At 66.3% G+C, this 57,208-nt stretch carries 53 protein-coding genes and 1 pseudogene (2 of these 54 running past the window's edge); 30 read left to right on the top strand and 24 right to left on the bottom strand.

Going from position 1 to position 57,208, the window contains the following annotated elements:
- From OG555_RS24435 to OG555_RS24420, 4 genes are all read right to left on the bottom strand, one after another.
- Window positions 1–5,654: the 5' portion of an RHS repeat domain-containing protein gene (locus OG555_RS24435; protein ID WP_329474866.1), read on the bottom strand. 835 nt of this gene lie to the left of the window's left edge; the window shows 5,654 of its 6,489 coding nt (coding positions 1–5,654); its start codon is at window positions 5,652–5,654; the stop codon falls past the left edge of the window.
- 91 nt (window positions 5,655–5,745) lie between these two features.
- Window positions 5,746–6,747: an AfsR/SARP family transcriptional regulator gene (locus OG555_RS24430; RefSeq protein WP_329474865.1), complete on the bottom strand. Its 1,002-nt coding sequence runs from the start codon at window positions 6,745–6,747 to the stop codon at window positions 5,746–5,748.
- 114 nt (window positions 6,748–6,861) lie between these two features.
- Window positions 6,862–7,521 carry a DUF998 domain-containing protein gene (locus OG555_RS24425; protein ID WP_329474864.1) on the bottom strand — a complete coding sequence of 220 codons (660 nt, stop codon included), beginning with the start codon at window positions 7,519–7,521 and terminating at the stop codon, window positions 6,862–6,864.
- A 375-nt stretch (window positions 7,522–7,896) separates the two neighbouring features.
- On the bottom strand, window positions 7,897–8,517 hold the full coding sequence (locus OG555_RS24420; protein WP_329474863.1) for a GNAT family N-acetyltransferase: 621 nt from the start codon (window positions 8,515–8,517) through the stop codon (window positions 7,897–7,899).
- Window positions 8,518–8,863: 346 nt separating this feature from the next.
- On the opposite strand from OG555_RS24420, the gene OG555_RS24415 reads away from it, so the two are divergent.
- The gene (locus tag OG555_RS24415; RefSeq protein ID WP_329474862.1) at window positions 8,864–9,661 is read left to right on the top strand and encodes an alpha/beta fold hydrolase; all 798 of its coding nucleotides are present in this window, start codon (window positions 8,864–8,866) and stop codon (window positions 9,659–9,661) included.
- Between the two features lie 251 nt (window positions 9,662–9,912).
- On the top strand, window positions 9,913–13,392 hold the full coding sequence (locus OG555_RS24410; protein ID WP_329474861.1) for a S8 family serine peptidase: 3,480 nt from the start codon (window positions 9,913–9,915) through the stop codon (window positions 13,390–13,392).
- Window positions 13,393–13,477: 85 nt separating this feature from the next.
- Here the strand turns inward: OG555_RS24410 and OG555_RS24405 are convergent, their stop codons facing one another.
- Window positions 13,478–13,984, bottom strand: coding sequence for a MarR family winged helix-turn-helix transcriptional regulator (locus tag OG555_RS24405; RefSeq protein WP_329474860.1), 507 nt, complete (start codon window positions 13,982–13,984; stop codon window positions 13,478–13,480).
- A 137-nt stretch (window positions 13,985–14,121) separates the two neighbouring features.
- Between OG555_RS24405 and OG555_RS24400 the strand changes: the two genes are divergently transcribed.
- Both OG555_RS24400 and OG555_RS24395 read left to right on the top strand, forming a co-directional pair.
- Entirely contained in the window at window positions 14,122–15,225 is a 1,104-nt protein-coding gene (locus tag OG555_RS24400) for a GDSL-type esterase/lipase family protein (RefSeq protein ID WP_329474859.1), read from the top strand.
- Window positions 15,226–15,324: 99 nt separating this feature from the next.
- Window positions 15,325–15,687: a hypothetical protein gene (locus tag OG555_RS24395; RefSeq protein ID WP_329474858.1), complete on the top strand. Its 363-nt coding sequence runs from the start codon at window positions 15,325–15,327 to the stop codon at window positions 15,685–15,687.
- A gap of 29 nt (window positions 15,688–15,716) precedes the next feature.
- On the opposite strand, the gene OG555_RS24390 is transcribed toward OG555_RS24395, so the two are convergent.
- Window positions 15,717–17,984, bottom strand: coding sequence for an MMPL family transporter (locus OG555_RS24390; protein ID WP_329474857.1), 2,268 nt, complete (start codon window positions 17,982–17,984; stop codon window positions 15,717–15,719).
- A 189-nt stretch (window positions 17,985–18,173) separates the two neighbouring features.
- On the opposite strand from OG555_RS24390, the gene OG555_RS24385 reads away from it, so the two are divergent.
- Together OG555_RS24385 and OG555_RS24380 are read left to right on the top strand one after the other, a co-directional pair.
- The gene (locus OG555_RS24385) at window positions 18,174–19,382 is read left to right on the top strand and encodes a sensor histidine kinase (protein ID WP_329474856.1); all 1,209 of its coding nucleotides are present in this window, start codon (window positions 18,174–18,176) and stop codon (window positions 19,380–19,382) included.
- Window positions 19,379–20,059, top strand: a complete 681-nt coding sequence (locus tag OG555_RS24380) for a response regulator transcription factor (RefSeq protein WP_329474855.1) — start codon at window positions 19,379–19,381, stop codon at window positions 20,057–20,059. The genes OG555_RS24385 and OG555_RS24380 overlap by 4 nt, the downstream gene beginning before the upstream one ends.
- 183 nt (window positions 20,060–20,242) lie before the next feature.
- Here the strand turns inward: OG555_RS24380 and OG555_RS24375 are convergent, their stop codons facing one another.
- Together OG555_RS24375 and OG555_RS24370 are read right to left on the bottom strand one after the other, a co-directional pair.
- Window positions 20,243–21,280 (bottom strand): lipocalin-like domain-containing protein, encoded by a 1,038-nt coding sequence (locus tag OG555_RS24375; protein ID WP_329474853.1) that lies wholly within the window; start codon window positions 21,278–21,280, stop codon window positions 20,243–20,245.
- 1,374 nt (window positions 21,281–22,654) lie between these two features.
- Window positions 22,655–23,056 carry a hypothetical protein gene (locus tag OG555_RS24370; RefSeq protein WP_329474852.1) on the bottom strand — a complete coding sequence of 134 codons (402 nt, stop codon included), beginning with the start codon at window positions 23,054–23,056 and terminating at the stop codon, window positions 22,655–22,657.
- Between the two features lie 337 nt (window positions 23,057–23,393).
- Here OG555_RS24370 and OG555_RS24365 point away from each other — a divergent pair, with 337 nt between their 5' ends.
- Window positions 23,394–23,741 (top strand): DUF2399 domain-containing protein, encoded by a 348-nt coding sequence (locus OG555_RS24365; RefSeq protein ID WP_329474851.1) that lies wholly within the window; start codon window positions 23,394–23,396, stop codon window positions 23,739–23,741.
- Window positions 23,742–23,865: 124 nt separating this feature from the next.
- Here the strand turns inward: OG555_RS24365 and OG555_RS24360 are convergent.
- Window positions 23,866–24,027, bottom strand: a pseudogene (locus tag OG555_RS24360) (RNA polymerase sigma factor); the annotation flags it as partial.
- Window positions 24,028–24,301: 274 nt separating this feature from the next.
- On the opposite strand from OG555_RS24360, the gene OG555_RS24355 reads away from it, so the two are divergent.
- From OG555_RS24355 to OG555_RS24345, 3 genes are read left to right on the top strand one after another with little or no spacing between them, the layout of a single operon-like run.
- Window positions 24,302–25,090, top strand: coding sequence for a helix-turn-helix transcriptional regulator (locus OG555_RS24355; RefSeq protein WP_329474850.1), 789 nt, complete (start codon window positions 24,302–24,304; stop codon window positions 25,088–25,090).
- Window positions 25,091–25,113: 23 nt separating this feature from the next.
- Entirely contained in the window at window positions 25,114–25,503 is a 390-nt protein-coding gene (locus OG555_RS24350) for a VOC family protein (RefSeq protein WP_329474849.1), read from the top strand.
- Entirely contained in the window at window positions 25,503–25,880 is a 378-nt protein-coding gene (locus OG555_RS24345; protein ID WP_329474847.1) for a hypothetical protein, read from the top strand. Before OG555_RS24350 ends, OG555_RS24345 begins: the two co-directional genes overlap by 1 nt.
- Before the next feature lie 82 nt (window positions 25,881–25,962).
- Here OG555_RS24345 and OG555_RS24340 read toward each other — a convergent pair whose 3' ends face one another.
- The gene (locus tag OG555_RS24340; protein WP_329474846.1) at window positions 25,963–26,451 is read right to left on the bottom strand and encodes a VOC family protein; all 489 of its coding nucleotides are present in this window, start codon (window positions 26,449–26,451) and stop codon (window positions 25,963–25,965) included.
- A gap of 330 nt (window positions 26,452–26,781) precedes the next feature.
- Here OG555_RS24340 and OG555_RS24335 point away from each other — a divergent pair, with 330 nt between their 5' ends.
- Both OG555_RS24335 and OG555_RS24330 read left to right on the top strand, forming a co-directional pair.
- Window positions 26,782–28,005, top strand: a complete 1,224-nt coding sequence (locus OG555_RS24335; RefSeq protein ID WP_329474845.1) for an MFS transporter — start codon at window positions 26,782–26,784, stop codon at window positions 28,003–28,005.
- Between the two features lie 279 nt (window positions 28,006–28,284).
- Window positions 28,285–29,073, top strand: a complete 789-nt coding sequence (locus OG555_RS24330) for a GNAT family N-acetyltransferase (protein ID WP_329474844.1) — start codon at window positions 28,285–28,287, stop codon at window positions 29,071–29,073.
- A gap of 67 nt (window positions 29,074–29,140) precedes the next feature.
- Here the strand turns inward: OG555_RS24330 and OG555_RS24325 are convergent, their stop codons facing one another.
- Window positions 29,141–29,779, bottom strand: a complete 639-nt coding sequence (locus tag OG555_RS24325; RefSeq protein ID WP_329474843.1) for a TetR/AcrR family transcriptional regulator — start codon at window positions 29,777–29,779, stop codon at window positions 29,141–29,143.
- A gap of 203 nt (window positions 29,780–29,982) precedes the next feature.
- Here OG555_RS24325 and OG555_RS24320 point away from each other — a divergent pair, with 203 nt between their 5' ends.
- The 4 genes from OG555_RS24320 to OG555_RS24305 all read left to right on the top strand — a co-directional run bounded on the left by OG555_RS24320 (window position 29,983) and on the right by OG555_RS24305 (window position 33,191).
- Window positions 29,983–30,099: a DUF5709 domain-containing protein gene (locus OG555_RS24320; RefSeq protein WP_329474842.1), complete on the top strand. Its 117-nt coding sequence runs from the start codon at window positions 29,983–29,985 to the stop codon at window positions 30,097–30,099.
- 78 nt (window positions 30,100–30,177) lie between these two features.
- On the top strand, window positions 30,178–31,227 hold the full coding sequence (locus tag OG555_RS24315; protein WP_329474841.1) for a GNAT family N-acetyltransferase: 1,050 nt from the start codon (window positions 30,178–30,180) through the stop codon (window positions 31,225–31,227).
- Window positions 31,228–31,300: 73 nt separating this feature from the next.
- A complete protein-coding gene (locus tag OG555_RS24310) occupies window positions 31,301–32,074 on the top strand; it encodes an SDR family NAD(P)-dependent oxidoreductase (protein ID WP_329474840.1) in 774 nt (257 codons plus the stop codon).
- Window positions 32,075–32,522: 448 nt separating this feature from the next.
- A complete protein-coding gene (locus OG555_RS24305; protein WP_329474839.1) occupies window positions 32,523–33,191 on the top strand; it encodes a hypothetical protein in 669 nt (222 codons plus the stop codon).
- Between the two features lie 85 nt (window positions 33,192–33,276).
- Here the strand turns inward: OG555_RS24305 and OG555_RS24300 are convergent, their stop codons facing one another.
- Window positions 33,277–33,945: a sigma-70 family RNA polymerase sigma factor gene (locus OG555_RS24300; RefSeq protein ID WP_329474838.1), complete on the bottom strand. Its 669-nt coding sequence runs from the start codon at window positions 33,943–33,945 to the stop codon at window positions 33,277–33,279.
- Window positions 33,946–34,015: 70 nt separating this feature from the next.
- Between OG555_RS24300 and OG555_RS24295 the strand changes: the two genes are divergently transcribed.
- Window positions 34,016–34,957, top strand: a complete 942-nt coding sequence (locus OG555_RS24295) for a uracil-DNA glycosylase family protein (protein WP_329474837.1) — start codon at window positions 34,016–34,018, stop codon at window positions 34,955–34,957.
- A 120-nt stretch (window positions 34,958–35,077) separates the two neighbouring features.
- Here the strand turns inward: OG555_RS24295 and msrA are convergent, their stop codons facing one another.
- From msrA to OG555_RS24280, 3 genes are all read right to left on the bottom strand, one after another.
- The gene (msrA, locus tag OG555_RS24290) at window positions 35,078–35,626 is read right to left on the bottom strand and encodes a peptide-methionine (S)-S-oxide reductase MsrA (RefSeq protein WP_329474836.1); all 549 of its coding nucleotides are present in this window, start codon (window positions 35,624–35,626) and stop codon (window positions 35,078–35,080) included.
- A complete protein-coding gene (locus tag OG555_RS24285) occupies window positions 35,623–35,784 on the bottom strand; it encodes a hypothetical protein (RefSeq protein WP_329474835.1) in 162 nt (53 codons plus the stop codon). The genes msrA and OG555_RS24285 overlap by 4 nt, the downstream gene beginning before the upstream one ends.
- A gap of 148 nt (window positions 35,785–35,932) precedes the next feature.
- The gene (locus tag OG555_RS24280; protein WP_329474834.1) at window positions 35,933–36,193 is read right to left on the bottom strand and encodes a hypothetical protein; all 261 of its coding nucleotides are present in this window, start codon (window positions 36,191–36,193) and stop codon (window positions 35,933–35,935) included.
- 270 nt (window positions 36,194–36,463) lie between these two features.
- On the opposite strand from OG555_RS24280, the gene OG555_RS24275 reads away from it, so the two are divergent.
- The 9 genes from OG555_RS24275 to OG555_RS24235 all read left to right on the top strand — a co-directional run bounded on the left by OG555_RS24275 (window position 36,464) and on the right by OG555_RS24235 (window position 44,330).
- The gene (locus OG555_RS24275) at window positions 36,464–37,381 is read left to right on the top strand and encodes an NADP-dependent oxidoreductase (protein ID WP_329474833.1); all 918 of its coding nucleotides are present in this window, start codon (window positions 36,464–36,466) and stop codon (window positions 37,379–37,381) included.
- A 259-nt stretch (window positions 37,382–37,640) separates the two neighbouring features.
- A complete protein-coding gene (locus tag OG555_RS24270; protein ID WP_329474832.1) occupies window positions 37,641–37,907 on the top strand; it encodes a hypothetical protein in 267 nt (88 codons plus the stop codon).
- A gap of 65 nt (window positions 37,908–37,972) precedes the next feature.
- Complete coding sequence (locus tag OG555_RS24265) at window positions 37,973–39,901, top strand: thiamine pyrophosphate-binding protein (RefSeq protein WP_329474831.1); 1,929 nt, start codon at window positions 37,973–37,975, stop codon at window positions 39,899–39,901.
- Window positions 39,902–39,909: 8 nt separating this feature from the next.
- A complete protein-coding gene (locus OG555_RS24260; RefSeq protein ID WP_329474830.1) occupies window positions 39,910–40,614 on the top strand; it encodes a flavodoxin family protein in 705 nt (234 codons plus the stop codon).
- A 23-nt stretch (window positions 40,615–40,637) separates the two neighbouring features.
- On the top strand, window positions 40,638–41,276 hold the full coding sequence (locus OG555_RS24255; RefSeq protein WP_329474829.1) for an RNA polymerase sigma factor: 639 nt from the start codon (window positions 40,638–40,640) through the stop codon (window positions 41,274–41,276).
- Window positions 41,273–41,503, top strand: coding sequence for an anti-sigma factor family protein (locus tag OG555_RS24250; protein ID WP_329474828.1), 231 nt, complete (start codon window positions 41,273–41,275; stop codon window positions 41,501–41,503). Before OG555_RS24255 ends, OG555_RS24250 begins: the two co-directional genes overlap by 4 nt.
- A gap of 280 nt (window positions 41,504–41,783) precedes the next feature.
- Entirely contained in the window at window positions 41,784–42,890 is a 1,107-nt protein-coding gene (locus OG555_RS24245; RefSeq protein ID WP_329474827.1) for a lactonase family protein, read from the top strand.
- A gap of 121 nt (window positions 42,891–43,011) precedes the next feature.
- Window positions 43,012–43,476, top strand: coding sequence for a GNAT family N-acetyltransferase (locus tag OG555_RS24240; protein ID WP_329474826.1), 465 nt, complete (start codon window positions 43,012–43,014; stop codon window positions 43,474–43,476).
- A complete protein-coding gene (locus tag OG555_RS24235; protein ID WP_329474825.1) occupies window positions 43,473–44,330 on the top strand; it encodes a GNAT family N-acetyltransferase in 858 nt (285 codons plus the stop codon). Before OG555_RS24240 ends, OG555_RS24235 begins: the two co-directional genes overlap by 4 nt.
- 14 nt (window positions 44,331–44,344) lie before the next feature.
- On the opposite strand, the gene OG555_RS24230 is transcribed toward OG555_RS24235, so the two are convergent.
- The 5 genes from OG555_RS24230 to OG555_RS24210 form a co-directional block, all read right to left on the bottom strand.
- Entirely contained in the window at window positions 44,345–44,482 is a 138-nt protein-coding gene (locus OG555_RS24230; RefSeq protein ID WP_329474824.1) for a hypothetical protein, read from the bottom strand.
- Between the two features lie 886 nt (window positions 44,483–45,368).
- Entirely contained in the window at window positions 45,369–45,623 is a 255-nt protein-coding gene (locus OG555_RS24225; RefSeq protein ID WP_329484862.1) for a helix-turn-helix domain-containing protein, read from the bottom strand.
- Between the two features lie 181 nt (window positions 45,624–45,804).
- Entirely contained in the window at window positions 45,805–46,392 is a 588-nt protein-coding gene (locus tag OG555_RS24220) for a DinB family protein (RefSeq protein ID WP_329474823.1), read from the bottom strand.
- A 1,265-nt stretch (window positions 46,393–47,657) separates the two neighbouring features.
- Window positions 47,658–48,266 (bottom strand): DUF6624 domain-containing protein, encoded by a 609-nt coding sequence (locus OG555_RS24215; protein ID WP_329474822.1) that lies wholly within the window; start codon window positions 48,264–48,266, stop codon window positions 47,658–47,660.
- Between the two features lie 239 nt (window positions 48,267–48,505).
- Window positions 48,506–49,453, bottom strand: a complete 948-nt coding sequence (locus OG555_RS24210; protein ID WP_329474821.1) for an alpha/beta fold hydrolase — start codon at window positions 49,451–49,453, stop codon at window positions 48,506–48,508.
- Between the two features lie 181 nt (window positions 49,454–49,634).
- Between OG555_RS24210 and OG555_RS24205 the strand changes: the two genes are divergently transcribed.
- Entirely contained in the window at window positions 49,635–50,522 is an 888-nt protein-coding gene (locus OG555_RS24205) for a sigma-70 family RNA polymerase sigma factor (RefSeq protein ID WP_329474820.1), read from the top strand.
- Window positions 50,523–50,584: 62 nt separating this feature from the next.
- On the opposite strand, the gene OG555_RS24200 is transcribed toward OG555_RS24205, so the two are convergent.
- Window positions 50,585–51,043: a carboxymuconolactone decarboxylase family protein gene (locus OG555_RS24200; RefSeq protein ID WP_329474819.1), complete on the bottom strand. Its 459-nt coding sequence runs from the start codon at window positions 51,041–51,043 to the stop codon at window positions 50,585–50,587.
- Window positions 51,044–51,960: 917 nt separating this feature from the next.
- On the opposite strand from OG555_RS24200, the gene OG555_RS24195 reads away from it, so the two are divergent.
- The 3 genes from OG555_RS24195 to OG555_RS24185 all read left to right on the top strand — a co-directional run bounded on the left by OG555_RS24195 (window position 51,961) and on the right by OG555_RS24185 (window position 54,424).
- The gene (locus OG555_RS24195) at window positions 51,961–52,755 is read left to right on the top strand and encodes a GNAT family N-acetyltransferase (protein ID WP_329474818.1); all 795 of its coding nucleotides are present in this window, start codon (window positions 51,961–51,963) and stop codon (window positions 52,753–52,755) included.
- 2 nt (window positions 52,756–52,757) lie between these two features.
- Window positions 52,758–52,982, top strand: a complete 225-nt coding sequence (infA, locus tag OG555_RS24190) for a translation initiation factor IF-1 (protein ID WP_328519767.1) — start codon at window positions 52,758–52,760, stop codon at window positions 52,980–52,982.
- Window positions 52,983–53,548: 566 nt separating this feature from the next.
- Window positions 53,549–54,424: an NAD-dependent epimerase/dehydratase family protein gene (locus OG555_RS24185; RefSeq protein WP_329474817.1), complete on the top strand. Its 876-nt coding sequence runs from the start codon at window positions 53,549–53,551 to the stop codon at window positions 54,422–54,424.
- Between the two features lie 105 nt (window positions 54,425–54,529).
- On the opposite strand, the gene OG555_RS24180 is transcribed toward OG555_RS24185, so the two are convergent.
- The 3 genes from OG555_RS24180 to OG555_RS24170 form a co-directional block, all read right to left on the bottom strand.
- Window positions 54,530–55,423, bottom strand: a complete 894-nt coding sequence (locus OG555_RS24180) for a methyltransferase domain-containing protein (protein ID WP_329474816.1) — start codon at window positions 55,421–55,423, stop codon at window positions 54,530–54,532.
- 135 nt (window positions 55,424–55,558) lie between these two features.
- Entirely contained in the window at window positions 55,559–56,482 is a 924-nt protein-coding gene (locus OG555_RS24175; RefSeq protein WP_329474815.1) for a phosphotransferase family protein, read from the bottom strand.
- 406 nt (window positions 56,483–56,888) lie between these two features.
- Window positions 56,889–57,208: the final stretch of a phytanoyl-CoA dioxygenase family protein gene (locus OG555_RS24170; RefSeq protein ID WP_329474814.1), read on the bottom strand. Its footprint extends 457 nt past the window's final position; 320 of the gene's 777 nt are visible here — the last part of the coding sequence; its start codon lies beyond the right edge, outside the window — the gene reads right to left on this strand; the stop codon is at window positions 56,889–56,891.

Below are 57,208 nucleotides of genomic sequence, written 5' to 3'. Positions count from 1 at the left end.
TTCCAGCTCTGGGGATCCTCCTGCACGAAGACAGGGTCGACACTGATGAACCTGCCCGTCGCTGGGTCGTACTCGCGGGCACCGAGGTGGGTGAGGCCGCTCGGATCCTGCGTTCCGCCAACGAAGCCCTTCGATCCGAAACCTTCGGCTTGCTGGCCGAGCGGCGCGCCGTACGGGAGGCTGCGTCGACGGCCGACGTTCATTGTGGTTGCGTCGACGGCCAGTTCACCGGTGCCGTGGTGATCCCCCACTGTCCAGGCCAGCTTGTCGCTGCCGGTCAGGTTGCCTTGCGCATCGCGACTCGCAATGCGGGTGGCAACCGTGGTGCCGGCGTGAATGTAGTGCCGAGTCGCGGCGACCACGCCCGCGGCGTTGGACGTCAACTCGGTCCCGTCAGGCAAGGTCAGCGTCGCGGCACCGGTGGGATCCTTCCGAATCAGCCGCGCCCCGTCGGCGTCATAGATGTACACGAATCCGTCTGCCTGGCTCCCTTCTGACAACCCGCTGAGATGCCCTTCGGCATCCCAGGTCAAGGTCTGGTCAGTGCCTCCGGTTCCGGGGCGCTTGAGCGTGTTGCCGCTTGCGTCGTACTCGTACGCGGTGGCACCGGCCTCCGTCCCAGTCGTGGTGACGCCCCGGAGCGTGTGGGGCTGGGCGGCACCCGCCGGCGGATACTCGTACGTCGACCTGGACACCTCGGCGCCGTCGGCACCGAAGATGATCTGCGACTTGCGGTTGCCGGTGAGATCGAATGCCCAGTTCATCCAGTACGGGTCAGCGCCGGTCTTCTGAGGCGTGGCACATTCGCCGCTGACCTGGGTCCACGCAGCCGTGAGCCGGCGCAAGTAGTCGTACCTGAAGCACTGCTCTTGATCGGCTGGACCGGCCACGGTCGACCCCGCGATCGACATGAGGTTGCCAGCGTCGTCATACCGATATTGGCTTCCCGCCTGACCGATCCACGAACCCGGCGAACTCGAATCCGCCTTGGCGGTGAACAGTGACGTCAGGCGCCGAGTCGATGCGTCGTATCCGTAGGTGCTGCTCACCTGCTTGGCGGCTTCCCCGCCGAGCAGCCGCGTGGCGACCTTGCCGTCGTAGGTGTATCCGGTTTCGGCGACGTAGGTCTGCGCGCCGCTCGTGAGCGATGTCGGTAGACCACCTGAGTTGTAGCCGGACGTCAGAATCTCTGCGGGCAGACCGCCAACAGCAGGCAGACTCGTCGTCGCCGGAGCGCCGTTGACCCGGTAGGTCATCGCTGCAACGTAGGTGCCGGCTAGCGCGTTCTCCCCCGCGCTGCCCGTCGGGACCGTGGGAATTGTCGTCTCTGTACGTAGGGGGCGATAGCCGTCATCGAATGCTGTGGCCCTGGTGCTGTACGCAACACCATCGACATAGCGGGTCGACGACGTCAGCTGCCCTTTGGCCACCGTGTCATATACGAAGGCGGTCAATTGTTTCCGGGCAGCGCCAGTGTCCGCATAGGTGGCGGTCCTCCGACCGAGCTGGTCGTAGTCCGTAGTGACGACCTGACCTCGACCATCCTTTGTCGAGACGATGTGGCCGGCGTTGTCGTACGCCGACGTGGAGGCACCCGAGTCGGGATCCGCCGTCCTGACCTTCCGGCCGAGGAGGTCGTAGGTGTAGTCCCAGTGGTTGCCGACGGCGTCGGTGATCCGCGTCAGCTGGCCCATCCGGTCGTGGGAGTAGCTGGTGGCATCGGCGTCACCGGTTGGTGTGGACGCCTTGTACTGCAGGACCTGTGTCTGGCGACCCAGGGCGTCTACGACTGTCGTCGTGTCAGTACTGCCCTGCGGCTGATCAACGGTGGTGCGGTCGCCATCGTAGGAGTAGCTCGTTCTCGACTGCTCCTGAGGGCCACGCAGCGTGCCTTGCAGGAGAGCCTCAGTCAGCTTCCGTCCAGAGCCGTCGTAGGTGTACCACATCTGCTGCATAACGGCCGTGTTGTAGTTCGTCGCGGTGCTGATGGCTGCGGTCGGGACAGAGTCCGCGTTGTAGTAGGTGCCGGACTTCGTAACTTGACCGCTGGAGTTGTAGAAGGTGTCGGACATAACCCGCTTGCCGTCCGGCGCCTGCGTTTGGGTCTGCCGCGCCCGGAGCAGTCCGTCCAGGATCTCGTAGGAGCTCAACTGCTGACCGTCCGGCCCGAGTGCCTTCGTCTGGACGTACGGCGCCGCGGTCTCCCCGCTGATCGAGTACGTGTACTCGGCATCCGGCGTACCACCGACCGGGTGACCTGTCCGCCAGACCTTCAGCAGGCGACCAAGCGCGTCGTACTCTCCGGTGATCGTCTTACCGTTGGCGTCGGTAGCCGCGGCGGGCTTTCCTCGAGCGGGGGTGAGCTGTGTCGAGAGATGGTTGTCCAGTGCATCCGTCACGACCATCGAGGTGGTCAGGCCGTTCGTCTCGACGTACTGAGTGGTCGTCGGCTGGGACAGCGCGTCCTTGCCGCTGATCGTCCGGCCGAAGACATCTCGGCTGACCACCGTCCAGGTCCTGATCCAGTCGGCAGTCGTGCCGCTGTAGTCCCGAAGTGACTCCGCCTGTGTAGTGAGCCCAGCGGTCGGCGGCAGATCGAGGCTTTGGGTCCCCGTACCTGGCTGGTCGTAGTAGAACCGGGTCCCACGCAACACGTCGTTCGGGATCGATGGCGCCGCACTGCAGGCGACTCCGACTGTCTGCACGACCTTGGGCTTGTCGACGATGTACTTGCCGGCGTTCAGGTTGTAGCTGGTCGTGGTGCACGTCTCGTCACCGATGACGTCCAGGTCGCCGAGCTCCGATGCGGCAGTCACGTTGTGGTAGGCGTCGTAGGTTGTCGAACTCGTCGGTCCACTGCGGTAGGCGGCCCAGCCTGTCTGTCCTCGGGACTTGATCAGTGTCCAGGTCCGGTTCTCGTCCGAGTCGATGCGGTAGGCCTTGTCCGGGTAATTCGTTGCCCAAGTGCTGGACAAGGTGCGCGTCCCGGTGACGGCGACGGCAATCGTGTCGTACATCTGTTTCTTGAGGATCGTGTCGGTGTCGCCGTCGTACGTGAGCGTTTCGTGCAACTGCCCGGCACGGTACGGCTCGTCAGAGAACTGCCAACCCCAACTGTCGGTCAGCTTGACCGTGCGGTTGTCGTCGCCTGTATCGGTGCGATCGCGGTTCATTCCGCGGAAGAAGAGTCTGGCCGTCTTGGTCTTGGGTCCGTCACTGCCTGTGCCGGTGCGTTCGACGACCATCGGATAGCCGCGCCACTCACCCCAGGAACGTCCGGGCATCGGAGAACTGAACGCGTTCGCATCGTGATGCCAGAGGGCCGAATCGGTCGCGCCAACCGTTACCCCTGCGGTCACAGCGGAAGTCAGATACTGATAGGCGTGCACCACGGTCGGGCTGCCGGCGACCAGATCCCGTTCCACCACCTGATCGACGACGTACTTGTGCCACCAGGTCCATGCCCCCTCGTAGAGCTGAGGGAGGCAGCGCCGTGCATTCTTGGCCGGGTCCGGTGCTCCCGACGGGTACACGCAGCCGGTGTCCATGCCGGAGTAGCTGACCTCGACCTTGCCGCCCGTTTCGGTGAGTATGCCGGTCACGCGATACTTCCAGGATTCCGGAGCCCCCGAGGTCGGGCTGAAGAGGGCACGATTCTGGAGAGGCCCACCGTAGAAGACGATCGGCGGCAGGGTCACCTCGCCACCTGAGACTCCCGGTCCGGCATCCGACCCTGTGCGGGTGAGCATCGCCAGCCACAGTGCTGGTGACGTGCCGTGACCGGTCCCCGGGAAGTACTGGTTCAAGGCGACACTGTCAACCGTGCGGTATCCCGTCCCGGCACCGGCCAAGATCTGCGTGTCGATCTTTGTCAGCCTTTTGGCGGTCCAGAACGACGGCGTATCGCAAGGTGCCGCGGTGCAGTTCAGGTCCCACGGGGTATCGGGCCAGTTGGCGCCGCTGTGAGTTGCGCAGGAAGTGGTGAAGCAGCGATCGTCGGTAGAGAATTTGACCCGTGCCGGCGCGGTGTTCGTGCTCTCGGATCCGGCCCGCAGTCCGAAGTCGATGGTCGACAGCGTCGCGGCGCGGTCGTAGGGCGCCGTCTTGGTCTGCGAGTTCGCGACCCGCTGCTTGTTGAACTCCTTGACATAGGTGTAGACCATCGAGTTGCCGAGGGCATCGACCACGTAGTCGAGGTTCCACCGGTAGGCCATGGCACAGGAGGACTCGGTCACGCCGGCCGTCGAGAAGCACGGCTCACCCGAGTGGTTGCCGATGACGGACTGACCGAGCACCGAGTTGGTCCGAGTCGTGGTCCCAGGAACGAACGACTTGCCGAACCAGTACTGCGTACCGTTCTTGGTGGTGACCTTCCACATCTCGTCGTGCCAGTTGAGTGTCACCGAGCTCCCGGCGCCGGCGATGTACTCAACCTTCGTGCCATCGTCGTCGGCAAGATGCCAGGTGGTGGGGAACGACTTGTTGGGGCTGGTCGAGGTGTCCGACGGGATGAGGTCGGTCGAGTGACCGTTCCAGACGATCTTGGCGTTCTGCATCCGCCAGCACGAGTCGCTCATCTGGGTGGTCGATGACCAGTACGGCGAGGAGTTCGTGTCCTGATTGCAGGATCGGAACGACCGCTCGATGAACCCCGGGTCGTACGACCAGCCTTCGCCGATCCACCCGGGCTGGACGTTCTCACCCGCGGTCTGCCCGTCGACAGCAGCCGACGAGTAATCGAGGCTGACCGTCGGGACGAGGCCACCGGGCACCTTGGGCATCGCGACCGGATAGCTCCAGGTGAATCCGCCCGAAGCCCCACCTTGCTGCCAGGACGCCGACCGGGACAGCTGGGTCTTGGTGAAGTCACCGGTAGCCGACTCCGCGCCGGACGCAAGCATGACGATTGCCGAGGCCGGTTTCGCCTCTCCGGATCGGGCATCTACCGTCAGCGGCACAGTGGCAGCGATGGAGTCCTGCGCCGGCTTGTTGGCGAACGCCAATGCTTTGGGGGCGCAGTTCGTGCCAGCCCTCGGAGCGAGACCACACTCAGGTACAGCGATCAACTTCAGCCGATTCGACCAGTCACCGCCGTACGCCGCACGAAAATGTGAGTAGTCAACCTGGACGCGAATCCGCGCCGCTGCGGACTGGCCGTCGGCCCGGGTGACGCGCATCGCGACCAGCGCTCCGGGATCGTTGAATTCGTCTCGCCTCAGGACATCGATTCGCACCTTCCCAGGCGCATCGCCGCCCTCCTTCGGCGCCCGGACGGCAGGTGCGGGCGATGGCCGGGCGGCGTCGACGGACGCGATCTCCAGCGGGAGCCCGCCGACAGTCGTGCGTGCGAGTCGTCCACCCTCCGGTCCAGCGGGAAGGTCGACGACAGCAATAGCGGGCTCAGGAAGCTGCGGCGAGTCGGCACGGAAGACCGGCGGCTTCGCCGCACCATCTCGAGCCGGCCGAACCGGCGCAACGGACACCGACGCGGTTTGTGGTCCCTTCGCGGCAGCTTCCGTCCGGACCGAGTCGCCCTGGACCGAGTCCGCGGCCCAGCTCGACGACGATGCGCCGACCAAACTCGCAATGAGCGTGATCGCCGTCAGCGACAGCCCGCTGCGGCGAAGCCTCGAGGATTTCGATGTGGCGGACAAAGGCCCTACCTCCTGGATTCTCTGCGGCCGCCAAGGTCCGCGTTGACCGGGCGGTCGCGGACTGACGGTCAGCGCAGCCTTGTCCGAACCGTCACGGGTCCGTCACGCGTGAGTCACTGGATCTTGTTGTCTCTCGCACCCACAGGTCCAGGTAGCCCTTCAAGAGGTCCCGCTCGACTGTCAGCGCGACGTTCTCCCGACGTAGCCGGGCCAGTTCATGATGGGTCGCCTCGGACATGTTGCCTCCGACATCGACCGGCGCCGCCTGCTGCGACCCGTTCTCCTCGCAAGGACCGTGTCTTGCTGCCGTGAGATAGGCCGTCTGTGGCATCTGGTCGAGCGACGTGTCACCACGAAGCATTCCTTCATGTAAGCGCTGGAGCTCCGCCCCCGCATCGACACCCAACTGCTCCCGGAAGAGTCCGCTGGCACGCCGGAACGCCTCCAGAGCCTCCGCCCTTCGACCAGCCCGATAGAGAGCCAGCATCAACAGACTCTGGATGCCCTCCCGATACGGGTGCGCCGCGGCCAGCCCGACGAGTTCCGATACGACCTCAGCATGCTGGCCCAGTTCGAGGCGCAGGCGCGCCCGCCACTCCAGCGCGCCGAGCCGACGCTCCTCGATCCGTATCGCTGCCACCTCTAGAACCGGGGTGGACATTCCGTCGAGGGTCGGACCCCGCCACCAGGCCATCGCGGCGTCGAGGGCACGGATCGCCTCCACGCGGCGGCCTTGCTCTTCGAGAACCGCCGCCCGACGTAGGTCGTGCTCGAACTCGTGCAGGTCGAGCTGTCCCTCCCCCACGTTCACCATGTAGCCAGACCCTCGGGTTCCGATCGGGTCGACACCGCCGGCCCTGCTCCGGAAGAGCTTCCGGAGATCGGACACACGGTTCTGGACCTGCGTGCGCACCCCGGCCGGGAACTCGTCTCCCCAGGCAGCAGCGATCAATTGCTGAATGGACACCACTCTGTTGGCCTCGAGCAACAAGGCCGCCAGGATGCTGCGTCCGCGGTTGCCGCCAACCAGGAGCTTGTCTGCGCCCGCATAGACCTCGAGCGGACCCAAGATCCTGAACTCCACTGGCTGCATGCCGCCTCCTCAGAAGCTGGGCCCATGACGGGTGAGCCACGTCCGATAGGTTCCCCACAACTGCGTCGAACAGGTGAAGGCGATCTCGACACGAGCGGCCCGCCTGCCGTGAAATCAGCCCCTTAGGCGATGGTCGACAGCACCCGCGACTACGCGATGACCGAACCGATGGAGGCGCTGCAAAGCCAGGGCGGTGAACCACGCAAACCCGACTAGTACCGAGATGGCCAGCCGCCAGCTTGAACTGTCCGGATCGGGCCACGCACTGAGTGTGAGCGAAACCACGCCACTCGCAGCAGAGAAGAACGACCAGCCGGGCTGTCGTTCATTCTTGAACCGGCCGGCGAGGATCAGGCTCACGACCACCAGGGAGGTGAACGCCAGGGGCGGTGCGAAGGCGTGCAAGGTGCCATGCCAGGTGAAGTCCGCTGGGATCTCGTCCGGAGTCCCGATCGGGTATCCAAGAGCCGCGTCCGGAGGGAAGACGCCCCCGGCGATGAGCCCGATGCCGAACAGGACCGTGAAGCGAGGCGCCCAGGTCGTCCCACGGCCGGTCTGCAGCGAGCGCTTCAGTCCGCCTGCGAAGACGCAAGCGAGGACTCCGGCAACGACGAAGTTCGTGATCTGGATCCACCCTTGATCGCCCACACTCAGCAGGCTCATCGGTTGATGAGTGATGTCGAAGCCGTCACGGGTCAGCAGCTGCGCGGCGACCGTCGCGACGAACAAGGGGCCGGCGATCACTCCGGCTGCGAGCAGGGTTCTGGTGTTCATGCTGTTCCTCTTTGATCTTCGGTGTCGGGAATGGTTCATTGAATGCGTCGAACGCGCGTGCAGTAATTCGACACCCCATAAACATGCGGCGAGAAATCTTGCGCAACGGTTATCCGCCGACGACCAGATGTAACTATGACCGGCAGCCGCGCGTCAGGCCCTTCTTGGCATGGGGTGGCACGCGTTTGGGTAGATGCACCCGGACCTGGAAGAAAGAAGTGAGGACGGGGGCACCCCATGCCCTCGACCGTCACATACAACGCCAGAGCCTGGACGTTGCCAGCAGCAACGAACCCCTCGAGCAACACATCGAGATGCCCCGGCGCCGTGGACTTCCCGGCGTAGGGGCCGCTGGCAGGACACCACGAGGCGCTGCTATCTCGCCGGCCAGGGAAGAGGCCCGGAGTGGGGCAGCGTGAACTCGTCCATCGCCAGCTGCGACGCCATCCACGCGGTTCGCCGCCACCGCTCGCGGTCGATCCGGTAGAGCACGTGCCGTTCGAGTCGGTGGCCCGGAGCAACCCGCGGGTGGTCGAAATCCTCCGCAGAGTTGTGAATCATGCCGATCCGCTCCATCACCCGCCGGGAGCGCTTGTTGACAGTGGCCGTCACCGATACGACTTCGGGGAGACCAAGAGAGTTGAAGGCGAACTTCAGGCACGCTCGGGCAGCCTCGCTGGCATAGCCGAAGCCCCAGGAATCTCTGACGAGCCGCCAGCTGATCTCGACGGCGGGGCCGATGAGGGTATCCAGGTCAGCCGGGGCCAATCCGGTGAAGCCGATGAAACGGCCGGTCTCCCGCACCTCCAGAGCCCACAGACCATATCCCTCGGCCTCGATGGAGCGGGTACATCCGTCCACCATGGCGAAGCTTTGCTCACGGCTCAACAACTGGGGGAAATACCCCATCACCTCTGGATCAGCGCTCATCGCCGCGAACGGGCCGCGATCAAGGATCGTCCACTGACGGAGCAGCAGTCGGTCGGTACGGATCATAGGCGCAAGTTAGTCCGGCTTATCCCAGGTTGATCTCGGATTTCTCATCGGTACGTCACCCGCAACCTGACGCGTCAGCGTGCGTGGCCCGCCCCTGATCCGGTCGCTCAGCTGATCAGTGACGGTTCCGTGACGAACGCGGGGCCGAGCCGGGGACGACCATCGCTATCTTCCGGCCATGAATGCATCGAACGTCTTCGTCGCCCGTGTCTCTCCGGATGATGGAGCGGCAGAAACGATGGCACGCGCCCGGGTACTTCGAACGAGCCTTCCTGCGGCTGTCGATCCCAGGCATGGTCGTTCGACGTGTTGATACGGAAACCAGACTCCATAGGAGAACACGATCATGCAGACAGTGACCTCGCGTGACGGCACCACGATCGCGTACGACCAGGCCGGCAAGGGTCCGGCCCTGATCCTCGTCGCCGGGGCATTCAGCTACCGCAAGTACCCGATGCTGCCCAAGCTGATGGCGGCCTTGTCGGATCACTTCACCGTATACAACTACGACCGCCGGGGACGCGGCGACAGTACGGACACCCAGCCCTACTCGATTCAGCGCGAGATCGAAGACCTGCGGGCGCTTGTCCGGGCAGCCGGCGGTGAGGCATACGTCTGGGGACAGTCCTCCGGTGCCGCGCTGGCACTGCATGCCGCCGCGGCTGATATCGGCATTCGCAGCCTCGCGCTGTACCAACCGCCGTTCCGCGTCGACACCAGCAAACCGCTGCCACCCACGGACTTCCCGCAGCACCTGGGTATGCTTGTTGCTGAAGGCAACCGTAGTGCAGCGGTGCGGTACATGATGACGAAGGGGATGGGCGCGCCAGGTATCGCAGTCGGAATTATGCGCCTCCTTCCGTTGTGGAAGCGCTTGACGCGCGTCGCGCACACGCTTCCGTACGACGTCACGATCGTCGGCGACAGGATCTATGGGAAGCCGCTCACCCCCGCCGACTTCGCCGACGTGAAGGTACCGACCCTCGTGATGGCCGGCGGCAAGGCACCGGAACTCCTGCGGACCGGGGCTGAGCAACTCGCCGCAGTCCTACCCGATGGCACCTACCAGGTCCTCGACGGACAGAGCCACGCGGTGTCACCAGCCTCCCTGAAGCCGGCCCTGACCACGTTTTTCCAGCAATGACCAACGGGCACCCCTCTCACCGACTGCGCGCGTCGAACACCGACGCGTCATCCCAAAGGACTCTCATGCGTCGAAGGGTCATCAGCGCCGGCGTGGCGCTACTTCTGACTGCGCTACCACTCACCGCGCCAGGTGCAAGCGCGAACCCATCACCGGGATCCGCGCCTCCGCAGGCAACTGCCGGCGCGGAAAAGACCGTCACTCTGATCACCGGCGACGTAGTACACGTTCAACAGGCAGCGGATGGTCGCATGCAGACGGTCGTGGACGCCAAATCGCCGTCAGCGGCGTTCCGGGTCTTCGAACGAGCCGGCCACACCCATGTGATCCCGCTGTCAGCGCAGCAACTGGTCGACGGAGGCATGCTCGACGGACGGCTGTTCGACGTGACAGGCCTGATCGAGCAAGGCTATGACGACGCGAGCCGGCCGGATCTGCCTCTGCTCCTGAGCTATGGAGCCGCAGTCCCACAGGCCGCGCCGGACGGCGCGCGACTCGGGGCATCGCTCAAGAGTGCGCATGCACGCGCCCTGACCGCGGCCAAGTCGACCGCCAGACTCTTCTGGGCGGATGTTGTCGCGCACGGTACCGGCAAGCCCCTGACGGCGATGAGGCTCGAGGACGGGATCACAAAGATCTGGCTCGATGGCAAGGTACGCCCCACGCTCGACCGGACAGTCCCGGCGACCGGCGCTCCGCAAGCCTGGCGGGATGGGTACGACGGGCGCGATGTGAAGGTCGCCGTACTGGACACCGGACTCGACAATGGACATCCCGACTTCGACGGCAAGGTCGTAGCCACGCGCTCTTTCACCCCGGACGGCAACACCAATGACCTCGTCGGCCACGGTACCCACGTAGCCTCGATCGTGACCGGTTCTGGAGCAGCGTCAAAGGGCCAGTACGCCGGTGTGGCGCCTGGCGCGAAACTCCTGGTCGGCAAAGTCATCGACGACACCGGAGCCGGCCAGGACTCCTGGCTGATCGCCGGAATGGAATGGGCTGTTGCCCAAGGCGCCAAAGTCGTGAATCTCAGCCTCGGCAGCTATCCCACCGACGGCTCCGATCCATTGAGCCAAGCCGTCAACAGGCTCAGCGAGTCCAGCGGCACACTCTTCGTCGTCTCCGCGGGGAACTCCGGGCCGCTCGAGCAGTCCGTCACTTCACCAGCAACGGCCGACTCCGCCCTCGCGGTGGCCAACATGCAGCTTGACGGACGGCTGAATCCGACCTCCAGCCGTGGCGCCAGGGCCGGCGACAACGCCATCAAGCCGGAGATCAGCGCACCTGGGACTGACGTTGTTGCGGCCCGCGCCGCCGGCAGCGTGATCGGACGCCCGGTTGGCGACCGCTACATGTCTCTGTCAGGCACCTCAATGGCTGCTCCGCATGTTGCGGGTTCAGCGGCGATCCTCGCGCAGCGGCATCCTGACTGGACGGCAGCTCAGCTGAAAGCAGCGCTCGTCTCGACGGCGATCCCCGTCGAGGACGAGCCGATCTGGGGGCAAGGTGCAGGGTCGGTCGCCGTCGACCGCGCCGTCGCGACGACCGTTCGGGTCAGCGAGTCCGTACTGAACCTCGGATATCTCGCCGAGACTGCCGCACCTCACACCCGGACGCTGACCTACCACAACGATGGGGACAAGCCGGTCACTTTGACTGTGAACGCGGTGATGCAGGCCGACGACGGCACCCCCGTCCCGTCTGCGGCACTGAACGTCAGCCCCCACCAGTTGGTCGTGCAGCCCAAGGGATCCGCGTCGGCGACGATCACCTTGGACACCTCGGCAGTGAAGCCGGGACAGTACTCCGGGCGGATGGTGGCCACCGGAGGTTCCGTCCCGGTTACGACGCTGCTCGGCTTCTATCGGCAGGGCGACCTGGTCGACGTTTCGGTCAGCCTCGCCGATCGCCTGGGCCGGCCCGCATCCGGGAGCGTGACCCTTTACAACTACCGCAAGGGTCTGTTCGAGCCTTGGGGCTACATCAACGGCAGTGTCACCGCGGGACAGACTCTGCACCTGCGGATTCCCAAAGCGACGTACAGCATCACCGCCCTGGTCAATACCAACGACGAGTCGGATCGGTTCACTTCCGAGATGAGCGTCGTGGCCGATCCACAGCGCGTGCTCGACCGCAACGCGCATCTAATCCTGAAGGCGAAGGACGCACGCCCAGTGGCGGCGCGAACCCCGGAAGGCGCCGCGGCCGAGAGCGTCGTGTTCGGCTGGGTGCGTGGCGATGGCAACGGCAACGACTTCGTCGACTCGTTGGTCCTCCTACCTGAGGCTGGAGAGGTTCAGCGACTGTCCGCGACTCCGACGAGCACCGTCACCGATGGCCGGTACGACGTCTACACGACCTGGCATCTGGCGGCTCCCTGGCTGACGCTCGAAGCCGGTCGCGAGACCTTCGCGCCAACCTACTTGGCGGGTTCTCCGCATCATGCGGGACGGCTGCGCACCAGCCTGGTCGATGTCGGCACCTCGCCGGCCGGTCGCGATCTTGCCGGCAAGATCGTCCTTGTTCGTGAGTCAGCTTCCATCTCCCTGACGGACCAGATCCGCGCGGCAGCCGAGGCAGGTGCGTCGATGGCGCTGATCACTCCGGCGGAGCCTGGACTGCTGCGCGGGTTCGTCGCTGGGGCGCAGATTCCTGCAGCGACCCTGTCGTACGCCGAGGGCCGACGCCTCCGCGTCCTCAAGGGCTCGGTCGGGATCACGGGGATCGTGGACTCGCCGTACAGCTACGATCTCGCGTTTCACGATCCCGGTCGCATTGCGGAATCCATGGTCCGGACGGTCCGGCACTCCGATCTGGCTCGTATCGACAGCCAGTACGCCGCTGATGGCACCGGTACCCCGGTTGAGATCACCAGGTTCCCGACCGCTCCGTGCAGGTGCTCGCTGACGACCGTGCGGGAGTTGCACTCGGCGCCCTATGCGCGAACGGAGTACGTCTCGGCGGGTGACAGCGCGTGGACGACAGTGACGCGCAACAACGTCACGTCCAACCTCGCCAGCACGAGCAGGACCTACGAATCGGGGCGCCACCAGGAGACTTGGGGAAAGGGGCCGCTGGCACCGAATCCGCGGGGCAGCGCACTATCGACCCGTAGCGGCGACGCTTTGCATTTCAAGGTGATGGCCGTTGCCGACGCTGACGGACATCAGGGCGGAGTGATCGCTGAGTCGAGCAGCCAGCTCTTCAGAGGATCCGAACTGCTCGCAACCTTCCCGTACGCCGGTTTCGGAGACATCGATGTTCCTGCCGCCGACGCCGAATACCGGCTCGACATGACAGCCTCGAACAAGTCGTCGACAAGTAGCAGGCTTTCGACCTGGACGCATACGGTTTGGAGCTTCCGGTCGGGCCGTGTCGCCGGTGCGGCAGAACCGTTGCCGTTGCTGTCCATCGCCTACGATCTGCCGCTGTCGGTCCAGAACAGCGCCGACCCGCGGCAACCGCTCGCCTTCAGGGCACGAGTCAGTCGCCAGGACGGCAGCGTGGTCCCAGTTGCGTCAGCCTCGGTCTGGTTCTCCTATGACGACGGTGCAGCCTGGAAAGAACTGAAGACACAGATGGATCGCGGGTCGCTGACGGCGACGCTGCCTGCCGCTGGCGCCTCGAGCGGACGTCAATTCGGGTCCTTGCGGGTTGTCGTCAAGGATCGCTCAGGCAACGCCGTCGAACAGACGATCCACCGAGCGTTCCGGCTCGCTCGAACCTGAGAGAAGGGAGGTCCGGCCGGGCACTCACAGATCCGCCCGGCCGGATCCGGCTCGTTGTGGCCGATGCCCGGCTACAGCCGATCGATCACCCGCGACCGCGGCGTTTGCGGGGGGCCGCGGAGCGGGGCGGCTGGGCGCGCATGTGGTCGCGAACACGCGCCATGATGTCGCCCAGCTGGTGCAGGTCGTCGTCCGAGAGGGAGTCGAACAGGAGGCGGCGAATGTCCTGGACGTGGCCGGGCAAGAGGCGACCGAGCAGAGCGAGTCCCTTGTCGGTGATACCGACCAGAGTGGCGCGTTCATCCTCGGGACTCGGGCCGCGAGTGATGAGTCCTGCCTTCTCCAGCAAACCCGCCTGATAGGTCAGGCCGCTTCGGCTGTAGACGACTCCGTCAGCCAGGTCCGTCATCGTGAGCCGGCCCTGAGCATCGGCGAGCCGGGCCAGGAGCTGGAACTGCACGTAGCTGAGGTTGCCCTCCTTACGCAGGTGCTGCTCGACCTGATGCTGGAGCACGCTGACGGATTCCACGAGCGCGAAATAGGCCCCCAGCTGCTCAGGATCGAGCGCTTGGGCGCCGTGGTCGCCGGTCATCTCCCTGACCCTACCTGCTTCGAATCCTAAGCATTGTGTCGGCCGTCACATCTCCTGGACATATGCTTCGAGTTCGCAGCAATCTAGATCGTGCTTTGACTTCGAAGCATATTCTCACCTCCTAGAACGGAGCGAACATGATCTGGACAGCCGGCTTCCGCACCGCGGTGATCAGCCCCTACGAGGTCGTCAAACTCAGCGAACCGCGAGGCTTCTCCGACCAGACCGTGCGCCAGGCGCTCTTCATGGCCGGCGGCGGCCAACGACTCCGGGTCCGCCTGACGAACCGGTACGGCCGCTCCGCCCTGATCATCGGCGCCGCGACGATCGCCGCCGTCCACGGACAGGCCGCCCTCACCTTCGACGGCAGCGAGAAGCTCACCATTCCGCCGGGCGAGGACGTTGTCAGCGACCCGATCGACCTGACCGTTGCCCCTGGCACCAACCTCACTCTCGATCTGTACTTCCCTCAGGAGACGGGCCTGGCCACCTATTCCCACAAGCCCGCGGAAACCGCCCGCATCGTCACCGGGAACCAGGTCGGCGCCGGCGAATCAACCGGAGCCGAGGAAGTGGAAGGAAGGTTCTACGTCGCGGGCGTCGACGTACTCGCGCCGGACGACACCGCTGTCGCCGTCGCGTTCGGCGACTCATGGTTCGAAGGCGTCGGCTCCACCATCGGCGCGAACAACCGCTCCGTCGACATGCTCAACCGCCGCCTCGAGCACGGATGGGTCGTCAACCAGGGCATCGCCGGGAACCGTCTGCTCCGCGACGAGGTCGGAGAACACGCCCTGGCACGCTTCGACCGCGACGTCCTCTCGATCCCCCGGCTGACCCACGTCCTGGTGCACTTCGGCATCAACGACCTCGGCCTCCCTGGCATGACCGGCGAACCTGCCGCCACAACCGACGCCCTCCTCGAGGGGTTCACGGCCTTGGCCCACCGCGCCCACCAGGCCGGCCTCAAGATCCTCGCCGCCACCATCGGCCCCTTCGCAGGCGCGGTCTACCCGGGTATCAGCACGCCCGACGGCCTCGCCACCCGGCGCGAGGTGAACGACTGGATCCGCACCACCACCATTTTCGACAGCGTCTTCGACGTCGCCCGAGCAGTGGAGAACCCCGCAGATCCCGACTACATCCACCCCACCCTGGACAGCGGCGACGGCATGCACCTCAACGACAGAGGCGCCGAAGCAATGGCCAACACCGTCGCCCTCAAAGCCCTCACCCTCTAGAACAGCCCGCCTCCCCACCTGCCGCAACGTCGATTTCGCGCGGTCATCCACGGGCCGACCCACCCGTGCCAGGCCTGGGGACTTCGGTCCGTCGTCGCAGTGCCGATCGTCGTCGACAGCCAGCAATGGGGAGTCATCATGGTGGCTCACACGTACGACCTGCTGGCCGCGGACGCCGAGGCACGGCTGGCCGGGTTCACCGAGCTGCTGACCACCGCCGCAGTCGGTGCGCGAGCGCGCACCGAACTACGCCGGCTGAGCAACGAACAGGCGGCGCTGCGCCGGGTGAGCAACGAACAGGCGGCGCTGCGCCGGGTCGCGACTCTGGTCGCGCAGGCGGCGCCGCCGCCGGAGCAGCTGTTTACCGTGGTTGCTGCGGAGGTCTGCCGGCTGCTCGGGACCGACTTCACGGTGCTGAGCCGGTGCGACCGAGACGACCTGGTGACAGTCGTCGGCAACTGAGCCAGGCTATACCGCGGCGGGTGGTGGCGTCAGGATCCGACTGCGGCCGGCGTCGGTGCCTCGGCGTCGCGCGCAGACAGGTACGCGTCTGGCCGCCCTTCGACGTGCAGACGGGGCACCCAGCGCTCCAGAGGACGGGGCAGCCACCAGTTGCTGTCACCGAGCAGCCGCATCACCGCCGGGACCAGCAGCATTCGGACGATTGTCGCGTCCACCAGAATCGCCGCGACCATGCCGATCCCGAACGACTTCATGGTCACATCGTCGAGCGCGATCAGCGCCGCGAAGACCACCATCATGATGGAGGCGGCTGCGGTGATCACCCGGCCGGTTCCGGCCAGCCCGCCGAGGATGGCCCGACTGTTGTCCCGAGTGCGCACCCAGGTCTCCCTCATCCAGCTGATCAGGAAGACCTCGTAGTCCATGGAGAGACCGAACAGCAGGGTGAACATGATCACCGGAACGTAGCCCGCCAACGGCGCCGGCGAATCGATGCCGATCAGGTTGCCGGCCCAGCCTCCGTCGAGGAAGAACGCCAGTACGCCGTACGCGGCCGCCACGGAGAGCAGGTTCATGATCGCCGCGGTGACGGCGATCACGACACTGCGGAATGCCACGAGCAGAAGGAGCACCGACGTGACGACGACTCCGCCGATGAGGTACGGGAGCCGGTCGACGACCGATGAGTTGAGATCGATCGTCGTGGCGGTCCGCCCGCCGACATGTGCCTGGATACCGGTGCCCTCGACGGCGGCCGGGATCGTCTTGTCTCGAACAGAGCGCACCAGATCCACGGTGGCGCTGTCCTGCGGTCCCGTGGTGGGCACGACTGTGATCAGCGCGGTGTCGCCGGCCAAGTTGATTCGCGGCGGCGACACCGCGGCGACACCGTCTGCCGCTGCGAGTCCAGCGCGCAGCTTCCCGAGAGCCGTGTCCCCGGCGGCCTGCCCGAGATCCGCGACCACCAGCAGCGGACCGCTGCTGCCCGGGCCGAAGGCCTCGGTCAGCATGTCGTAGCCCTGCCGGCTGGAGGTGTTCTCAGGATCGTTGCCCGCGTCGGGCATCGCGAACCGGACCCCCAGGAAGGGCACGGCCAGCACGACCAGCACGGCGATGCCCCCCGCAGCGGCGAGCGCGCTGTGCCGTTGCACGACGCGGCTCCACCGCAGCCAGCCGCGGGCCGGGATCAAGTGACCGTCGGCCGAGACCCGTGCGACGCGGCGGCGTCCCAGCGGCAGTCTCAACCGCTCGATCCACCTGCCCAGGTACCCCAGCAACGCGGGGAACAGCGTCAGAGCGGCGAGCATCACGACCAGTACCGCCACCATCGTCACGACGGCGGTGCCGTTCATGATGGACAGTCCCATCGCGAAGAGTCCGCCCATGCTCACGATCACCGTTCCACCGGCGAGGACGACGGCCCGGCCGGCGGTGTCGAGGGTCGCCACCGTGGCCAGCTCAGGATCGAGCCCCGCGGCCCGCAACTCCCGGAACCGGGTCACCATCAGCAGCGCGTAGTCGATGCCCACTGCGATGCCGAGCATCGCCCCGATGAGCGGCGCGAAGTCGGGCACATCCACTACCGCGGCCACCAGGCCGACCAGGCTGGAACTCACCAGCAGCCCACCAACTGCCAGTGCCAGGGGCAGCCCAGCTGCCACCAGCGACCCGAACGTGATCAGCAGGATCACGGCGGCCGCGATCAGCCCCAGCATCTCGGTGCTGCCTCCCTGCGGAGCTTTTGCCTGCTGAACCGCCCGGCCGGTGAGGGCGATCTCCAGGCCTTCGCCGTCCGCCTTGTCGGTGGCAGCCAGCAACCTCTCGGTGTCCTCGACCGGCATGTCGTTGGGGTTTGCGACATCGAGGTAGACGCGTGCGACCAAGGTTCGGCCATCCGGTGAGACCGCCGCGGCGGCGGCGTACGGATCCTCCACCTCGGCGACGTGCGGCAGGTCTTCCATCTCTGCGAAGAGCGCCTCGACCCGACTCCGGACCGCACTGCCGGCCACGTTGTCGGCGCGGATCACCACATCGATGCGATCGCCCGCCTGAGCCGGGAACCGCTCCTTCAGCAGTGTCTGTGCCTGCTCGGAGTCCGACCCCGGCAGCGACGCCCCGTTGACCTTCTCTCCCCCGAACGAGGCCGACAGACCGATCGCGAGGACGAGCCCCACCAGCCAGGCCAGGAGCACCATCCCTCGCCGGCGGAAGGACACGCGGGCCAGCCGTCCCAGTGGCCCGGGGCGCACCGGATCGGCGCCGTCGTGGCGATCGGCGGGCAGGTACGTCTCGGTCATGAAGGCCTCCATCAGTGATGTAACGGAGTCGATCGTCTCGTCGGCGACGAGATCGGGACGTCCGATCGAGGACTGCACTGTCTACGCCGTTCGACGTAGCCGGCCCCTGGCCGGACCGCGCTCGTCGCCGTAGTGGCCCGCGTACCTGATGGGAGTCGTCACTGCGGCCGGAAGACCTATGATCGCGACATGCAAGCCCGCGCCGTGTCGTTCCGCCTGCCCGCGCTTGGGCTGGACCTGTTTCTCGCGCTCTTCATCACTGTGATGCAGGTCCAAGGCACCCTGGCGAAAGTGGCTGCGGACCCCGAATCGGTGCTACGTCCGCTCGCGGACTTCGGACACCTCGGATACATCCTGCTGATCGCGAGTGGCGCCGTCGTTGCCCTGCGGCGCCAGTTCCCGGTGACTGTCTTCGCGATCACCGCGCTCGCCAGCCTGATCTACTACACCCTGGACTTCCCCGACGGACCGGGCTGGCTTGGGCTCTTCGTCGCCCTCTACACCCTCACCGCGTACGGCGACGGCCGCCGGTCACTGGCAATCGCCGGTGCCGGAATCACCGTGCTGACGGCCGGTTGGCTGCTCGCCGCAACCGACATCGAGCCACCCGCCGCCATCGGATGGGTGTTCTTCCGGATCGGGGCGTCGGTGATGAGCGCCGCCCTCGGCGAGTCGGTCCGGACCCGGCGCGTCATCGCCGCCGACGCGATCGAGCGAGCCGAGCTTGCCGAACGAACCCGAGAGGAGGAAGCCCGGGCCCGCGTCGACGAAGAACGACTCAGGATCGCACGCGATGTCCACGACACCGTCGCTCATGCCATCGCCATCATCAACGTCCAGTCCGGCGTCACCGCCCACCTACTCGACAAACGGCCCGAACGGACCCGCGAGGCACTGCTGGCCATCGAGCAGACCAGCTCCCAGGCGCTGCGCGAGATGCGGTCCATCCTCGGCGTACTCCGAGACACCGACGACGGGCGAGCGCCGCACCCCGGCCTCGGGCAGATCGAAGTACTGATCGCAAAGGCCCGCCACGCCGGACTCGACGTCATGCTCGACAGTGCGCCGCCGACCGCGGCGCTGCCCAGCGTGGTGGACAGCGCTGCCTACCGGATCCTCCAGGAGTCGATCACCAACGTGATCCGGCACGTCGGTCCGACGCACGTGACAGTCGGGCTTGACTACGGAGTCGACTCCCTAGAGTTGAGCGTGACCAACGGGCGTGGCGATGGCCCCTCCAACGGCGCAAGGACCGCCGTACCAGGGCGTGGGATCATCGGCATGCGCGAGCGGTGTCAGCTCCTGGGCGGCCACCTCGACGCCGGGCCGACAGCTGGCGGCGGGTTCGCGGTCACTGCGCGACTCCCCTTTGCGCCGGCGGGAGGGACAGCCCGGTGACCACGTCCTTCGATGATGTCCCGATCAAGGTGCTACTCGTCGACGACGAGGGTCTGGTGCGATCAGGCTTCAGGTCGCTCCTCGACGCCGAGGACGGCATCGAAGTTGTAGGCGAAGCCGCCAACGGCGCCCAGGCCGTCGAGCAAGCCCGAGCCAGCCGGCCGCACGTCGTACTCATGGACATCCGGATGCCGACGATGGACGGCATCCGGGCCACCCAGGAGATCGCCACGACCCACGGACTCGAACACGTCCGCATCCTCATCCTGACCACCTACGACACCGACGCGTACGTCTTCGAGGGACTCCAAGCCGGCGCGAGCGGTTTCATGCTCAAAGACGCCGGCCCTGCCGAGCTCCTCCACGGCATACGTGTCGTCGCCGCCGGAGATTCGCTGCTGGCACCGCGAATCACCCGCCGCCTCATCTCACAATTCACCGCCCGACGGACAGCCGACCAGGCGGCCGAGGAGCGGCTTGCGGTGCTCACCGAACGCGAACGAGAAGTCCTCGCCCTGGTCGGTCAGGGCATGAGCAACCAGGAGATCGGCGCCGAGCTGTTCCTCAGCCCAGCCACGGCACGCACCCATGTCAGCCGAGCCATGGTGAAACTCCGTGCTCGCGACCGCGCGCAACTAGTGGTCATCGCCTACCAAACAGGACTCGTCAGCCCTTGACCAGCGGCACGGTCGTCGAGGTGGCGGAACAAGATCAGCGCCGCTTCCTTGCGGCGAATCCGCTTGACGCCTTGCGCTCGAACATTCGCCACCGTCCCTTCTGCCTCCCAGGGCTCACGTCGCGGGAGTCGACGTTCGTCTCGCAGCCTTCCACCGCTGCCTCGAGCCCCGGGATCGCGGGCACTATCGCCAGTTGCCGTACTGCTCGGCGTATGCCAGCCCGCTGACCGGCTTGCCCCGATACCGTCCGGTGACGGTGGCCGCACCCTCGTAGAGTCCGCCGGAGGCCTGGAGTTCCTGACCCTGTGGCCGGGCGACAACGGTGAGGCTGACATCCAGCGCGGGGATGTTGACGGTCCACCGAGTGCCGTACCGTTTCCCGCTGGACGGGCTGGTCCAGAAGTCGGAGGTGGTGCCGGCGAGCGGTTTCACCGCGACAACCTCATGGGTCCCGTCCGGGCGGAGCACCGTCGCGTAGGGAAACTCGCCATCCGTGGCGAGCAGGTCCCACAGGTTGACCCGGTCACCGTTGGACAGCTGAAGGGCCATCCAGGTCCACTTCTGCAAGGTGTCCTGCTTCCAGGAACCCCACTGGCGGTCCAACCACGACTCTCCGGTCACCGGGTAGGTACGGTTGTTCACCTTGAGCGTTCCTTGCGTCGCAAGGCTGGGCAGGGAGTAGTAGTAGCTCGTGCCGTCGAGAAACGGGATCAGCCCGGTCCCGTTGTTGTACATCGCGGGTCCGCGCGCGCTGAGGATCAGATCGATCTCCCCGACCGGCAGCGTGGCGTGCAGGCGCATCGCATCCATCGGCCCGGACAGCGTCGCATGTGGCGTGCGGACGTCGAGCTCGGTTGTGGAAAAGCTCGTCTGGTCAGGCGAGTAACGCTGGCTCTGCGTGTAGTACTTGCCGGTGGTCTTGTCAGTGATCGCGATCAACGCCTGCGGTGCCCCACCGATGTTGAGGATCGTGACCTGGTAGCCGAACCGATGACCGCGGGCGTTGAGGTGGCCGACCACGTACCACCATTCGATGGGTGTGTTCGGGTGCGCCGGCTGATCGGCCGGTAGATGCACGAACGTGGGGAACGTGGGCGCCGTCATGGTTGCCGCCGGCCGACTTGTGCCCGCAGGGGCGGATCTGGTCTTGGCCGTCGCGGGAATCGCCCACAACGCTACGCCGGCCAGTACGGCTCCGAATGTCAGCGTGGCGATCGCCACGATTCCTCGACGTTGCTGTCTTTGCATACTCTTCCTCACCACTTGCCATCGGGAGTCCACTTGTCCATGTGGTCAGTGCCCGACTGCCGGAATCCCGTACCGTCCAGACGCTGCTGTCCCGGGCCAACTGGACCGTAGTGGCTCGGCTATGCCGGTCACGGCGCCGATGACCGGCGCCCAGGAGAGTTTCACGGAATCGATCCTCGCGCGGTCTAGGCAGCTGCGGACTCCGACAGCCGATGGCAACGTGTACGCAGCTCTGCTTAGGCAATTCGTGCCCAGGTACGCCCGTCGTCGTAGGCGGTCGCGCATCTAGCTGGAGTCGGTTCCGCTGCGGGAGGCCCCGTACGACCAGGTCGCGAGATCTGTTGTCGATCAGCCTCTGATGACGCCGCCCCGCACCGGGACGCCTGGCCGCCAGGATGTCGGCGTAGGTGAAGTTCGGCGGCTCGGCCAAGAGTTCAGCCCACGCATCGTTGTCGACCCGAACTCTTCCTGCGTCGAGGTGGAATTGCCCGTCCAGCGTCTACGGACCGTGGGACGCGGCGGGGTCGCGCAGTGCTCATCCGGGGCAGCAGGCGCGTCGGAAAATCCCGGCTGGTGGAAGAGTTTCTCGACCGCGCCGGACTCCCGCACGTCTTGTTCACCGCGGTGGGCGGATCCCGGGACGGGGACCTGGCCGCTTTTCGTGATGAGGTCTCTGCGTCGTCGTTGCCCGAAGCATCGCCGTCCTCTGGAACCAAGTCGACCTGGAAGTCAGCACCGTCGATATCACCCACACCACCGCCCGGTCACCCCGCGAAAGACTGACCACAAAACCACCACATCCAGAACCGGCCAACGCACCCTCAGCCTCCCCCGTAGGGCTTCCGCCATGCTCCGCGGCCGCGACACCGTCGGCACCTGCCCCACCGACCCCCGTCTTCCCCCACTCCTACCGCCAACCGCTCTCTGGGTCCCTGCGCCATCCGGCTGCGCCTCGCGGGCGAACTGCCGTGGGCTGCCCCCCCGGACGGCGCCCTCCCCTTTGCATCAAAGCCGGTGCAATGTCCTCAATCGGTCGAGCGGCGACGCCCAGAACTAACTGCTCACGGGAATTCGCGGACGCACCGAGGGGTCGGGTGAATGTTGCCATGAGCACCGATCATTGCCGCCCGGCATAACTTAGGCCACTGCCATCTCATCGCCCAGGAGCCATAAACTCGGTGCTGCGCCGTTCATCCCGAAGCCACCGACGACCAGGTCGACACCCTCGTCTCTCTCCTGACCGGCCTAGCCTTCGACCGCCTCGCCCTCAGCGTCCCTCCTACCGCCTCGCGCCGAGGGAGCGTGAGAGGGAGCCAGATCGGAGGCGCGACGTCGGCATTCGTCCCACTACTTCGGTACGCCGTCGCTAATCGAGAGCCACTGGCTCCAAGCCGAGCAAGTGGTGTATCCGCCGCCCGCGCTCAGGTCCTTCTCGCAGACCATGATCCGGATGTATCCGGTCTCAGCCATGTCATAGTTGCAGGCCGTCTCACCGTTCTGGGCACCGTTCGAGTCCACGCACGCCCCAGAGCGGCCGTAGTCGGTCTCCCAGCGCGTCACCGCACTCTTGCCGTCGAACCTCCAGTCGAGGGTGCCGACCCAGTCGCCGTCACTCTGGAAGTTTCCCTCGTCTCCGGCGGAGTTCTCCACCTCCCCTGGCCAGCTCGGCCACTCCACCGCGTGCGCCGGCGAAGCCACGAACGCCGCGATACCGACAGCTCCGACGAGGACGCCTGCCATCTTCTTCATTCCTACTTACCTCCACAGTCGATTGGGGAAAAATGTTACGAGAAGAATCCAGAGTCGGCCAACCAATTACCGTAGAGTCGAATGGAACGTAGCGAGAGTTCAGGCCGGCCAGGCGATCATCGACCGCGGGAACTCCCCCGGCCGGTCGCCGAGCTGCACCTCGCCGACACGTCCCGTGCCGAGGTCGATGGTCCAGCGCTAGAGCTGGATCGGAGTCATCTGCGACGCAGCTTCCTCGCGCGTACTCGTCCTCAATCTGCCTCTCGAGGGCGAATCCCCCGCCACGCGCCAGTGCGTCAATGCCCTCGGCGAGCCGGTCCGGCTCACTCTCCGCTCCTTGACCAGCAACTGGTCCGTAGGTCGCCAAGCCACGATCTTCGTCTGTGAGTGCACCATCGAAGCCCGGGCCGATTTCGACCAGGCCGGCTTCACCATCGCCGACCAGATTCTGTCCGTTGCTTCGGACACCTACTCCTGGCGGTGCGACACCACGACATACGCGGCCATCTGCGACCTTCCCGACCGGCCTGCCACAGCACGCAGTCTCTCCGAGGCACTCAATGATCTTCGTGTTCTCTCCACCGACACACGGATCCCAGTCCACGAAGAACGCCTCCTCGGAGACTTGCTGGCAGATCTCGCTGCCGGAAACGCATCACCTGGAATGAAGGCGAGCAGCCGGTGAGGCGAGTTCGAGTTCGAAGCCGCCGGAGCCGGTCGGACGCGATTCCTCGGGTCAACTCGCGTCCACGCCGGTTCCGGCGTACGACGTCGACGGCACGGTTCCGCGCGGTCGTGACGATCCAGCCGGCCGGATCGCCCGGGACACCGTCACGCAGCCACCGATCCACAGCGGTCACGAAAGCATCCTGTACGGCGTCCTCGGCAAGCGCGATGTCACCGAATACCCGGACCAGAGTGGCCACGGCCTGCCCGTGCGCCTCGCGGAATGCCCGCTCGACGTCGTCCATCCACCACCTCCGTCAGTGGCCGGCCTGCAGGCGTCCGGTGGCCCGGAACGGCCGCACCTCGATGTCGTGGTTGATGGCCTCCACAACCTTCTCCGCCGAGGCCAACGCTGCGTCGAGCCGGCCCGGTGCATCTCCTCCTCGAGCGCGATCACCCGTCCCACGAACGCCTGCATCTGCTGGAATATCCCGCTCCGCCCTAGTGACGAAAGGCGAAGCCACGATCAGGACAACTGAGGATGTCCTTTTTGTCCACGGCCGCGTTTAGCCTGCGGACATGAACCGGATCGATCGTCTGTACGCCCTCGTCGAGGAGCTGCGCGCGGCCGGGCCGAGGGGCCGTACGGCGCGGCAGTTGGCCGGGCATTTCGAGGTCAGTGTCAGGACCGTGGAACGCGATCTCAGTGCGCTCGGGCAGGCCGGCGTACCGCTCGCGACCAAGCAAGGACGCACCGGTGGCTACACGGTCGACCGGTCGATGAGCCTGCCGCCGCTCAACTTCACGTCCCGTGAGGCGACCGCGGTTGCCGTGGCCCTGAGCCGTGCCGACCATGTGCTCTTCGCCCGGGATGCCCGGAGCGCGTTGCAGAAGATTGTGGCCGCCATGCCGGAGCGCGCACTCGAGGAGGCCCGTGCGGCCGCCACGAAGGTCAGGTTGCTCGTCCACCCAGTGCCTCATCCCGATGCGGAGATCGCCGAGACGGTCTGGCAGGCCGTGCGCGACAACCACGTGCTGCGCATCAGCTACATCGACGTCGGCGGCGTCGAGACCGAGCGGGAGGTCGAGCCGCAGCACGTCGTCGTCGGTCCCAACGGCTCGTATCTCACCGCCTGGTGCCACCTCAGACACGAAGATCGGGTGTTCCGGATGGATCGCATCACCGTGGCCGAGCGCACCACGACACCGCCACCTCCGCGGCACGCCGTCCCCGAGGTGAAGGTCGACGGCCACGAGACGAAGCTGCCGGAGTCGGCACTGCGTCCTGAAGATCTTCTGCCGAACACCGACATAGGGGTGTCGCGAGCCAGTGCGACGGTGGGTGCAGCCCGTCGTCCCGGCGGGTGATTCGCACGATGAAGGAGACACTCATGAACGCCCCAGCTCCCGGCACCCTGGCCTGGTTCGAGGTCGCCACCAGCGACTCCGACGGCGCCCAGAAGTTCTACGGCAGCCTCTTCGACTGGACCTTCGACGCCGACGGCCCGGCGGCGACCGGCGGCCTGGACTACCGCAACATCAAGGCCTCCGGCGCCGACGGACCGATGGGCGGCATCTTCGGCACCGGCGGGCAGATGCCCGGCCACGCGGTGTTCTACATCCTCGTCGCCGACGTCGAAGCCACCTGCGCCGACGCGGAACAGCTCGGCGGCACGGTGGTGAGCAAACACCTCGACCCCGGTCCGGGCGCCCCGGCGTTCGCGTACCTCCGCGACCCGGCAGGTAATCAGTTCGGCGTCTTCACCCCATCGAAGGCCTGATGACACCAAACGCGCAGCGCCCGTCCCCGCCGGACCAGCCCGGCGGGGACGACGCCCGCGACCTCTACGACGAACTCACCGACGACCTCCTCTACGACCCCGCCATCGGCCGGTCCACGATGATGGGTTATCCCTGCGTCCGGCTGGCAGGACAGTTCCTCGCGTCGTACGACGAGAAGGCCGGCCGGTTGCTCGTGAAACTACCCAGCGAGCGAGTCGCCGAGCTCGTCGGGACTGGCACCGGCGACCAGTTCGCGCCCGCCGGGCGAGTCTTCCGCGAGTGGGTCGCCATCGCCACGATCGACCGCCATCTCTGGCGCACCCTCCTCGCCGAGGCCGTCACCTTCGCCCGGACGACCCTCGGCGGGCAGCCGTGACGGACAGCAGGCAAAGGCTTCGGCGGAAGGTGATTGTGGGTAGCACGATCACCTCACGCTGAATCGATCGTTCCCAGCGGGGCTACGACCCGGCCGAGCCGAACAGCTCGGCCATCCGGCGCATCAGCTCCTCGGGCGTCACGTCCTCGATGTGCGACGCGACGGTCCACCCGTGTCCGAACGGGTCGACGATGTGCCGGTCCCGGTCGCCGTAGAACTGATCCTCCGCCGGACGCTGCAGCGTAGCGCCGAGCTCCACCGCGCGCGCGATGACCGCGTCCACGTCCTCGACGTAGATGAACAGCGAGGCGGGAGAGCCCGGCAGCCCGCCTGGGGGCGGCGCAGCGGTCCCCCGCTGGGGGTCCTCGTCCTCAACAATGACGACCGAATCGCCGATCTGGATCTCTGCGTGAGAGATCGTCCCTGCCGGGCCGGGGAAGCGCATCCGCTCGGTCGCGCCGAACACCGAGCTGTAGAACTCCAGCGCCTTGACGGCACCCGCAACGGTGAGGGCTGGCGTCACCCGGCGGTACGAATCGGGGATAGGGCTGGGTTTTGCTGCCGCTGTCATCTGGGTTTCCTCCGTCGGTGCACTCGTGGATCTGCCCTGTCCGGGCCGCTCGGATGCCGCGCTCTACCAGTAAGACGATCGGAGGAACGGCGCATCCGACAACCGCCAGGAGATATCTGCCCAGTTTGCACCGGCCTGCGGGCACATCTCTCCGCTGACCGGCGTGGGTCGGGGCCGGAGCGACGTCGAGGAGCGGATCTGCGCGCTGCTGGTAAGACGGCGTGACGGATCGACGCACATCACATGTACGAGGACGCCATTCGCTCGTCCCTTGCTTACCGGTACGGCGAGATGCGCCCTTTGGCACGGACTGGAGAGAGGCACAACTCGATGCAGAATGTGGCACCGGTGATCAACCTGCGCCCGCGGGACAGAACGCTTCCGCTGGCGTTCGTCTCCGCAGTGGTCTCCCTGATCGCCACGTTTGCCGCAGTGGGATCGACGATCCCGCTTTTCAACATCTACCGGGCTGAGGACGGGTTCACCAATGCCGACGTCTCGCTGACGGTCGTCGCCTACTCCGCCGCTACTCTCAGCACGCTGTTGGTGTTTGGCCGACTGTCCAATCATGTGGGCCGACGGCCCATCGCGTTCGCCTGCCTCGGACTGCTTGTGGTGGCTTGTCTGCTGCTCTTGAACGTGCACGACATCGGCATCCTGATCGCCGGTCGGCTCCTGATGGGCCTCGGTGCCGGGCTGGCCAGTAGCACCCTCACCGCCTACATCGTCGACGCCGCGCCGGCGAGGCCGACCTGGCTGGCCTCCGTTGCTTCGAGCCAGACGGTCATGCTCGGTCTCGCCGTGGGTGCCATCGCATCCGGTGCCTTGGTCCAGTTCGGACCATGGCCACGCGGCCTGATCTACCTGGTTGCCATCGGGCTGCTCCTGCTGTCTGCCGCACTCGTCGCCATCAGCCCGGAAACCGTGACTCCGACGCCGGGCGGCTGGCGATCACTGCACCCTGGCGTTCGCGTACCGGTCCGTGTCAGACATCTGCTCCCCGTTGCGGCCGCGGTGTTCCTGGCCACCTGGGCGACCGGGGCCTTCTACCAGGCCTTCGTGCCCGCACTGGTCGAAGATCAACTGCACACCAACAGCTCACTCGTTCTCGGACTGGTATTCGCCGCTTATATGGGCCCCAGTGCTCTGGGTGCTCCCCTTGGCGGCCGGTTCTCACCAGCCGCGGGCCAGCGCATCGGCATGATCGCCTTCTTGGCCGGGTGGACCGGCCTGATCACGGCGATCACCACCGGCGCATTGCCCTTGTTCATCGCGGCAACCATCATTGCGGGAGCCGCTCAGGGCATCGCCATCAGCGCCGCGACCCGTGGCCTGCTGTTCGGCAGTACCCTGCCCGACAGGGCACCGACCTTCGCCGTGGTCTATCTCCTCAGCTACAGCGGCGCGACCATTCCCAGCCTCATCTCCGCCCGGCTCTCCGACATCTTCGCAGTACCGGAGATCGCCCGCGGATACGCCGGGCTTGCGATAGTCGCCACACTGGTCACTGCCTTCGCTGCACGAAACCCGCACGACCAAGAGCAGCCAGAATGATGAGCACACAAAGAGGCCTCATCGGTCCACTTTCGGACTCAGCTCTGTCACACCCGCCCGGTGCTCCGATCGCCGATGGCCTGCCATCACAAGCCCAGATCGATCTGGATCGTGCAATCTTGGTCGTATCGTGGCAGCGTCGACGTGTCGCCAGCCTGCCAGGGCACCGCGATGCGATGAGCCATTGGAGGACTATATAGTCCATTCATGGACGCGAGCCAGCCCCAGGCTATGAGGCGTCGCGGTCAGGTCAGCGAGCAACACACAGAGGAAGTAGCGATGACTGATCAGGTTCTTCGGCCCGATGGAACGGGCTTCTACCTCGCGGGCGGCGAGCTTATGGTCGCCAGCCCCGCCGAGCAGGCGATATCCGGCGGCCAGCCGGCCGACTTCAGCCTTACCGCAGGTCTGTTCGGCAGTGCCGATATGGATTTCATGTTCGCCAGCTGGAACACCACGCAGGCGGGTGATCTGCGTCGCGTACGGTCGGAGGACGGGCGCTTGGTCCTGCCGTTGCGGACACAGCCGGTGATGCTCACCTCACTTCCGAGCAAGGTGCGAGTGCAACTGCGTACCGCCGCAGGACTCCACGACGCCGAAGGCCTCTGGCAGCTCGTCCTTCACTTCCGCAACCAGACCGGATCGAGCCTGACCTGGCACGCCGGTCTTCCCGCCGAAGCGTTCGGTACAGGCTGGCTGGCTCCTTTGGCCGATCTGCTGACCATCGACGGCGCGGACGGCGCCGCGGCCGGTCCTGATGCCGCGACCAGCACGCCGGCGGTCGCCGTGGTCCACCACGCAGACGACGAGTACTACGAACTCCTCGTCGACGGCCAACAGGCCGGACTCCTCGTCTACCACGTGATCGGCTCGCACCTCTCGATCACGCACACCGTCATCGAACCGACCTACCGCGGCCGAGGTCTTTCGTGGGCGCTGGTCGGCCGCGCTCTCGACGACATCCGTACGAGGTCTGTCACGGTGTCGAACTACTGCCCGGTCGTCAGCCGATTCGTCGAGAAGAACCCTGACTACCGCGATCTCCTCAGCATGCCGCGGCCGGCCTGACCCTCCCTCGGACAATGACCCGGCCCTGGGCGACTCATCACTTCCGAGCCGCGGTCCCGCCGCTGTTCTACTTGTCGTTGGCCGACTTTGCGTGCGCTCGGACCGAGTCCATCGCCAGATCGAGTGCGATGTGCATCGGCCCGGGATCGCGGGCCGCTTGGGCGAGAACATACCCACCCTGGAGTGCGGCCATGATGCCCGTCGCCAGCGTCTGTGGATCAGCGTCCTCGGCCAGTGTGCCGTTGGACTTCATCCGCTCGAGCGCGGCGGTCAGCAGCGAGATCCAGGATGTCAGGTGCGCGTCGAGATCGACGCGCGCTGCCTCGTCCTGATCGGAGAGTTCGGTCGACAGTGACCCGAGTTCGCAGCCCAGCGCTCCACGGCGTGCTGTGACTCGCTGGAGTATGGCCCTGCACCACCGATCCAGGCCACTCAACGAGTCAACCCTGCGGAGATACTGCTCCTCACGTTCGAGCACGCGCCCGCCCCGCAGTGCGATCACCGCTTGGACCAAGGCGCTCTTGTCGCTGAAATGCCGGTAGAACTGTGACTTGCTCGTCCCACTCGCGGCCGTCACTTCGTCGAGGGTGGTCGCTGCGGCACCCTTCAGAGACATCAGCTCGTCGGCAGCGGCCACGATCCGGGCTCTGGTGGCCGCGCCGCGAGCGGTCAGGCGGCGATCGAGCTCATTCACTGTCTCGGGCACGAAAAGAGCTTATCGGGACCGAGCAACGATTGCCGCCGACTGTGGAGATGCCCGACGTACGTCGGCGTGCCGGCCACCGCCATCACGGCCGGCGGTCGCGACGGCGGTCGATGGTCTCACTCGACGGGTAAGTCCCCCTGCCGGGGCCGACACCAACCTTCGTGAGGAGCCGGCGCGTCGCCGGCCGGTCTGCAGGAGGACGTATGAGCGAGGTCAGTCGCGCGGCCGACGTCAGGATCGACGCAGGCGCGGCGAGCGCCGAAGAAGCTGCGATCCACGGTGTGGACGACGAGCCGCTGGAGCTTGATGAGGTCAACTGATCGACACAGCACCGACACGATGACGCTGACCTGTCACCAGCACGTGCAGTGCCGGCTTCGGGAAAGGACCGCAGAGCGATGAGAACCCTGGTGAACGACTCCGAGCGCAACCTGACCGTGGTCGAGAACGACGAGTTGCGAAGGTACGAACTACTCGTCGCAGGAACGACGGTGGGGACCCTCGACTTCCGTGTCCTCGGGCCACGGCGTGTCCTCGGTCATACCGAGATCACTGAGGATCAGCGAGGCCGTGGACTCGCCACAGCCCTGATCAACGCAGTCCTCGACGACCTCATCGCCGAGGGAGTCCGGATCACGAACTACTGCCCTGCTGTCGAGCGATTCCTTCAGCGCCATCCGGAGTACGTCGTGGTACTCGATCCATTGCACCCGCCGATCCAGCCCCGATCCAGGCCCCGGGCAGGCGGGAGACAGCAGATGGATCGTTCCGGTCCCCTGCAGCAGATCGTGCATGCCCAGCACTCCAGGCTCAGAGAGCTGGCCGCGCGTTCTCAGGATCCGAGCACCGACGGATTCGAGAGGCGTCGCATCACGGACCAGTTCGCGGCCGTTGCCGCACAGCATGCCGCGGCAGTCGCTGACGTCTTGCTGACCGCGGCCACGACGTCGTCCGGTGACGACGCCGCGGTCCTGCTCGAGAATCTCAGACAGTTCGAGCAGGCGCCGCGGGTACTCAAAGGTCGGGCGTACGGCGACGCGCGCTTCCTGGACCTCAGCGCAACCGAGACCTGGCGAGAAGCCGAACGCCTACTGGCCGAGCACGAATCATGGGAGACGAGGGTCGTGTCCGGACTGGAGCGAGTTCGTGGTACCGAGGGCAGCACAGAGCTGGCCCGCGCCTTGGCGAAACGGCAATGGAGTTCGCCGACGCGACCGCACCCCAACTCGCCGCATGCCGGAGTCGCCGGACGAATAGCGCGCCAGCTGTGGCGCATCGCCGACTCGACCTGGGACGAGCTGGAGGGACGCGGGCTTCCGACCGAGCCGATGGAGCACGCGAATCAGCATACGGCCTTCTCTCTTTACCTCTTCGGAACCACCGACGACGCCGACCCCACGGCCGGACCCGATACACCTCACACTCATCAAGATCCCGGGAACCAGTAAGCCGGACCTCCGATCAGCACACAGATAGGGACATCCGGGTCACTCCGGCCCGGCACGGATCGAGGGAAAGCTCATGAGTGGATACTTCGAAGGTCGCAAGCTCATCGTGGTCGGTGGGAGCAGCGGCATGGGGCAACAAACCGCAGTGGATATCGTCGGGCAAGGGGGCAAAGCCGTCATCGTCGGGCGTCAGCAGGCCAAGGTCGACCAGACGGTCGCCGAGCTCGGTGAGAAGGGCGAGGCCTGGGGGATCACGGCCGACCTCGCGGATCGCAAGCAGGTAGAAGACGTCCAGGAGCAACTCGCCGCTGACCATGCCGATGCGACGCTGCTGGTCAACGCGGCCGGATTCTTCATCCCCAGGGAATTCCTCGACTACAGCCAGGAGAACTACGACGCGTATCTGGAGCTGAGTCGGGCTACGTTCTTCCTGACCCAGACGGTGGTGCGAGGTATGAAGGCTGCAGGCTCCGGTGGTGCGATCGTCAACATCGGCAGCATGTGGGCCCATCAGGCGGTGGCGGCGACGCCGGCGACCGGGTACTCGATGGCGAAGGCCGGCCTGCACGCCCTGACCCACAACCTGGCCATGGAACTGGCGGCTGACGGCATTCGCGTCAACGCGGTCGCGCCCGCAGTGGTGGCCACACCGTTGTACGAGGGCTTCATCCCCGCCGACCAGCTCGAGGAGGCGGTGAAGGGATTCGACGGCTTCCACCCCTTGGGACGGGTCGGAACAGCCCAGGACATCGCCTCGTCGATCGTCTTCCTCCTCTCACCCGAGGCCAGTTGGATCACCGGGGCGATCCTGAACGTCGACGGCGGCGTGATGGCCGGACGCAACTGACGGCCGAGCACGCGAACCTGGCCGGTGGTTGCTACTGAGGTATGCAGAAGCACTCGCGGGGCCGGCCAGGGACGGTCGACGACCAAGGCTTGTCTACCGAGCAGGGCTCCGCTCCGAAATCTCAGGTAAGAAACCGGTCTGTCGCCGTGGCCATTTCGTACGCGCGGGTGGCCGCACCGATCAGGTGATCCCGAACGATGCCGCTGACGAGCGAGCGCTCGATCACGTCCCTGTGGAATGAGTGTGGAGTGCCCATGACGAGTTTTCAGACCGTGTCTGCCGGCGGGTTGGAGGTCTTCTACCGCGAAGCGGGTAAGCCGGGAGCACCGAAACTCCTGCTGCTGGGCGGATTCCCTTCCTCGTCTCACCAGTTCCGGAACCTGATGCCGGCCTCGCCGACAGGTTCCACCTGGTCTCGCTCGACTACCCCGGGTTCGGGAACACCGAAATGCCGGATCCGGCCGACTGGGACTACACCTTCGACCACCTCGCAGAGATCGTCGACGAGGCATTGCTCGCCATCGACTTCACCGGCCCGATGGGGCTGTGCATGCAGGACTACGGTGACCCGATCGGGAACCGGCTGATCTCGCTTCATCCGGACTGGCTCCAGTGGCAGGTCATCCAGAATGCCAACGTCTACGAGGAGGGGTTCACCGAGATCTGGGACGGGATGCGTCACGGCCTCTGGGCCAACCGCAATGCCGAGACCGAGGCGCCACTCGAGGCATTGCTCGAACCGGAAGCAGTGAAAGCGATCTACCTGACCGGCCACTCCGATCCGACGAAGATCAGCCCGGACAACTGGAACCTGGATCTGCACTTCCTGGCCCGGCCGAACGCGCGCAGGGTGCACCTGGATCTCTTCTACGACTACCGGACGAACGCCGCCCAGTACGTCGCCTGGCAGCGACGACTGCGCCGCGACCAGCCGAGAACGCTGATCCTCTGGGGCCAGGGAGACATCTTCTTCACCTCAGCCGGTGGCGAGGCGTATCTGCGTGATCTCCCCGACGCGAAGCTGGTTCGCCTGAATTCCGGACACTTTGCAACAGAGGACTGCTTGCAAGAGATCGTTGACGGGATCAACAGTTTCTACGACGAGACCGTCAGATAGCCCAGACTCCGACTCCCCCCGAGCGCCTGTCCCCTGCCGGGTGCAGCGGGTAAGCCCGCTCATCCTGCCCGTCGGCCGACGCTACTCATGCGATCTGCTGCTCCGCCAGGTAGCCGGCGTCGACCAAAGCGGTTCGCAGCTTACGGCGGGCATCGAACATCATCTTGTAAATCGCGTTGTGTGTCGCGCCGAGCTGATCAGCGAGCACGTCGGTGGGCATCCCGTTCAGCACCAGCGCGACGAAGACGATCCGTTGCTTCGCCGTCAGATTCCGGTCGACGGCACGATGCACCGCCTTCATCAGATCCCGGCCTTCGGCCTGCGCCTCTGGCTCGATCCCCAGCCGCGCGGGAAGGCGGTCCCAATCCTCTTCGTCGAACGCGACGCCGGCCCGCTGCCAGAAGTGCCGGTTGACCTTGGCCGCCACGTCGAAGATCACGAACTTGTACGCCCAGGTGGTGAACTTGCAGTCACCGCGGAACGTCTCGACCTTGCCGCAGATCGCCAGTAGGGCATCGGCGGCTGCTTGGTGCGCGATGTCGTCCAGCTCCGGCCCGACGAGTCGCAGCCTCGCCGCCCGCCGCCCGGCCTCCGCCCTCGCGGCTCGCAGGAGAATCTCGTACAAGCGTCGGCTCGCCAGCTCACCCCGATCCCCACCGCCGCTCAGGTCGCGAACCCAAGCACGGTTCTCCCGGGCCACCTCTGGGGAGACGACACGTACCTGCGACAACGACTCGGAACCTTCGCTCTTCATGGATCTCCGGCGATCAACGGAACGTACTGATCACTGGTCCAGCGCCTCAATGTCGGACCCGTGAAACAACATGATGGACGATACCGTCCATCAAAGCCTCCGTCCACTCGGCGTCGAGCGACCCTCGGCACAGCGCGAGTCCACCAGCCACTTCAGGACGATGTGCACCTCGATCGCCGAGACAGAAGGTGATAGTGAACACATCACGCTTGAGCAGGACTTGACCGCAGCGAGGCATAGTTCGCGCTCACCGTCGCATGACGATGTCATTAACTGGTCGATCTCGTCCTATTTCTCGCAACAACGGCTGCACCCGGAAGGTCGGCCAGGTCATCTGACACGAATAGGCATCGCCAGATTTCAGGGACGGATCGAGAGCCGCGTGGACGAACTCACAGCATTGCGTGACGAGATCAGGAACGACACCTCGAACGCGTGGGCCACAGAGCGTGGGTACGAACCGATCTACTCCGCATCATCGCGTTCGAAGATCGTCGTCATTGGCCAGGCCCCCGGCCGGCAGGCTCAGGACAGCCAGATCCCATGGAACGACGCCAGCGGCATCAAACTGCGGCAGTGGCTGGGCGTCACCGACGCGCAGTTCTATGACCCGGACACGATCGCCCTGCTGCCGATGGATTTCTACTATCCGGGCAAGGGCGCCCACGGCGACCTCCCTCCGCGCCCGGCCTTCGCGTCACGGTGGCACCAACGAATCCTCGAGACGATGCCTGGAGTTCGCCTCACAGTTGTCATCGGCCGCTACGCCCAGAAGCACTATCTGGGAACCGGCGCCAAGAGGAACCTGACCGAAACCGTCCGCGCCTATCGGGACTATCTTCCGGACCGGATCCCGCTCGTCCACCCCTCACCCTTGAACTTCAGGTGGCAGGCAAAGAACCCGTGGTTCGAGACGGAGGTGATCCCTGCTCTGCAGACACTCGTCGTGGATGCTGTCTCCCACGCTCCCCAGGACACTGCCGACGACCGGCCGCCCAGGAGCTACTCGTAGCGGCCGTCGAATGTCACGCCATCACGAAGGCCGGTGAACCGCAGCCCGACGATCCGCTCGTCCTCGACTCGTTGGTGGCCTCCGAGCCACCGTGGCTTACGGCACATCGGAGTCGACAAGTCAGGCGGTGGTGCGCCGCGGGAGCACCCAGCCCGGACGTACGAAGTGGCAGGTGTAACCGGCCGGGTACCTGATCAGGTAGTCCTGGTGCTCGGGCTCAGCCTCCCAGAACGGACCAGCGGGCTCGATCGTCGTCACGGCCTTGTCAGGCCACAGACCTGACGCGTCGACGTCGGCGATCGTGTCGCGAGCGACCTTGTCCTGTTCGGGCGTGAGCGGAAAGATCGCCGAGCGGTAACTCGTGCCGACGTCATTGCCCTGACGGTTCACTGTCGACGGGTCGTGGATCTGGAAGAAGAACGCCAGGATGTCACGGTACGTCGTCTGCGCCGGGTCGAAAACGATCTCTACCGCTTCTGCGTGACCGGGATGATTGCGGTACGTCGCGTGGTCGTTCTGCCCGCCGGTGTATCCAACACGCGTCTCGAGCACGCCGGGCTGCCGGCGAATCAGGTCCTCCACCCCCCAGAAGCACCCACCGGCGAGGACGGCCGTCTCGGTGCCGGGCTTGCGGGTGACCTGCCCGGTGTCGTGAATTCCGCTGGTCATGATGCATGCTCCTCTGTGCTGATGGTGTCTGACGTCTCGAACATCGACCGGTACTCGTTGTGGAATGCGGGCTCGGTCCCGTCTCTCCGCGTGACGTGGAGCTGGCTGTCGGTGAGGCGGCTGAGCGCCTCCGGAGTCTTCCTGTCGTCGTGCGACACGGTTTCTCCTCCTCTGACGCCGCTGGCTGCGCCGTCACTGGCAACAACACTGCAGACAATCGATTTGGTCCCGGATCCCGTAGAACCCGTTGTGACCGCGATCTCAGCTCGGCTGGGCCATCCGCAACATGAGCGATAGAGCAGTAGCTCAGATGTCATCCCGGCCGTCACTGTGCAGCTGACTGTGCAGATCATCGTCCTGCACAGCGGCCAGTAGTCCGTCGGCATCTTCCGCGCATGCTCCGCACGCAGCAAGGTGCGACGCCAATCCGGGATACTGCCCGGCAGCGTCGACTCCGGCCACGAGTAGCTCGGCATAGGTGTGCAGAACAGCCATTGCCTCATCACACCCGACGTCACGCGGGTCGGTGGCCAGGAACCGCTCCAGTCCCTCCCGCCACCCGGTCATCACCTTTCACCTCTCCCCGTGATCAGTACCTTTGGCAGCCGTCGGCTCCCTGCTGGATATCCGTTAGTGGTCGGATGGGCGCGGATCTTACGCCACGGATCGACGACCTCAGGTTGATCGCGCCCTCCTTCAACGGGTCGCTCCCACGGCGGCGACCTCGTGCCGACACTCGTCTCGACCTGCGCGGTAAGACGTCGAAGGTGTGGTGCCGCCAATGCTTGTGAACCGAGAATGCGTTGTAGGCGGACGCTGGATACTGGGAGGTGCCTGATGAGGGCGATTGTGGTGACGGACCAGGCAGCAGGAACGGCCGGAATGACGCTGACCGAGCGTCCTGACCCGCCGGCGGCGATCAACGACGTCGTCGTCGAGATTCATGCGTCGGGCTACGTCCCGACCGAGCTGGACTGGCCGTCGACCTGGACCGATCGTGCCGACCGCGACCGGTCGCCGTCGATCCCGGGGCACGAGCTGGCCGGAGTGGTCAGCGCACTCGGCTACGGCACGACGGGGCTGTCGGTGGGACAGCGCGTGTTCGGCCTCGCCGACTGGCATCGCGACGGCACCCTGGCGGAGTACGTGGCGATCGAGGCACGCAACCTCGCCCCGCTCCCGGGCGACGTCGACTTCACGGTCGGTGCGAGCCTGCCGATTTCAGGGCTGACCGCGTGGCAGGGACTGTTCCAGCACGGCCGCCTACAGGCAGGCCAGAGCGTCCTCGCGCACGGCGCGGCCGGCGCAGTCGGCACGATGGTGACCCAGCTCGCGCGCGAGGCCGGCGCCTACGTCATCGGCACCGGACGCGCCGCCGACCGTGAGAAGGCGCTCGACTACGGTGCACAGGAGTTCGTCGACCTCGCCGGCGACTCGCTGGAAGACGTCGGCAAGGTCGATCTGGTGTTCGACCTCATCGGCGGCGACATCCAGAAGAGCTCCACGGCCCTGATCAAGACCGGAGGAACGCTGGTGACCGTCGTGGGGCCACCCGAGGCGCGGCCCGCGGAGGGCCCGGCGATCGACTTCGTCGTCGAGGCCGATCGCGCCCAACTGAATGAGATCGTCCAGCGGGTGCGAGACGGGCGGCTGCGGACGAACATCGGCACCATCGCGACCCTCGACGATGCTGTCGCCGCTTTCAATCCCACTGAGCGCCTCAGGGGAAAGACGATCATTCGTGTTCGTCCGTAGCGCACGGACAGGCAGGCGGTCCCGTCTCCGCTCAGTACCGCGATGACGTGAGCAACGATGCTGAAGAACGGCCGGGCGAAGGCCGTTCTTCAGCACCCAGGAACGATGTCCGTGCTTGACGACGAAAAGCCATCGGCGTACTCGCGCTGGTCCAGGGTTCCGCCATGTTCATCTCGCCCTCGACCTTCCTGGACCTGTGGCCGTGGCCGCTCACTCCACTGTCCTGCCGAACGCTGGCATCCGTGTGCTGCCTGGTGGTGTGGATCAGTTCGCGGGCAAGGCGGCGAGGGATCGGCCGGTCTTGAAGAAGTTGGTGAGGGCAGCCGTCTCGGGGAGCTCGGTCATCAGTCGGCGGGCGCCGAAGGTTGCGTTCCAGACGTCGCCGGTCCGTGGTGTCCAGGGGCCGACGTACGCATACGGCTCCGGAATGCTGAGATCCGGCGAGGATCAGCTCGGCGACACCGTGCAGCGAGCGTCGGGTTACGGCGAGCGAACGTTCGTCCATGACTGCAATCTCCTCCTGTAACGCCTGGCCCGTGGCAGGCACTGACCCATCAGAAGGTCCGTGTCGCGGAGGGTGGGAGACGTTACATGACAGCGAACTGGCATCGCGTGGATGAGGTCGACGTACCGGCCGATGGACGAGTCCGCAGTGTCGTGGTGGACGGTCGAAGCATCGCGCTCGCCCGATGCGGGGTCCGGTTGGGTGCCCTGGAGAACAAGTGCCCGCACCAAGGCGGGCCGCTGGGTGAGGGCTCGATCGAGAAGGGTCTGCTGCGCTGCCCGTGGCATGGGTACGACTACGACCCGATCACCGGTCAGCCGCCGGAGGGATTCTCCGACAGTGTCCCGTCGTATCCGGTGGACGAGCGCGCCGACGGGGTCTACGTGCAGCTGCCCGACCCACCGCAGCAGGTCCGTACGGTGGCCGACGTACTGGTCGAGACATTGGTTGCCCATGGCATCAGTCATGTCTTCGGCATGGTCGGGCACTCCAACCTCGGGTTCGCCGAGGCGATGCGCCGGGCCGAGGAACGCGGTGAGCTGACCTACATCGGCATCCGGCACGAAGGAGCGGCCGCCTTCGCCGCCAGTGCCTACGGCAAGCTCACGGGTCGTCCCGCGGCCTGCTTCGCGATCGCCGGTCCGGGCTCGACCAACCTGCTCACCGGTCTGTACGACGCCAAGCTCGACGAGGCACCGGTAGTCGCGATCTCGGGTCAGGTCCCGTCGAAGGTCCTCGGCCGGGGCGCGTTCCAGGACCTCGATCTGACCGCGGTCTTCAAGGACGTCGCGGTCTCCAGTACGGCGGTGCAGGCCGGCAGTGACCACGCCGAGCTGGCGGCGCTGGCGGTCAAGCACGCGATCGACAGCCGCGGCGTCGCCCACCTGGTGCTGCCGGACGAAGTCCAGGTCCTTCCGTCCGAGAGTCCGGCGAAAGGTCCTGCCGGGCGGTTGTCGCGGCGGCGGATCCGGCCCGACGACGACACCTTGGCCCGGGCCGCTGCGATGATCGGCGACGCCCGCCGACCAGTGCTGATCGTCGGGCACGGCGCTCGTGGGGCAGAGGACCAGGTACGCGGGCTGGCCGAGCACCTGAATGCACCGGTATTGACCACGTTCAAAGCGAAAGGTCTGGTGCCGGACACACATCCGCTCGGCGCCGGGGTACTCGGCCGCAGCGGTACTCCGGTCGCCAGCTGGCTGATGAACGAGTCGGACCTGCTCATCGTGGTCGGCGCATCGTTCTCGAACCACACCGGCATCGCGGCCTACAAGCCGATCATCCAGATCGACGACAACCACACGGCGATCGGCCGCTTCGACGCCGTCACCGTCGACGTCCTCGGCGACGCCGGACTCGCCCTGGCCGCACTGACCGGCAGGCTCACCGACACCAAGGCGGACGATCAGCGCCCCGACCTCGCCGAACGCTGGGCGATCTGGCGGGCGGAGAAGGCGCGCCGGGTGAACGACGACCGCGGCCGCGGCGTCTCGGCGGCCGCCGTGTTCGGCGCGCTCTCCGGGCACCTACCAGCGGATGCCGTGCTGACTGTTGACGTCGGCAACCACGCGTACTCGCTCGGACGCTATCTGGAGTCGAAGGGCCAGCCGGTGCTGATGTCGGGCTATCTCGGCTCGATCGGCTTCGGCTATCCGGCCGCGCTCGGCGCCTGGGCCGCCGCGCCTGGCCGGCCGATCGTCGCGGTCACCGGCGACGGCGGGTTCGGCCAGTACGCCGCCGAGCTGACGACCGCGGTGAAGTACGGCATCCCGATCAAGCATGTACTGCTCGACAACCACTCGCTCGGCAAGATCAGCAAGGAACAACTCGCCGCCGACTACCCCGTCTGGCACACCTCACTGCGCAACCCCGACTGGGCGGCGTACGCCGAACTCTGCGGCGCAACCGGGATCCGCGTCACCCGCCGCGCCGAGCTCGACGACGCGATGACCGAACTGTTCGCCACCACCGGACCGGCCCTGCTCTGCATCGAGCAGGACGCCGAACTGCTCTAGGAGAAGCCATGCCCGAGTACGACGACCTGCGCGCGCTGTACCTGAACTGCACCCTGAAACGATCACCCGCCGTCAGCCACACCGAGGGACTGATCGACGTCAGCCGGAAGATCCTGGAGAAACAGGGCGTCCAGGTCGACGTGATTCGCGCGATCGACCACGACATCGCCACCGGCGTCTGGCCCGACATGACCGAGCACGGCTGGGCCGTCGACGAGTGGCCCGTGATCCAGGAGCAGGTGATGGCGGCCGACATCCTGGTGATCGCCGGACCGATCTGGCTGGGCGACAACAGTTCGGTCACCAAAAGGGTCATCGAACGCTTGTACGGCAACTCCTCGATCCTCAACGAACACGGCCAGTACACGTACTACGGACGCGTCGGCGGCTGCCTGATCACCGGTAACGAGGACGGCGTGAAGCACTGCGCGATGAACATCCTCTACTCGCTGCAGCACCTCGGCTACACGATCCCGCCACAGGCCGACGCCGGCTGGATCGGCGAGGCCGGCCCGGGCCCGTCGTACCTGGACATGGACTCCGGCGGCCCACAGAACGACTTCACCAACCGCAACACGACGTTCATGACCTGGAACCTGATGCACCTGGCCAGAATGCTGAAAGACGCGGGCGGCGTCCCTGCATTCGGCAACCAGCGGTCCGAATGGGACGCCGGCTGCCGCTTCGACTTCGAGAACCCGGAGTACCGTTGACCGTTCTCCTGTACGGTCGGCCTGTGGGGGTGGTCCTGCCGACGGACGACGTCCTCGTCGCCGGGCTGCAGGCCGGGGACGGGGAGACATTCGCGTGCCTGCTGAACGGCTGGTCTGGCTCGATGCTGCGGCTGGCCCGGTCTTTCGTTTCGACCGCGGCGAGCGCCGAGGAGGTCGTCCAGGACACCTGGTTGGCCGTCTTCCAGGGCATCGAGCGGTTCGAGGGCCGGTCCTCTCTGCAGACCTGGGTCTACCGGATCCTGATCAACATCGCCCGCAAACGAGGGTCCGCCGAGCAACGCACCGTACCGTGGGCCAGCCTGGCCCCGGACCGGGACCCGACTGTCGACCCGAGCCGGTTCCGCGGCCCACACGACCAGTACCCGGGCGGGTGGCTGGCGTTTCCGGAGCGGTGGCCGTCAACCGAGAGCGAGGTCCTGGCCAACGAGGTCAGAGCGACCGTGGCGGCGGCGATCGAGAGTCTCCCGATCCGCCAGCAGGTGGTCCTGACACTGCGGGACATCGACGGTCAGACCGCCGACAACGTCTGCGCCCTGCTCGACATCTCGACGGCGAACCAGCGCGTCCTCCTGCACCGCGCCAGGGCGGCGGTGCGCAGCCACCTCGAGCGGTACTTCGCAGCGACCGGAGTTGAGTCATGACGTGTGCAGAGCTGGTTGAACTCGTCACCGCCTTCCTCGAAGGAGCGCTCGACCCGGACACCGAACGGCGTTTCATCGAGCACCTGGCGGTCTGCGACGGCTGCGAGACGTACGTCGACCAGATGCGCCGCACCGTCGCCGAAGTCGGCCAGGTGGAACCCGAGAGCCTCTCGGACGAGACACGCGATCGCCTGCTCGAAGCGTTCCGCACCTTCCCGCGCGAGTGAGCTGTAACGTCCGAGCGCTCCACCGGCACTGAACCGCCATGCCGGATGTGGAGTTCACCACGATCCGGCCGCGCTACTCCTGACTCGAATCGACGAGTGAAGCTAATTTCCGTCGCTCTCCGTATTCCACCGAACTACCGGCGATAACCCCTTATGATTTACGAACAATTTCGGCCGGGATAACGGGTCCCTTACCGCCAGCGGAGATTCCTTATTGGGCATTGCTCAGACATCTATTGTCAAAGGAATTCAGCGGTATCGCCCTAGGAAAGGAACTTCCATGCGCACCAGATCGGCCCGTGTCCTGGCTCCCGCACTGGCCGCCGTCGCCGCGGCGTCCCTGCTCGGACTCTCCCCCGCACACGCGACGGCCGGCCCTGTCGCGAACCCGGTCGTCGGGCACGTCTACGAGACGACCAACTCGGCCGCCGGTAACGCGATCCAGGTCTTCGACCGGTTGCATGACGGCCGGCTGCAGGCCGGCGCCACAGTCCCGACCGGCGGTCGTGGGCTGGGTTCCTCCCTCGCCTCGCAGAACGGTCTGGTCCGAGACGGCAACCTGCTGTTCGCCGTGAACGCCGGGGACGACACCATCTCGACCCTCGCCATCACCGGCCACGGCCTGGTACGCCGTGACGTCGCCGCCAGCGGCGGCGACCAGCCGGTCAGCCTCACCGTGCGCCATGGACTTGTCTACGTCCTGAACCAGAACAGCGAAAACATCAGCGGCCTCCGGGTGAGCCACGACGGCCACCTCCAGCCGCTGCCACACTCGACCAGGGCACTCAGCAAGACCACAGCCAATCCGACCGCGGCCGCACAGGTCTCGTTCAGCCCCGACGGACAGGCCTTGGTCGTGACCCACAAGGGCGACCAGACGATCGACACCTTCGCCGTCAGGAACGGTTACGCCGGACCCGCCGTCGCCCACCACTCCTCAGGCTCGACGCCGTACGGATTCGCCTTCGACCGCCGCGGCCACGCGATCGTCTCCGAAGCCGATGCCAGCGCCGTCTCGTCGTACGCCGTACACGCGAACCAACTGCGGACCATCAGCGCTTCGGTGCGCGACAACCAGGCGGCCGCCTGCTGGCTCGTGGTCACCCGCGACAGCCGCTTCGCCTACACCGTCAACGCAGCCAGCTCGTCGATCTCGTCGTACCGCATCACCACCGACGGGCACTTGCGGCTGGTGGCATCAGTAGCAGGAAGCACCAGCGGTGGCGGCACGGACGCCGCGCTGAGCCGTGACAACACGTCCCTCTACGTCCGCCTCGCCAACGGTGTTGTCGCCTCGTTCAGCGTCCACCACGACGGCTCACTCACCACGCAGAATGACACCGCCGGAGCCGCCATCTCCGGCCCCGCAGGACTCGCCACCGACTGATCAGGCGATCAGAACGAGCACACGTGAAGGCTGATGCCAGGGGGCGCGTAACGTCTCGCGCCCCCTGTGACACAAACATCCAGAAGAGCCAAAGCCACGCCGACAGCCGGAGTTCGCCGAGATGATCGTGCATCGCTATGACGGGGACCGGGATCTACTGCGCCCGCTCTTCCGGGAGGCCGACGACTCCGAGCAGCAGATCGATGCCTACCTCGACCTCGGCGCGGTGTTCGTGGCTGAAGACGACGGCGAGATCATCGGCCACCTACAGCTGATCACCGGCGACGACGCCGAACTGAAGAGCATGGCCGTCACCGAGAGCCGCCGCGGCACAGGCGTCGGCCGGGCTCTGGTCCGCGCAGCGCTCGAACACTGCCGACAGAACGCGGCGAAACGTCTCCTCGTCGCCACAGCGGCAGCCGACATCGGCAATCTGCGCTTCTACCAGCGGCAAGGCTTCCGCATGCTTCGCATCGAACGCGACGCGTTCGTGCCTTCGACCGGCTACCCCGATGAAATCGTCATCGACGGCATCCCGCTACGCGACCGCGTCTGGCTCAGCCAGGACCTGGCAGGAGAGGCATGAAAACCGAACGAACACCACTGTTCTGCGACGCCGACCTGGCCGAGCGAATCGAGCTGGCCGAATCCCAGCTCATCGAAGCCACCGCCGTCGCCGCCCACCGCCGCCTCGCCAATGACCGAGGCTTCGTGATCCCGATCGCGGGTGGACTCGCGAGCTTCGCCGACCACGACTCGCCGTTCAACAAGGTCGTCGGGCTCGGATTCGGCGGCGTACCGACCACCCGCGAGCTCGACGAGATCGAGCACGCGTACGCCGCCGTGGGCGCGCCCGTGCAAGTCGAGCTCCCGCACCTCGCCGACCCCGAGATCGGCATCGCCCTCAGCCGGCGTGGATACCAGTTGGAGTCGTTCGAGAACGTGCTCGGCATCGCGATCGACAACAGGTACGACGTCACGCTGCCCGACGGAATCGAGATCCGGCCGAGCGGCGATCAGGAGCTCGACGTTTGGCTGAACGTGATGGCCGACGCGGTCGCCGTACCGGACACACAAGGAGTCCCGTGGCGCGAGGAGTTTCCGCGCGAAACCTACATCGAAGCCGAACGTGACGCCGCAGCAGCGGACATCAGGCGCTACATCGCCCTACTGAACGGCGAAATCGCGGGCGGCGCCGGGCTCCGCACAGCAGACGGCATCGCCCAGTTCGCCGGCGCCGCAACGCTCCCCGCACACCGCCGCCACGGCATCCAGTCCGCTCTCCTGTTCACGCGCCTCTCCGATGCAGCTGCCGCAGGCTGCGACGTCGGCGTGATCACCACCCAACCCGCCTCGAAATCCCAGCAGAACGCCCAACGCAGCGGCTTCAACCTCCTCTACACCCGCGCCGTTCTGGTGAAGCACCTCGACGCCACCTGAACAATCCAGGCACATCAGAGCCGGCCGTCGACGAGGGTGACCGCGGCGGGCAGTCTCCGCAGCCGCAGCATCGCGACCGTCCCGAGCAGTGGCGCAATCGCGAGCGGCAGTAATGCGTAACGCCAACCGACGACATCGACGGCTACCGGCACGAGGCGAACGCTGACAACGATGTGATCGCAGCGGCAGGCGACGCGCATCGCGGTGTAGCCCTAGTTCTCTGCCTCCTTCAGCACGCTAGTGCCGCGTCAAGCGAGGTTGGGGAGGTAGTCCGGAGCGACCACTACCCCGAAGCCCCTCCCGGCGGCCAGGTGCGGGGTTCACCCCTGATCTGGTCCCTTCACCCCGGGTATGCGGTGGGTAGAAGGGTGCAGCTGCGAGGTTCTCCCCTGATCTGGTCCCTTCACCCCGGGTATGCGGTGGGTAGAAGGGTGCAGCTGCGAGGTTCTCCCCTGATCTGGTCCCTTCACCCCGGGTGTGCGGTGGGTAGAAGGGTGCAGTTGCGAGGTTCTCCCATGAAATTGACCGGGCGGAAGGCGAGTGCGGTAACGACCTCGACGTTTCCTGGCGAGGCACTAGTCGCGGATGAGGAGACCGCTGTCTGGTCAGGCTAGTCATCGAGGTTCCAGGCGCCTCAGGCTTTCTGCGCCGACACAAGGCGGCCTCCACCACGTACAGGGCTGACGGATACGAGTACCGTGGCCGTCCCGTCCGACGACCGGTATGACCGTGAGCAACTGAGGCGGCGACTCAAGCTCGCCGACCTCGCAACCCCGGCAGCCGCTCCTGCACACCTCTTTACGCACCTCAATCAGCGCGAGAGGACGGCTAGCTATGAGACCTGATGCGTCCAGCGCAACCGCTGAATCCGTTACCTGCAACAGATTTTGATTGCCTACGGCAATCCATGAGCAAGTTCGGCTGCAAATCAGCGGGTTCGGGGTTCGAGTCCCTGGCGGCGCACAAACATGCATGTCTGAGGCGGGTTCCGTCATGGTGAACCCATCCCAGGTGTGACTTGTGGGGTGGGCTGTGTCGCTAGGGGTCCTCAGCGATCGTCTCCAGTGCGTTGGCCTCCGCTGGGTTCTTGGCCGTGCGTCCCATGTAGACGTCCTGGGTCAGCGCCGCAACCTCGATGACCTCCGAGCGGCGACTGTTCGGTGTGCCGTAGACAGCGAGAGTCCGCTCGACCTCGTCGGCGTCGACCCGGACCCGGCCGTTCTCCATGAGACTGACTCGGTTCTGAGCGGACCCGTTCGAAGCCTCGGCCTCTTTCTGGGTGAGGCCCGCTATCCATCTCGCCTGATCGCTTACGCCGCCCGTCTGACCGTGGGTACCCGCATCGCCCCGCTAGCAATCATGGAGGGACGGTCCGGCGCGGCACGCGTCAAGACACCCCACGGGCGTCCCTCCGGGATCTCCGACCCTTGACCCGCGCGCTTGACACGTAACCATCAACCGTGGCTGTCTCCAGCTACGACTTGTCTGCGAACACGTCGGCTGCTGCCTGCAGTTTGGCCAGGTACTGACGCCACTTCTCGGCATCGCCGAATTCGGCCTGATCCGTTCCGCCGCGACCGTCGATGAGTTCTCGGACGACGTCGATGTGCCCTCCGTGGCGACATTCTTCCCCGAGCACAAGCGCGATCATCGCGCCGAGAGTCGTCCGGTTCCCCTCAGGCCAGTGCGGAACCGAGCCAGATGCATCGAGATCGAGCATCCGTATCGTCTCGTCGGCATACGCGCACGTTCGCTGGTACCAGCCGAGGATGTACTCGCTGGACTCATCGGGCCTCGCCCACATGTCGCCGCTGTTCCACAAGTCCTCGTCATCTCCCGGAACACGCTCAGGGAGGAGCGTGCGGCCAAAGGTCTCCCCGAGATAGGCATATTCCATACCGCAGAGATGCTTCATGACCCCGAGCAGGTTGGTCCCCGTTTGCGTCATCGGCCTGCGTAAGTCGTATTCGCTCAGTCCTTCAAGTTTGCTCAGATTCGACTCTCTCGCGCGCTGTAGCGCGTCGTGCTGCGAGATCTTCACGCCTTCCGTGCCGTCTGACACCTCAACCTCCGATCGGGCCGTCCTTGCGACCCCACTTGCAATCGACGTCACGACAGCCAAGCACGCCGGTCCGACATCGACACGAAATCGCCTCATGACAGCTCGCGGTCGAGCACGGAGACTGTGTCTCGGGTTGACACGTAACCGTCACCTGCGGACGCGCCAGCAACGGCAGACGACGGAGATTCGGTGCGCCTTGTGGGTCGGGATTCAACGGGCAACATGAGGAGCCAAGCCGCAGCGACGAGCACACACGAAGCGGCGAATGCCCAAGAAATAAAGGTCTTTCGGGCAAAGAGAGCAACATCGAGCAGAGCGGCCCGATTATCAGCGGGTTCGGGGTTCGAGTCCCTGGCGGCGCACATCAGCTCAGGTCACGCAAGTGCACTGGGCTTTGTCGTGCCTCAAGCGCACTCTTTACGCACTCGCTTGCCCAACGTCCGCTTCGAGCCGGCCTGCCGACCTCGGCGCTGTCGCTGGGCTGGCAGCGCCGGGACCACTCCGCCGAGCTTCATTTGATCGTGACCCGTGCGTCAGGTCACATCAGTTCGCATCGATGCCGCCTCTTCGGTTCTCCACGGCGACCAGCGTCGAGCCTCCAACCACCGCACCGATTGGAGGCTCGAGATGCCAGGACGACCATTGCCCATCCAGTACAAGTCACAAGCGAAGTACCGCGATCACGGCGCCGACGTCCGGCCGGTCTCCGCCGTCGCTTCGAGGGTCCGATCGCTGACGGCAAGCGCTCCCCGACATCGCTCGACACCTACCGTCGAGCCACCAAGAACCGCATCTCCCCGCCCTCGGACAACGCCACGTTCGGTGCAGCCACTACCTCACGCATCGATACCGTCCTGTCCAAGATGAAGGACGGCTCCGGTTCCCCACCGCAAACCTGCCACGCGATCTCTTAGGACCGATGAGACTCGCCGACCGCTACGGAGCGACCTCCGTCAACTCGGTCCGCGAGGTCGACGCCATCGGTTCCCGGCCCAAGAACCCACCCCGTGCCCTCGGCGGCGAAGAAGTCACCCTCCTGAGCAAAGCACCTTGCCGCCGACCACTACGCCGTACAGGCAGACCTCCCCGACCTCGTCGCGTTCGTGCTCGGCACCACGCGCCAAGACCTGTCGCATGCCGAAATCAAGACAAGTGGTCGTCTCGATCGCCGGGTGCGTTAGCAGCGACGGAGGACAGCCGGGCCGAGATCGCGGATTGAGCTGCAACGCAGGCTCGGATCACCGCGTACGTCGTAGGTTCGACGATCACGTCCGCCAGCCGACAGAGCGAGCCCAGGACGCGGCCGCCTCGTGGCGGGCGGCCGGGTTCTCGGGTCGCTGGTGGCCGTCCCGCAGTGCGTTGGCGCGGATGCGTGCAACGTTCTCGGCCAGGGAGTCGAGGCGTACGGCGCGGCGGCGTGCGTCGACGTCCGCCGGGTCGGCGATCGGGAGAGGGTTGAGCAGGCCGTCCTCGTCCCAGTCGAACTGGGTCCCGTAGCGCTGCGGCTTCCCCTCGAAGCTCAGGATGCGGTCCTCCAGCATCGCAACCTGGACCGGATCTACGTCCCCGTCCATCGCGGCCGCCTGTACGAGCGGCAGACCGCGCCGCATCACCGCCGGCGAGCCGATCGCATGCTGCAGCACCACGAACGCCGCCCGTGACGCATCCTCGCCTACGAGGACACGCCCCGGCCAGCCATGCGCGTCGATGATCGCGTCGAGCCGCGTGGCATTTCGCCGATGGACCTCCGCCATCCGGGAGTGATAGCCGTCGAATAGCGACCCGTCCGCCACCAGCTCCGCTCGCACGGCCTCATCCTCGGCCGCCATCGCCAGTAGCTCCTGCGCCAGGTCGCGGCCCGGTCCCTGCCTCATCGACATGCCGCCTCTCTTGTCTCCGACCCTCCGCGGCCATCCCAAGCCACTACAGGACGGCGCGTCAACCGTCCGATCCAGTGAGCTCCACCCGAAGTGCCCTCGCCACGTTTGTCTTCGGCCGCTCGAGCGTCCGACCGGTCGGGTTGGCCTGGTCGCCTTCCATCACGTCGTGGGCGAAGAGAGGGCTCAGGTCACAGACCGCTCTGACGAACATCGCCGTGCGTCGTCGCCTCCACTCAGACCAGGAAGTCGAGCAAGGACTTCGTGACCAGGTCCGGGTCTTCCTCGCACAGCCAGTGGAGGGCTTTGTCCACGGTGATGATGCCGCGGATGTCGGCTGCGATCTGGGGCAGTGTGTACTCGAACCACTGGCGCGACGTGGCGGCGATCAATCCCAGCAGCGGCATGGTGACCTTGGTGTAGGTCTTCATGTCGGCGATGTCCTGGTGGACGGCCTGGTACCACCCGTTGGAGGCCCGGATCGCGTCCGGCTCGTCGTACCAGGAGGTGTAGACGCGGCGGTCTGCGTCTGTGACGTTGCCCTGGTCCCGTAGACCGATGCCGTAGTGCCAGTCGATCAGGTACCTGGACCGGCCGTGCAGGAGTTGGCCGGGAAGCTCCTTGACCTGGTTGAAGGCCCACCACCACATGTGTACGCCGGCACCGGGCTTGGTCAGCATCGGCAGGTCGTAGAGGGTCTCGTCAGGGTGCAGGACGTCCAGGAGCGCGACTCGCCGCGTCGCGGCACCGTGGTTGGCCGCGAAGCTGAAGGCCACCATCGCCCCGATGTCGTGCCCGGCGATGTTGACCTGCCGGTAGCCGAGGCTGCGGACCAGTTCGTAGATGTCGCGAGCCATCGTCTTCTTGTCGTAGCCGCCGGCTGGGCGTTCCGAGGCGCCCATGCCGCGGATGTCGACGACGATCACCCGATAGTGCTGAGCGTGCAGCGGCATCACCTTGTGATAGCTCCACCACGTCGCCGGCCAGCCCGGCACCAGCACCAGCGGCTCACCCTTGCCCCCGGCAACGTAATGCAGTCGTACGCCGTTGACACGCGCGAAGTGGCTGTGGAAGTCGCCGTCCAGCCGCCTGGCCAGCAGCTCGTCGTCCATCCCTCTCGCCGGCCGGCGATCCGCCGTACCGAAGGCCTCGCCGGAAGCCGACGCGGCCAGTGAGGCGCCCACACCGACAGTGAGAGCCCTTCTCCTGCTCATTTCCATCTGGGGTTGCTCCTATGTCGTCGACCGGGGATCCCGGTCCTCGCTGCACTGACGCAGCCCGGCGGGTGAAGGTGACATCTGCATCAGTCACCTCGGCTCGGTTTGATCCGTCAGATCCCTGACAGTGAACGGAGAAGGGTGAGCGATGAACGAGCAGGACTATCTGGCCGACGGATTCGAGACGCACCGGCCGCATCTGAAGGCGGTCGCCTACCGGATGCTCGGCTCCTTGAGCGAGGCCGACGACGCGGTGCAGGAGGCATGGCTGCGGCTGAACCGCACCGACACCAGCGATGTGGAGAACCTCGGCGGCTGGCTCACGACGGTCGTCGGACGGGTCTGCCTGGATCTCCTCCGCCGTCGCACCGCCCGCCGCGAGGCGCGGTACGAGGCACATCTCCCGGACCCGATCGTGAGCCGCGACGAGACGGTCAATCCTGAGGACGAGGTCCTGATCGCCGACTCGGTCGGGCTTGCGCTGCTGGTGGTCCTCGAGTCGCTCGGGCCGGCTGAACGACTCGCCTTCGTCCTGCATGATCTGTTCGGCGTGCCGTTCGAGGAGATCGCGACGATCCTCCAGCGCACGGTCCCCGCGGCCAAGCAGCTGGCCAGTCGCGCCCGGCGCCGGGTGCGTACAGCGGCACCGGCGCCGGATCCCGATCTCGCCCTGCAACGTCGCGTGGTCGAGGCATTCCAGGCGGCATCGCGCGACGGGGATTTCGCCGCGCTGGTCACTCTGTTACATCCAGACGTCGTACTGCGTGCGGACCGCGGTCTGATCGCAGGCGCCAGCTGGACCGAGATCCGCGGGGTTGCCTCGGTTGCCGGCCAGGCGATGACATTCCGCCGACTGTCCGCCTTCCCGCTGCCGGTGCTTGTCAACGGCAACGCCGGTCTGATCACCGTGGCCGACGGTCAGCCGATGGCGGTGATGAGCTTCACGATCACGGGCGGCAAGGTCGTTGCCATCGACATCCTCGCCGACCCCGCGCGGCTGCGGCAGCTCGACATCGACGTACTCATCGCGGACTAAGGCCCAGCGATACCCTTCCCGATCCGGTGTCGCCGTGCGCGGCTGCGCGAGTACGCCGAACCTCAGCCCCAGGTGGCGCCGGCAGGCTCACGGATTGTGGTGTTCAGGCGATTGAACAGGTTGGTGATGCCGATCATCAGGATGATCGCGGCCAACTGCTGCTCATCGAAGTGGTCCGCCGCCTCCGACCAGATCTCGTCGGACACCGCCTCCGGGTGATCCGCCAGCCGGGTCGCGGCCTCGGCCATCGCGAGCGCGGCCCGCTCGGCGTCGGTGAACAGGTCCGACTCGCGCCAGGCGACGACCTGCAGCAAGCGGTCGTCACTCTCCCCGGCCTTCCGCGCGCTCTTCACCCCGGCGTCAACGCACGGGCTGCAACCGTTGATCTGACTTGCACGCAGATGCACCAACTCCAGGGTGGTTTGCGGGACTCCGCCCTTGTGCATCGCCTTGTAGATGTTCTGGATTCCCGTCATCGCGTCCGGAAGCACCATGGCGGGATTCTTCATCCTGGCAGTCATCTTGTTCTTCTCCGTTGATCCTCATGGAATTGATTCGCCACACTGACGAATCCTGCTGAGGAAAGGTGACAGCCCGAAGGAGAAGGCTTCGCGCTGCTCCACGAGGCGCGCACCCAGCCCTGGGGGTCAGACGTCGCTCGGCTCCAGTCGAGCGAGGGTTCGATCATCGGCCTGTCGTACGCACCGGCGATGCACGCCTAACTCGTTCCTTGGTACGGCCGTTCCGTCAAGTGCCGGGACGCCGAGTACCCCCGCTGCGTACTTTCAGCATCACTCCTAACCACTGAGCCCCCCAGCGGACCCATACCGTAAAGGACATGTCCGCGTCGCCGTACCCCGTATGGCTCCAGGCGAGTTGCACGGGTACACGCGTAGATGGATGTGTATCGGCGGCGGTCGGCGCAGGTGACAGTTGAGCCGTCGCACCCGGTCCGTCCTTGGCCTGCTCAGGTCCGCACAGCCGGCGACGAGGCTGACGGTGGCGACGCTTGAGGTAAGTAGTGCCTCGCCAAGAACCGTCGAGGTCGTCACCGCACGCGCCTTCCGCCCAGGTCAATTTCCGGGGAGAACCTCGCAGCTGCACCCTTCTACCCACCGCATACCCGGGGTGAAGGGACCAGATCAGGGGTGAACCTCGCACCTGGCCGCCGGGACGGGCTTCGGGGTAGTGGGTCGCTCCGGATTACCTGAGTCCCTCCCCGTTCCCCGAGCCTCTCGGGACACCTTGCCCGTAAATGGTTGGCTGGTGCGGTGGACCGGTTGGTACCGTGCCGTGGTCCGTGACATCACGCCTGGAGGTGAGACCCATGAACGCTGTAGCGCAGTGGGTGCTCCCCCTCGTGGTCACGGGCGGGCGATTGACATAGGTGTCGCCGGGAGCGCCTCCAGAAGTTCGGCACTCCCGAAGGGAAACACCTATGAACTCTTTGCCTAACAGTGCGGGCCTCGGTGCCCACGCGGTGACGATCTCGCGCGTCGCGGTGAATCAGTGGCACGCGGTGGAGAACGACCTCGTCGTCGGCCGTGGTCACGCTTCGCGCCGGCTCGACGGCCGGACCTTCCTCAGTATCGACACCTGGCGCGCCGCCGTCTTCGACCGGCTCGCCGCCGCGATGCTGGCCGACCAGTCGACACCGCTGTACACGGTGGTCGACGAGACCGACCGCGACCTCACGGCCAGTTGGGTCCGCGCGGGGTTCGCGACGTGGCGCCGCGAATCGGAGTTCGTCGTACCCACGGGACTCACCCGGGCGACCGTACCGTCAGGGGTGCTCATCGCGACCGCCGACGACGTGGCCGAGGCTCCGCTGCGTGATCTGGACCAGGCGATTCGCGACGAGGTCGAGTCCACCGTCGGCTGGCAGACGATGCCCGCCGAGGTACTGCCCTGGCAAGGCGGGACGAGGCCGATCGACACATCGAAGTACACGGTCGCGGTACGGGACGACCGGTACGTCGGGCTGGTCCGGGTAGCCACGATGACCCGGCGCCCGCGCATCGGGCTGGTCGCGGTTCTGGCGGCCGAGCAACGGCACGGCATCGCCCGGGCGTTGCTGAGTCAAGTGCTGGGCGGGCTGCACCGCTCTGGTTTCGAAGCAGCCACGGCAGAGATCGACGAGACCAACACGGCCGCGATGGCGCTGTTCGAGGGGTTCGGCGCACGCCGTACGGGCGGCAGTCTGGAACTGATCCGCCGGCCGGAAGGGGCCTGACGATGCCGAGGACAGCAGGCGGCATCGAAGTCGAGGGCACCGTCGTCGAGTGCCTCCGCAACGCCAACTTCCGGGTCGAACTCACCAACGGCCACCAGGTGCTCGCCCACATCAGCGGGAAGATCCGGAAGAACTACATCAAGATCCTCCCCGAAGACCGCGTCCTCGTGGAGCTCAGCCCCTACGACCTGACCCGAGGCCGGATCATCTTCCGCTACCGAACCTGACCCACCGATGCCGCGCTCGGCAGTCCCGCTGCCGAGCGCGGGTTGTGACTCCTCGCGTGAATCTCCATCCCGAGCGGACACACCTTGGGGAACCACGATCACAAGTTCCAGGGCCGACCCCCTGGGCATCGCACAACCCGCACAGGCGCAGAGCTGCGGACTGCCACCGGTGAGGAGTGAACAGAGTTCGAAACCACTTCCTTGCTGCGCAAGGCCGCCATCGGAGACTGCCACCGCCCGTACGGCACACCCGGCAAGATCGCTCGACTGCCGGCGTACGTATCAGTGCAGCGACATCCGGACGGACACGGCCCTCGCGGCCTGTCCGAATACTGTCAGCCGGTTGTCTTGTCACAAGCTCCCGTGCTGAGGTTGTCGGTGGGTTCCCCGGCCGTCAAGGGGATGTTCCGACTGTGAGGTGCCCGGCCGGACCGTGGCCGGGGAACCCACCACCAGTTGCGACCTTCTCTATCGACGTACTCCTCCCGGTCCCTCGACTCGGCGGCCGCCCCGCCCCGGTAGCGTCGCCCCCGCACGTGCTTCCCGACTTGACGTGGAGGATCCGAATGAGCACAGTCCTGGTCACCGGAGCATCAGGCGTCGCCGGACGGGAGGTCTCCCGACGGCTCGCCGCGGCAGGCAATCACGTGCGGCGCGCGGACGTCACCCCCTCGCCCGATCCCGCAGACGCCGCGATCGGCGAATTCGTGCGCTGCGACACCCGCACGCCGACCGACGTGCTCGAGGCGGTGGAGGCCTGCGACGCAGTCGTACACCTCGCGGCCTGGCACAACGCACACCGCCCGGGCGTCAGCGACGCGACGATCTTCGCGGTCAACGTCGACGGCACCTTCAACGTCGTCCAAGCACGCCGGGCGGCCGGCATCCGCAGTGTCGTCTTCGCCTCCTCGATGGCGTACGGCTGGGGCAGCGTCTACAGCGTCACCAAGGTCCTCGGCGAGGATCTCTGGAGGATGTACCAGGAGAGCACCGGGGCCTCGGTCGCGCTCCTGCGTTACCACGGCTTCGTGCCCGAGCCCTACCTGCGCTGGGGCGAGCGGCTGCTGCGGAACGGCGTCGACGTACGCGATATCGCGACCGCGACGGCCGCCGCGACCGAGGCCGCCCTCGCGCACCGCTTCGACCTGTTCCGTACGATCGTGCACAGCGACCACGGGATGCCGGAGGAGGTCCGCGCCGACTTCGCCGCGCACGGTGCCGAGTGGTCGGAGTCACGGATGCCGGGCGCAGCGGCACTGATCGAACGCCACGGACTCGCGCTGCCGGACAGCGTCGAGCAGCACGACCTCAGCGAGGCGGCTGACCTGCTCGGCTGGCGCCCGGAGCACGACTTCGTCGAGTTCATCACCGACCTGCAACGACGCGAAGCAGCAGGGGAAGACGTCGGCGCACTCTGGGCCCCAGGCCGCATCCCGGCCTGAGCCTCCGCCGACATCCAGCCCTCGACGGCGCGTCTGGTGAGCACACCAGCCCTAGGTCAACTCCTTAGCGCTGCAGGGCAGGTCGGACAGCGCCTGGATCCGCACCTAGCCGAGTGCCGGCGGGTGCTCGGCTGGACGGCGTCCCCAGGCCGAGATCAGCGGCGCGAGTGTCAGGTCGAGTTCGCCCGCGTCGATGGCGGCCAGGTGCGCGTCGATCTCGGCGTCGTCGGCCAGGCCGGCCGCGAGCAGTTCGCCGCGCACGTGCCGGATGGTCGACGCCTCCAGCCGGTCGCAGGCCAGCCCGCCGACCGGGAAAGAGCCCGCCGCGGCGACATCTATCAACCCGGCCTCACGCAATGCCCGCGGCAGTGTCCGGCCGTAGCGAAGGTCCGCGCCGCGGCGCGTCAACAGCTCCCGGACCGCGTCGCGCAGCCGATTGGCCCGCTGCTGCGCAGGGCCGCTGTCGTCCAGGCATGCCAGTGGCTGCAGAGCGGTATCGGCGTCCTCGACCAGCAGCCAGCCGCCGGGCCGTAGCGCTGCCGCCATCGTTGCCAACGCCCGAGCCCGGTCGGGTACGTGGACCAGCACGAGCCGGGCGTGCACCAGATCGAACGTCCCCGGCTCCGGGGGCGGATCAGCGGCGACGTCGTGCCGGCGCACCTCGTACCCGTCGCCTGCCTTCAGCCACGACGGGTCGATGTCCGTGGCCAGCACGTGCCCGGTCGGACCGACGGCCGCCGTGAGCGCCTCCGGGATACCGGGGCCACCGGCCCCCACTTCCCAGCAGCGCGAGCCAGCCCTGACCCCCAGTCGATCGAAGTGCCCGCGCGTCACACCGTCGAACAGCTCGGCCAGCCAAACGAATCGCTCGCCCGCCTCGGCGCGCGCGTTGTCCAGCAGGTACCCGCCGGCGGGAGCGGACTCTCCACCGAGCGCGGTAGTCCCACCTATCGGATCCGGTCGGCCACCGACGTGCGGCGGGCGGGGCGAAGAGGTCACCACTACATGGTCAACCTCCCCAGGCCACCAGCGCCACGACGACGGGAGAGGGACATCTCACACAGCCAGCGAACCCCGCACGTCCTACAGCCCGGTTCTGCACCGCGGCGTACCCGGCACAGAAGCGGGTCACTGTCACACGAGCAGCGTCTCGAGCTCGGGAAGTCGGCCGGACATGTCGGGTAGGCCGCGTACGCCGTTGCGCACGGACTCGTGCGACAGCGCGAGGTCAGGGCCTGTGCCCGCCTCGACACCGGCCAGGCAACGGAGGATGTTCCACCTTGTGTGCCCCAGCCAGCCGCCGATCATGAACACGAACCAGCTCGGTCCCGCCGGCGGCAGCGCTCCGCCTCCTGCAACATAGCCGTCGAGGACCGAGCGGAAGATGGCGGGCTCGATGTCGTCGAAGCCAGGTCCCTTCGCGAGGCTCAGCGCGGTCGAGCCGAGCTCACCGGCCAGGTCGAGCATCCCCGAGAGCTCCCAGTCGAGTACTACCGGCCGACCGTCTCGAGCGAGCAGGTTCCACGGTTGGATGTCCTTGTGGGTCAGCACAACGGGGCCTGGCCGTTCGCAGGTGTCGACGAAGTGGGCAATCGCGAGGAGCGTCTCGACCTGGGAGGCGAGCTCGTCGGCCCACGGCTGTCCGGTCGCCGCCGCCCGCTCGGCGAGCTCGGGCCAGTCCCGTGGCGCCGGGTCCTCGATCGACACGTGGGTCCACTCGACGTCCAACGCGTGGAGGCGCGCGAGAATCTCACCGATCTCGAGCGCGTACGCCTCCGACACCGGTGCTTCGGGCATCTTCTTTCCCTCGACCCACCGGTGCACGAGCGTGTCGTGGCTGGCCGAGATCGGCTCTGGCATCGGGATGCCGGCCGCGAAGGCCGCCCGCTCGAACCTGAACACGTCCTCGATGTGGTAGGTCGAGCGGCGGTCGACGAGGTTCAACTCCTTCACCGCGAACGACCCCTGGTCGGTGTCGAGCCGGTACGTCCGGTTGGCGAACCCGCCGTGGACCCGGATCATCGGCCCGATCGGCGCACCGAGATGCGAAAGACTCACCCCACGCACTCTAGGACTCGCAGTCCATCGATGCACCGGAATTGCCCGGAATGCCTGCAACCAGGCCGGTTGGACTGGTGAAGGGCTGCCGGGAGGGCACCTGCCGGAAGCGGGCAGCAGTTCGGCGGCGCAACCGGCCTGACACGCTCGCGTGATGTCCGAAAGCTTGCCTAGAGCAACACTGAGATCGTGGCCCGCCTACTCGAGCTGCGTCTGCAAGCAGCCCGATCAACGAGCCGGGGCGTCAGCAGCGGCTCTCGGCCTCGGCACGAGGCCGCCGCAGATCGTCGTTGACGCCTATGTCAGCTGCTGGGTTGACTGGTTGCGGGTCAGGTCGAATCGGACACGAGGCACCGGCCTCCCAACTCAGCGAAAGGCCGGTGTCGCGGGGAAGCGAGTCCGTGCGTCAGATCGGCAGCGGATCGTAGTTGGCGCCGAACGGGGCGTCCGGCCTGGCGAACTCCCCCATCAGTGCCCGCCTCAGGGGCGTGGTGCGCTCGAGGAACTCGGGGTCGTTGCTGAAACGGTCGGCCATGCGGACCCACGGTGGGCTGTAGACGTAGTGCGTTGTAAAGCGGTCGTAGTCGCCATCGTGGCGGAAGGATCGATGCCAGACGCCGTTGTGGAACACCAGAGCAGCCCCGGCCTCGGCGCACACGACATGGCCGATCGCGATGTCGTCGTTGCGCTCACGGATTGCGTCAGGTAGACCGACTCGCGAGCGGT

The organism is Kribbella sp. NBC_01484, from assembly GCF_036227145.1.
In the GTDB taxonomy this organism is placed as follows: Bacteria; Actinomycetota; Actinomycetes; order Propionibacteriales; family Kribbellaceae; genus Kribbella.
The sequence above is the reverse complement of the archived record's forward strand: the minus strand, read 5'-3'. Positions and strand labels throughout refer to the sequence as shown.

What these genes read in the sequence shown, in the direction of transcription:
- OG555_RS24430 (WP_329474865.1), bottom strand. Translation starts at nt 6,747, where the DNA reads ATGCAGCCAGTGGAGTTCAGGATCTTGGGTCCGCTCGAGGTCTATGCG.
- OG555_RS24425 (WP_329474864.1), bottom strand. Translation starts at nt 7,521, where the DNA reads ATGAACACCAGAACCCTGCTCGCAGCCGGAGTGATCGCCGGCCCCTTG.
- OG555_RS24420 (WP_329474863.1), bottom strand. Translation starts at nt 8,517, where the DNA reads ATGATCCGTACCGACCGACTGCTGCTCCGTCAGTGGACGATCCTTGAT.
- OG555_RS24415 (WP_329474862.1), top strand. Translation starts at nt 8,864, where the DNA reads ATGCAGACAGTGACCTCGCGTGACGGCACCACGATCGCGTACGACCAG.
- OG555_RS24410 (WP_329474861.1), top strand. Translation starts at nt 9,913, where the DNA reads ATGCAGACGGTCGTGGACGCCAAATCGCCGTCAGCGGCGTTCCGGGTC.
- OG555_RS24405 (WP_329474860.1), bottom strand. Translation starts at nt 13,984, where the DNA reads ATGACCGGCGACCACGGCGCCCAAGCGCTCGATCCTGAGCAGCTGGGG.
- OG555_RS24400 (WP_329474859.1), top strand. Translation starts at nt 14,122, where the DNA reads ATGATCTGGACAGCCGGCTTCCGCACCGCGGTGATCAGCCCCTACGAG.
- OG555_RS24390 (WP_329474857.1), bottom strand. Translation starts at nt 17,984, where the DNA reads ATGACCGAGACGTACCTGCCCGCCGATCGCCACGACGGCGCCGATCCG.
- OG555_RS24385 (WP_329474856.1), top strand. Translation starts at nt 18,174, where the DNA reads ATGCAAGCCCGCGCCGTGTCGTTCCGCCTGCCCGCGCTTGGGCTGGAC.
- OG555_RS24370 (WP_329474852.1), bottom strand. Translation starts at nt 23,056, where the DNA reads ATGAAGAAGATGGCAGGCGTCCTCGTCGGAGCTGTCGGTATCGCGGCG.
- OG555_RS24355 (WP_329474850.1), top strand. Translation starts at nt 24,302, where the DNA reads ATGAACCGGATCGATCGTCTGTACGCCCTCGTCGAGGAGCTGCGCGCG.
- OG555_RS24350 (WP_329474849.1), top strand. Translation starts at nt 25,114, where the DNA reads ATGAACGCCCCAGCTCCCGGCACCCTGGCCTGGTTCGAGGTCGCCACC.
- OG555_RS24345 (WP_329474847.1), top strand. Translation starts at nt 25,503, where the DNA reads ATGACACCAAACGCGCAGCGCCCGTCCCCGCCGGACCAGCCCGGCGGG.
- OG555_RS24340 (WP_329474846.1), bottom strand. Translation starts at nt 26,451, where the DNA reads ATGACAGCGGCAGCAAAACCCAGCCCTATCCCCGATTCGTACCGCCGG.
- OG555_RS24335 (WP_329474845.1), top strand. Translation starts at nt 26,782, where the DNA reads ATGCAGAATGTGGCACCGGTGATCAACCTGCGCCCGCGGGACAGAACG.
- OG555_RS24330 (WP_329474844.1), top strand. Translation starts at nt 28,285, where the DNA reads ATGACTGATCAGGTTCTTCGGCCCGATGGAACGGGCTTCTACCTCGCG.
- OG555_RS24320 (WP_329474842.1), top strand. Translation starts at nt 29,983, where the DNA reads ATGAGCGAGGTCAGTCGCGCGGCCGACGTCAGGATCGACGCAGGCGCG.
- OG555_RS24315 (WP_329474841.1), top strand. Translation starts at nt 30,178, where the DNA reads ATGAGAACCCTGGTGAACGACTCCGAGCGCAACCTGACCGTGGTCGAG.
- OG555_RS24310 (WP_329474840.1), top strand. Translation starts at nt 31,301, where the DNA reads ATGAGTGGATACTTCGAAGGTCGCAAGCTCATCGTGGTCGGTGGGAGC.
- OG555_RS24305 (WP_329474839.1), top strand. Translation starts at nt 32,523, where the DNA reads ATGCCGGATCCGGCCGACTGGGACTACACCTTCGACCACCTCGCAGAG.
- OG555_RS24300 (WP_329474838.1), bottom strand. Translation starts at nt 33,945, where the DNA reads ATGAAGAGCGAAGGTTCCGAGTCGTTGTCGCAGGTACGTGTCGTCTCC.
- OG555_RS24295 (WP_329474837.1), top strand. Translation starts at nt 34,016, where the DNA reads ATGATGGACGATACCGTCCATCAAAGCCTCCGTCCACTCGGCGTCGAG.
- msrA (WP_329474836.1), bottom strand. Translation starts at nt 35,626, where the DNA reads ATGACCAGCGGAATTCACGACACCGGGCAGGTCACCCGCAAGCCCGGC.
- OG555_RS24280 (WP_329474834.1), bottom strand. Translation starts at nt 36,193, where the DNA reads ATGACCGGGTGGCGGGAGGGACTGGAGCGGTTCCTGGCCACCGACCCG.
- OG555_RS24275 (WP_329474833.1), top strand. Translation starts at nt 36,464, where the DNA reads ATGAGGGCGATTGTGGTGACGGACCAGGCAGCAGGAACGGCCGGAATG.
- OG555_RS24265 (WP_329474831.1), top strand. Translation starts at nt 37,973, where the DNA reads ATGACAGCGAACTGGCATCGCGTGGATGAGGTCGACGTACCGGCCGAT.
- OG555_RS24260 (WP_329474830.1), top strand. Translation starts at nt 39,910, where the DNA reads ATGCCCGAGTACGACGACCTGCGCGCGCTGTACCTGAACTGCACCCTG.
- OG555_RS24250 (WP_329474828.1), top strand. Translation starts at nt 41,273, where the DNA reads ATGACGTGTGCAGAGCTGGTTGAACTCGTCACCGCCTTCCTCGAAGGA.
- OG555_RS24245 (WP_329474827.1), top strand. Translation starts at nt 41,784, where the DNA reads ATGCGCACCAGATCGGCCCGTGTCCTGGCTCCCGCACTGGCCGCCGTC.
- OG555_RS24240 (WP_329474826.1), top strand. Translation starts at nt 43,012, where the DNA reads ATGATCGTGCATCGCTATGACGGGGACCGGGATCTACTGCGCCCGCTC.
- OG555_RS24235 (WP_329474825.1), top strand. Translation starts at nt 43,473, where the DNA reads ATGAAAACCGAACGAACACCACTGTTCTGCGACGCCGACCTGGCCGAG.
- OG555_RS24215 (WP_329474822.1), bottom strand. Translation starts at nt 48,266, where the DNA reads ATGAGGCAGGGACCGGGCCGCGACCTGGCGCAGGAGCTACTGGCGATG.
- OG555_RS24205 (WP_329474820.1), top strand. Translation starts at nt 49,635, where the DNA reads ATGAACGAGCAGGACTATCTGGCCGACGGATTCGAGACGCACCGGCCG.
- OG555_RS24200 (WP_329474819.1), bottom strand. Translation starts at nt 51,043, where the DNA reads ATGACTGCCAGGATGAAGAATCCCGCCATGGTGCTTCCGGACGCGATG.
- OG555_RS24195 (WP_329474818.1), top strand. Translation starts at nt 51,961, where the DNA reads ATGAACTCTTTGCCTAACAGTGCGGGCCTCGGTGCCCACGCGGTGACG.
- infA (WP_328519767.1), top strand. Translation starts at nt 52,758, where the DNA reads ATGCCGAGGACAGCAGGCGGCATCGAAGTCGAGGGCACCGTCGTCGAG.
- OG555_RS24185 (WP_329474817.1), top strand. Translation starts at nt 53,549, where the DNA reads ATGAGCACAGTCCTGGTCACCGGAGCATCAGGCGTCGCCGGACGGGAG.